This window comes from Pseudoduganella flava (assembly GCF_007830495.1).
Classification (GTDB): domain Bacteria; phylum Pseudomonadota; class Gammaproteobacteria; order Burkholderiales; family Burkholderiaceae_D; genus Rugamonas; species Rugamonas flava.
Map to the genome: position 1 here is coordinate 169,561 of NZ_VLKW01000006.1, position 56,625 is coordinate 226,185.

Here is a 56,625-nt window from a genome sequence, read left to right on the forward strand (position 1 = left end):
AGCACCATGCCGGGATTGAGCACGCCGTCGGTGCGCGTCTCGTAGGCGATATTGCCCGCGTCCGCCGACGCGTAGGCCTGGCACACGTGTGGCACGCCATGGTCGGCGAACCACTTGCGCAGCGAGTCGGGCAGCGCCTCGGCCGACAGCAGCGCGTGGCGCAGGCACGACACGTCGGCCCCCGTTTCAAATGCCTTCTCGAGGATGATCTTCAGGAACGACGGCGTGCCCACGTACGTGTCCGGCCGCAGGCTGGCCAGCGCCTGCACCTGCATCTCCGTCTGCCCGCTGCCGGCCGGGATCACCGTGCAGCCGATGCGGGCCGCGCCGCTTTCGACCATGAACGCGGCCGGCGTGAAGTGATACGAGAAGCAGTTCTGCAGCAAGCCGCCCGCCCGCACGCCGGCAGCGTACAACGGCCGGGCAAAGCGCCACCAGTCTTGCGCACGCCCTTCCGGATCGAAGATGGGGCCGGGCGACATGTAGATGCGCGCCAGCGACCGCGGCGCCGTGCTGGTCAGCCCGCCCAGCGGCATGCGCTGCGCCTGCAAGTCCTTCAGCTGCGACTTGCGTGTGACGGGCAGTTGCGCCAGCCCGGCGCGGTGATCGACCGCGCGCGCGTCGATGCCGGCGAGGATGTCCGCCCAGCCGGGCGCCGTCTGGGCCTGCGCCACCAGTGCCGGCAGGCGTGCCATCAGGTCGCGTTCACGCTCGTTAGGGTCACGCGTCTCCAGCGCGTCGAGCGTGTCCGGGGTGTCACGGCTCATTCGTTTTCCTCCGCGATCTCGCGCTGCAGTTTCTTCGTCAGCTTGCCGAACACGATCTCGTGGGAGCGCCGCAAGAGCTCCTGCGCCTCCGCGTCGGAGACGGCCTTCGGGTTCTCGATCTGCACCCATTTCGCCCGCGCCAGGTAAGGCGCCGGGATGATGCCGGGACGGTCCGTCAGCGCGAGGAACGCGTCGTCGTCGACCTTGAAACTGATCCAGCCCACCTTCGGGTCTACGTGCGTCATGGCGAACATCTTGCCGCCGACCGCGAACACGAGGAAGCACTCCCATTTCACGTCCTGTGTCGCGCCGTGCAAGCCGGCGCAGAATTTCTTGGCTTTTTCGATATTCATGACAACCACCGTTTCCGGCGTCGGTAAAATTTCTGTTCGCGGAAGCTGCGCCGCCCGCCGCCGGCCACGCCAAGGTAGAACTCCTTCACGTCCTCGTTGGCAGCCAGCTCGTGTGCCGCACCTTCCATCACTACCCGGCCATTTTCAAGGATGTAGCCGAAGTCCGCATAGCGCAGCGCCACCATCGTGTTCTGCTCGGCGAGCAGGAACGACACGCCTTCGTTCGCATTCAGGTCCTTGACGATGCCGAAGATCTCGTCGACGATCTGCGGCGCGATGCCCATCGACGGCTCGTCCAGCAGGATCATCGACGGCTTCGCCATCAGTGCCCGGCCGATCGCGCACATCTGCTGCTCGCCGCCGGACGTGTAGCCGGCCTGGCTGTTGCGCCGCTCCTTCAGCCGCGGGAAGTAGCGATAGACGCGGTCGAGTTCATCGCGCAGCTGGGCGCGCGACAGCTTGCGCGTGTAGGCACCCGTCAGCAGGTTTTCCTCGATCGTCAGGTGGCCGAAGCAGTGCCGGCCCTCCATCACCTGCGCGAGGCCGCGCTGCACCAGTTCGTTCGGCGTCAGCTGGTCCACCCGTTCGCCAAGAAAGCGCACTTCGCCCTTCGTCACGTCGCCCCGCTCGCCGCGCAGCAGGGTGGAGATGGTCTTCAACGTGGTGGACTTGCCGGCGCCGTTCGCGCCCAGCAGCGCGACGATGGAACCCTGCGGCACCTGCAGCGACACGCCTTTCAGCACGAGGATCACGTGGTCGTAGATCACCTCGATATTGTTGACGGACAGCGCGTTCATGGCAGGCAGGCGGGCTTGATGTTCTTCTCCGCGGCGTACTTGTTCGACGATTCCTCGACGAGCTTGCGCACCAGCGCGCGGTCGCCGACGATCCAGTTCGGCGTGATCGCGACCCACTTCTTGCCGTCCCACTGCTGCACCTTCACGGCGCCGGAGCCTTCATGGTCTTCGCAGCTCGTCTTCACGGTCGGGAACATGTTGACAGCGCCGATCGCCTTCTGGCGTGCGGCGTCGATGTTCAGGTGTTCCAGGCCCCAGCGCATCTGCTCACCCGTGACGGGTTTGTCCTTGCCGAATTTTTCCTGCGCCGTGCGGATCGCCTCGGCGAACAGGATGCCGGCCGTGACGCCGCGCATGTGGTACACGGAGCCGATGCGGGCCTGGCTGCCCAGGTTGCCCTTGCCGGCGCCATAGACCTTGCTGCGGATCTCGTCCAGCACCGGGTAATTGCCGGGCGTGTTGAACGACATCGCCGTATAGCCCTTTGCCGCATCGCCCGAAGGTACGGTATCTTCCTCGGAGCCGGCCCACCACACGCCGAGGATCTTCTCGCGCGGGAAGCCGTTGCGCTGCGCCGTCTTGATCGCCACCGAATTCATCACGCCCCAGCCCCACAGGATCACGTGGTCGGGCCGCGCCTGGCGGATCTGCAGCCACTGCGCCTGCTGTTCGCTGCCCGGCGGCGCCACGGGTATCTTCACCAGCTCAAAACCCTGCTGCTTGGCCAGCGCTTCCAGCACGGGCAGCGGTTCCTTGCCGAACGCGGAGTCGTGGTACAGGTGGACGATCTTCTTGCCTTTCAAGGAGCCGCCGTTCTTGTCGGCCAGGTACTTGACCATCGCGGCGGCCTGGCTCCAGTAGCTGGAGATCAGCGGGAACACATACGGGAACACCTTGCCGTTGGCGGCATCCGAACGGCCATAGCCGATCATCGTCATCGGGATCTTGTCCTGCGGGATGCGGTCCAGGATGCCGTAGGCGATGCTGGTCGACAGCGGCTCGACCAGGGTGGCGCCGCCATGGCTGGTTTTCAGCCGCTCATAGCATTCGACGCCGCGTGACGGGTTGTATTCCGTCTCGCATTCCTCCCACGCGATCTTCACGCCGTTCACGCCGCCCGCCTGGTTCACCAGCTGGAAGTAATCGATGATGCCGCCGTAGAAGCCGGAGCCGCCCGATGCATAGGGCCCCACGCGGTACGAAGGCAGCGCGACGAACTGTTCCTGTGCCTGGGCGGCGGCGCCGGCGGCCAGTACGGTACCGAGAACGAGAGAGTGCAGCAGCTTCATGGTGTCTCCTTGATGTGTTTTTTTAATGCGGGAACGGCCACAGGCGCAATTTCTCTTTCCCGATCTGCCACAGGCGCGCCAACCCATGCGGTTCGACGATCAGGAAGAAGATAATCAATGCGCCGAACACCATCAATTCCAGGTTCGACGCGACATTGGTCGGCAGCGCCAGCGCATGCGCCACCACGTTCAGCAGGATCGGCAGCAGCACGATGAACGCGGCGCCGAGGAAGGAGCCGAGGATCGAGCCCACGCCGCCGATGATGATCATGAACAGGATGCGGAACGACAGGTCCAGGCTGTACGCTTCCGGTTCCACCGTGCCCAGGTAGGCAAAAGCGTACAGCGCGCCCGCCACGCCGCAATAGAACGAGCTGACGGCAAAGGCCAGCAGCTTGGTGCGCATCAGGCGGATGCCGATCACTTCGGCCGCCACGTCCATGTCGCGCACCGCCATCCACGAGCGGCCCACGTTCGAGCGTACCAGGTTCTTCGCCATCAGCGCCATCAGCGCGACGATCAGCAGCACCAGCACGTACTTGCGCTGTGGCGTATCGAACGCGTAGCCCGCGACGACGATCGGCTGCGCGGTGATGACGCCCGAAGCGCTGCCGCCCGTCAGCCATGAAATCTTCGTCAGGCACCAGACCACGAAGAATTGCGTCGCCAGCGTGGCCGCCGCCAGATAAAAGCCGCGGATGCGCAGCGACGGCAGGCCGAACGCGATGCCGACCAGTGCCGCGCACAGCCCGCCCAGCACGAACGCCAGCGGCATCGGCAGCCCCGGCACCCGGTAGACGAAGTTCCACGACGCGAACGCGCCCACCGCCATGAACGCGGCCGTGCCCAGCGACAGCTGGCCCGCATAGCCCGTGAGGATGTTCAGGCCGATCGCGGCCAGCGCGAAGATCAGGAACGGAATCAGGATGGCCGACAGCAGGTAGGGCGACGCGACGAACGGCACCGCCAGCACGGCGATGGCCAGCGTTGCCAGCACGACGATGCGGTCCTGCAGGATCGGGAAGATCTGTGCGTCGGCTTCGTAGCGCGTCTTGAACTGGCCCGCTTCACGGTAGAACATGTCAGATCCTCCGGATGATTTTTTCGCCGAACAGCCCTTCCGGCCGCACCAGCAGGAACAGCAGCGCGAGCACGTACGGGAACCAGCCTTCGATGCCGCCGCCGACCATCGGGCCGATGTACACCTCGGCCAGCTTTTCGGAAGCGCCGATGATCAGGCCGCCGACGATGGCGCCCGGCACCGACGTGAAGCCGCCGAGGATCAGCACCGGCAGCGCCTTCAGCGCCACGAACGTCAGCGCGAACTGCACGCCATTGCGAGCGCCCCACAGCAGGCCGGCCACCAGCGCGACAACGCCGGCCACGGCCCATAGGATGGCCCAGATGCGCTGCAGCGGAATGCCGACGGCCAGCGCGGCCTGGTGATCGTCCGCGACGGCGCGCAGCGCACGGCCGACCTTCGTCTTCGCGAACAGCATGGCCAGCACGGCGACGAGCAGGCCGCAGATCGCGGCGGCCGTGACGTCGAACTGCGATACGACGATGTTGAAGCGGTCCAGCAGCACCTGCAGCGGCACGTCTTCGATCGGCAGCGGCAGCTGGCGCACCTGCGCACCCCACAGCAGCTGGGCCAGGCCTTCGAGGAAGAACGCCAGCCCGATCGTGGCCATGAACAGCGTGATCTCCGGCTGGTTCACGAGGGGGCGCAGCACGACCCGTTCGATGGCGATGCCGAGGATGATCATCGCGACGATCGTGGCGGGAATGGCGAGCCACAGCGACATGCCGAACTTGTCCATCAGCCCCACGCAGGTGAGCGCGGCGAAGAACACCATCGCCCCTTGCGCGAAGTTGAACACGCCGGACGCCTTGTAGATCAGCACGAAGCCGATGGCCACCAGCGCGTACATCACGCCGGACAGCAGGCCGCCGATCAGCACTTCGAAGAAGAAGTTAATGTCCATGCCGGCCCTCCGGTGAACCTCCGGGCGCGCGGCCAGCGGAAGGCATGCCTTCCGAAACCCTGGCCTCGCTTCCTAGGTATGCGTCGATCACGTCCTGGTTGTTGCGCACTTCCTCCGGTGTCCCATCGCCGATCTTCCTGCCGTAATCGAGCACGACGACCCGGTCCGAAATATCCATCACGACGCCCATATCGTGCTCGATCAGCACGATCGTCGTGCCGAATTGGTCGTTGACGTCGAGGATGAAGCGGCACATGTCCTGCTTTTCCTCGACGTTCATGCCGGCCATCGGCTCGTCCAGCAGCAGGATCTCCGGTTCCGCGGCCAGCGCGCGCGCCAGCTCCACGCGCTTTTGCAGCCCGTACGGCAGCCGGCCCACCGGCGTCTTGCGGATGTGGCAGATCTCGAGGAAGTCGATGATCTCCTCGGCCTTGCGGCGGTGCGCGATCTCCTCGCGCCGCGCCGGACCCCACCACAGCGCCTGCAGCAGGAAGTTCGACGTCATCTTCAGGTTACGGCCCGTCATCACGTTGTCCAGCACCGTCATGCCCTTGAACAGCGCGATGTTCTGGAACGTGCGGGCGATGCCGGCCTTCGCGGCCGCGTGGCAGTCCATGTTGCGGCGGTGCGCGCCGCGCAGCACGATCTCGCCCTGCTGCGGGCGGTACACGCCGTTGATCACGTTCAGCATCGAGCTCTTGCCGGCACCGTTCGGACCGATGATGGCGCGGATCTCGTGTTCGCGCACGTCGAACGAGATGTCGGTGAGCGCCTTCACGCCGCCGAACGACAGCGAGATGTGGCGCAGGTCCAGGATCACGGGGCCGGTCTGGCGCCGGGCATTGAACAGCGCATCGGGTTCGTTCATTCGCATCGCTGTCTCCTCGCTCATGCAGCCTGCCGCGCGACGGCGGGGAACACGCGCGCGTCGACGATCTTCAGGTCGGCCGCCACCATGCCCGTGCGGCCATCCTCGAACTTCACCTGCGTCTCGATGAACTGGCTCGCAAAGCCGCCGTACAGCGCGTCGATCAGCAGGCGGTATTTATCGGCGATGAAGCGGCGGCGCACCTTGCGGGTACGGGTCAGCTCGTCGTCGTCCGGATCGAGTTCCTTGTGCAGCACGAGGAAGCGGTGTATCTGCGTGGCGGCCATCGCCGGGTCGGCGGCCAGGTCGGCATTCACCTTCTCGACGCATTCCTGCATCAGCGCATACGTTTGCGGGTGGGCGGCGAGATCCGTGTAGCCGGAATACGCGATGCCGCGCCGCTCGGCCCAGTTGCCCACCGCGTCCATGTCGATGTTCAGGAACGCGCAGACGGTGTCGCGGCCATGTCCGAACGCGACGGCCTCCTTGATGAACGGGAAGAACTTCAGCTTGTTCTCGATGTAGTTCGGCGCGAACATCGCGCCGCCGTTCATCCGCCCCACGTCGGCGGCGCGGTCGATGATCTTCAGGTGGCCGTCTTCGTCGAACAGGCCAGCGTCGCCCGTGTGGAACCAGCCTTCGGGATCGATCGCTTCGCCCGTCGCATCGGGGCGCTTGTAGTAACCCGTCATCAACGTCGGCGAGCGCACCAGCACTTCGCCGTTGTCGGCCAGCCTCACGTTGACGCCGGGCGCCGCCACGCCGACGCTGTCGAACTTGATCTGGCCATCCGGCTGCAGGCAGATGTAGGCGCACGTTTCCGTCGAGCCGTAGAACTGCTTCAGGTTCACGCCGATCGAGCGGTAGAAGCGGAACAGGTCAGGGCCGATCGCCGCGCCGGCCGTGTAGGCGACGCGCACGCGCGACAGGCCCAGCACGTTCTTCAGCGGCCCGTACACGAGCACGTTGCCGAGCGCATAGCGCAGCCGCTCCAGCGGCGGCACTGGGCGGCCGTCGAGGACGTCCGCGCCGACTCTGCGGGCCACGGCCATGAAGTGGTGGAACATGCGGCGCTTGACGGCGCCCGCGTCCTCCATGCGGATCATCACCTGCGTCAGCATGTTCTCGAAGACGCGCGGCGGCGCGAAATAATAGGTGGGGCCGATCTCGCGCAGGTCGATCGTCACCGTGTCGGACGACTCCGGGCAATTGACCGTGAAGCCGGCCACCAGCGCCTGCGCAAACGAGAACAGGCAATCGCCGACCCACGCCATCGGCAGGTACGAAAGCACGTTCTCGTCGTCGGTCAGCCGTTCGAAGCTGGTGCCGCCAACGCCCGCCGCGATCAGTGCCGCATGCGTCTGGCACACGCCCTTCGGCTTGCCGGTGGTGCCGGACGTGTACAGGATGACGGCCGTATCGGCGGCCTGGCCGGCGGCCACCTCGGCCTCGAACCAGCCGGGATGCTCGCGGTCCCACGCGCGGCCAGCTTCCTGCAGCCGCGTGTACGAAATCAGTTCGCTCTGGCGGTAGTGGCGCATGCCGCGCTCGTCGTCGTAGGCGATGTGGGCGAGGCCGGGGTAGTCCTCGTGCAGCTCGAGCAGCTTGTCGACCTGTTCCTGGTCCTCGGCGATCGCGTAGTGGATGCCGGCGTTCTCCAGCACGTACAGCATGTCCGCGGCGGGCGCGTCCTGGTACAGCGGCACGGGCACGCCGCCGACGCACTGCGCGGCCAGCATCGCCCAGTACAGGCGCGGCCGGTTGTCGCCGACGATGGCCAGGTTCATGCCGCGCGTGAAACCGAGCGCGGCCAGGCCGCACGCCAGCGCACGCACTTCGTCGTTCACCTGCGCCCACGTCCAGGCCTGCCAGATGCCCAGGTGCTTTTCCCGGTACGCACATTTGTGCGGCCGGACCCGGCCATGTTGAAGCAACAGGCGCGGGAATGTCTCCGGTATTGCGTTCATCAGTGTCTCCGATACAACGCGTTTTTGTTTGATGATATTAACGTGCCGGGTTACGCTGCGGCTGTCGTTTCAAAGACAATCCCTCCACTTTCGATGGTGCGACGCAAAATGGATCATCAATCTCCGACCTTGCAGGAAGCGCTGCGCAGCGCGCTGTGGGCCAAGTCCCTCACCGCCGAACAGATGGAGCGGGTGGAAGCGACCACGTTCGAAGTGTTCGTGCCGAAAGGCGGCTTCGTCTGCAAGAAAGGCGAAGTGGTCGACAACTGGGTCGGCATCGTCTCGGGCATGGTCAAGATGAACAACTTCTCGCCATCGGGCAAGAGCGTGACGTTCACCGGCGTGCCGCCGGGCGGCTGGTTCGGCGAAGGCTCGCTATTGAAAGACGAGCGCCGCAAGTACGATGCGATGGCGCTGCGCGACAGCCGCATTGCGCGCATGCCGGCCGACACGTTCCACTGGCTACTCGACAACAGCCTGCCGTTCACGCGCTTCCTGCTGATGCAGCTGAACGAACGGCTGGGCCAGTTCATCGGCATGATCGAACACGAGCGGCTGCTCGATCCGGATACCCGCGTGGCGCGCTGCCTGGCCGCGCTGTTCAACTCGCACCTGTATCCCGGCATCGAGCGCCTCGTGCAGATTTCCCAGGAAGAGATCGGCCTGCTGTCGGGCGCATCGCGGCAACGCGCCAACCAGGCGCTGCAGGTGCTGGAACGGGAAGGGCTGTTGCGTGTCGATTACGGCGGCATCCGTATCCTCGACCTGGACGGGTTGCGAAGATTCGAAAGTGCCCAGGCCGCTTGATATTTTCGGATTGACGTTATCTTTTTGATATGCGTCAAGGCTGCTGAGAGAAGCAGATCAAGCCCCCGTCAAAGCGCGCATCATCGCTGTATGCAGCCGATGAGGAGACAACGATGGGCACGCGCTTCGGCCGCCGCGCAGCGGACGGCACCTATGAATACCACGACAGCCGCGAATCGCTGGTCGCCGCCGAGCGCCGCGAACGCAGCGCGAACCGGGCGTTCTGGTTCGGCATCATCGGCTTCATCGCCGGCGCCGTGCTGACGTACACGCTGCTGGCCCACGCCGGCGGGCTGGAGTGGCCCCGCTTGGCCCGCTTCGGGGCGGTGCTGGCCGGCGGCGGGGTGCTGGCGTGGGCGCTGTCCCGCCTTGCCGACCTGATCTGGTACGCGATCCTCTCCATCGCCTTGCTGGCCGTGCTGACGGGCATCGGCGCGATGATCTGGGATGCCGTGTAGCGGCTTTGCCCCTTAAGTTAGTGCCTTAACAAAGGCAACGGGACTCCTGTTTTAGCCTGTCGGGTACAGCATGAATTCAGGAGTGTTTCCATGGCAAGGCTGAGCGGAAAACAAAAAGCATGGGTGGCGGCCGGCGCGCTGGCCGCCGCGTATCTCGTCGTGCGCGCCAAGACGCGGCAGGCCGAGGCGGAAAACCCGCCGGCGGGGCAATTCATCACCGTCGACGGCGTGCGGCTGCACTATCTGCAGCGAGGCAGCGGCCCCGTTGTCGTGCTGCTGCATGGCAATGGCGCGACGTCGCTGGATTTCGAACTGTCCGGCCTGATCGACGTGCTGGCCCAGCGCTACACGGTGATCGCCTTCGACCGTCCCGGCTTCGGCTACAGCGAGCGGCCGCGCACGACGATCTGGACGCCGGCCGAGCAGGCGGCGCTGCTGGGCAAGGCATTGGACGAGCTGGACATCCACAAGGCCATCGTGCTGGGCCATTCCTGGGGCACGCTGGTCGCCCTGGCGATGGCAATGGACAACCCGAACCTCGTGCGCGGCCTTGTGCTGCTGTCCGGCTACTACTACCCGAGCCCGCGCGCCGACGTGGCGCTGCTGTCGGCCCCCGCCGTGCCCGTGCTGGGCGACGTGATGCGCTTTACCGTGTCGCCGCTGCTGGGCCGGCTGTTGTGGCCCGCGTTCGTCAAGCGCATCTTCAGCCCGCGGATGACGGCAGAGAGCTTCGCGCTCTGGCCGAAGTGGCTGTCGCTGCGGCCTTCCCAACTGCGCGCGGCGGGCGCCGAGTCGGCACTGATGATCCCGTCCGCCGCCACGCTGCGGCACCGCTATGACGAGATCGCCGTGCCCGTCACGATCTTCTCCGGCGCAGGCGACAAGCTCGCCACGCACGAGCACAATGCCGAGCGGCTGCACCGCGAACTGCCGAACAGCCAGCTGCACACGGTGCTCGATGCCGGGCACATGCTGCACTACGTGGCGCAGGACGACATCGCCCACGCGGTGCGCGACATCGTCGAGGGCCGACCGCGGATGGACTTCCAGCAGACCACCCACCATGAGGGGCCGCTGATCGACCAGGAGCCGGTGGGGCCGCGGGTGCTGCACTGAAGAGCTCTTGCGCGGTATCATTCGGCTTCCTGCCAGCCTGCGATACCGACATGTCCGCTCCTGCACCGATCACCCCGCCGACCACGCCGCTGACCACCGCGCTGACTTCGCCCGCCGACCGCCTGGCCGCCCTGCGCGCCGCCATGCGCCGCCACGGCATCGATGCCGTCGTCGTGCCGTCGTCCGATCCGCACCTGTCCGAGTACCTGCCGCCGCGCTGGAAGGCGCGCGAGTGGCTGTCCGGCTTCACCGGCTCGGTCGGCACGTTCATCGCCACGCAGGACTTCGCCGGCGTGTGGACGGACGGCCGCTACTGGACGCAGGCCGAGACGGAGCTGGCCGGCACCGGCATCGCGCTGATGAAGATCCCGTCCGGCGCCAGCACGCTGTACGTCGACTGGCTGGCGGACACGCTGCCGGCCGGGCAGACAGTGGCCGTCGACGGTGCCGTGCTGGGCTTGGCCACCGCGCGGCTGCTGGGCCAGGCGCTGCAGGCGAAGGGCGTGACGCTGCGCACCGGCGTCGACGTGCTGGACGACGTATGGAGCGACCGCCCCGGCCTGCCGACGGAACCCGTGTTCGAACACGAGCCGCCGTATGCGACGACGCCGCGGGCGGAAAAACTGGCCGCATTGCGTGCCGCGATGGTGGAGCAGGGCGTCACCACGCACCTGATCTCGACGCTCGACGACATCGCATGGCTGTTCAACCTGCGCGGCGCCGACGTGCCGTTCAATCCCGTCTTCGTCGCGCATGCGCTGGTGTCGGCGCGGCAGGCAACGCTGTTCGTCGCCGACGGCAAGGTCAAGCCGGCATTGCAGGCGAAGCTCGCGGCGGACGGCATCACCGTGGCGCCCTACGAGCGCGCCACCGCGGCGCTGGCCGAACTGCCGCAGGAGACCGTGCTGCTGCTCGACCCACGCCGCGTCACGCACGGCACCCGGCTAGCCGTGCCGGCGCACGTGAAGGTGGTGGAAGCGATCAACCCGACCACCATGGCGAAGTCGCGCAAGACGGAAATCGAAGCGGCGCACGTGCGCGCGACGATGGAGCAGGATGGCGCGGCGCTGTGCGAATTCTTCGCGTGGCTGGAAGGCGCGCTGGCGCGCCGCCATGAAGAGCCGTTGAACGAGGTCGACATCGACCGCCACCTGACGGCGGCGCGGGCGCGCCGGCCCGGCTTCGTCAGCCCCAGCTTCGCGACGATCGCCGGCTTCAACGCGAACGGCGCGATCATCCATTACCGCGCCGCGCAGGAGAGCTGCGCGCGCATCGAGGGCAACGGCCTGCTGCTGATCGATTCGGGCGGCCAGTACCTGGGCGGCACGACGGACATCACGCGCGTCGTGCCGGTGGGTGAGACCACGGCCGCGCAGCGGCGCGACTTCACGCTGGTGCTGAAAGGGATGATGGCGCTGTCGGCCACGCGCTTCCCGCGGGGGACGAAAGCGCCGCTGCTCGATGCGATCGCGCGCGCGCCGATCTGGGCCGCCGGCATCGACTTCGGCCACGGCACGGGCCACGGCGTGGGCTTCTTCCTGAACGTGCACGAGGGGCCGCAGGCGATCACGCCGTCGCTGATGCCGGAACCGCAGACGGCGATGGAACCGGGCATGATCACGTCGATCGAGCCGGGCATCTACCGGCCCGGCCAGTGGGGGATCCGCATCGAGAACCTGGTGCTGAACCGGCTCGAGGCCAGTACGGAATTCGGTGAATTCCTGCGCTTCGAAACGCTTACACTGTGCCCGATCGATACGCGCTGCATCGACCGCGCCCTGCTGCGCGACGCCGAAATCGCCTGGCTGAACGACTACCACGCCACCGTGCGTGCGCGCCTCGCACCGCACGTCGCGGGCGATGCCTTGGCATGGCTGAACACAAGGACCGAACCATTATGAGCAACCGTTCCACCAGGGCGTCCAACGCGCTCGAGCGCCTGAAGGAGCGCAGCGGCAACCCGGCGTATTCGATGTCGCGCACGGGCAGCGGCCACTTCTTCCTGACCGAGGGGCCGGGCAAGCCGCCGCTGTGCCCACCGCTGGAACTCGACGACTTCGTTGCCTTCGTCAACGCGCAGGGCCCGCAGAAGCCGAAGCGCGTGAGCAAGCTGGACATCGAGTTCGAGAAGCAGCTCGTCAAGAAACCGAAGGCCTGACGATGCCCAACATACTGAGCGCGTATTGGTCCGGCCAGGAGCTGGTGACCAATGGCGTCATCCTGCTCAACCTGCTGGGCGCGCTGCTGCTCGGCATGCTGGTCGGTTACGAGCGCTCGTACCACGGCCGCGCAGCGGGCATGCGCACCTACGGCATCGTGTGCATGGCGTCGGCCGCGCTGACGGTGATCGGCGGCTATCCCGATCACTGGTTCGGCGGGCAGATGACGGCGCTGGCCGGCACCGATCCGACCCGTGTCATCCAGGGCATCGTCACGGGCATCGGCTTCCTCGGTGCCGGCGTGATCATGCGCGAGGGTTTCAACATCAGCGGGCTGACGACGGCCGCATCGATCTGGGCGTCGTCGGTGATCGGCATCCTCGTCGGCGTCGGCTTTTATGCCGCCGCGATGGGGCTGGCGCTGTTGTCGGCGATGGTGATGATCTACCTGTCGCGCATCGAGGCATGGCTGCCGTCGCGGCACGCGATCGCGATCACGATGCGCTTCAAGCCGGGCTTCGAACCCTCCGAGGAGTCCTTGCGCAAGCTGGCCACCGAGCGGGGTTACGAGATCGCCGGCGGCTCGCTGATGATCGCGCAAGACCACGGCCGGATGGAGTGGCGCTTCGTCGCGCTGGCGCTGGGCAAGCGCACCGGCACGCCGCTCGCGCTGCTGGCGGCCGAGATGGCGCGCTTCGAGGGCATCGACGGGTTTCAGATCACCCACGCACGCAACTGAAGACCGCAACTGAGCACCGCAACTGAGGACACCTATGCTCGTGACATCGCAAGACGTACTGGATTTCTGGTTCCTGCCGATCGGCGTCAAGGGCCATAACATGCAGCGCCCGGAATGGTTCCGCAAGGACGATGCGTTCGACCGGCAGATCTTCGCCCAGTTCGGCGACGCCATCGAGGACGCGCTGGTGGGCGGCCTGCGGTATTGGGACGACGAGGGCACGCAGGGCGCGCTGGCGCGCATCCTCGTGCTGGACCAGTTCACCCGCAACGTCTACCGCGGCACGCCGAAGGCCTTTGCCGGCGATGCGCTGGCACTGGAAGCGGCACTGGCGATCGACAACTCGGGCGCGAACCAGACGCTGCCCCCGGTCCAGCGTGCGTTCTCGTACATGCCGTTCGAACATGCGGAAAACCTGGCGATGCAGCAGCGCGCCGTGATCCTGTTCGACAAGCTGGCCGCGTCCACCGCGGGTTTCGACAGCATGCTCGATTACGCCAAGCGCCACCACGACGTGGTCCGCAAGTTCGGCCGCTTCCCGCACCGTAACGAGATCCTCGGCCGCCAATCGACGCCGGACGAGATCGAGTTCCTGAAGCAGCCGGGGTCCGGCTTCTGATGCGCGGTTTATCGATCGTCGGCGCCGGCCACGTGGGCAGCGCGCTGGGGCGCCTGTTCCACACGGCCGGCGTGTTCGACGTGCGCGGCGTGCTGGCCCGCTCGGCTGCCTCCGCGGCACAGGGCAGCGCCTTCATCGGCGCCGGCACCGCCACGTTTGATGTAGCGGCGCTGCCTGCCGCAGACGTGTACATGCTGGCGGTAACGGATGACCAGATCGTGCCCGCCTGCGCCACGTTGGTGGCATCCCGCCCGCTGCAAGGCGCGATCGTGTTTCACTGCAGCGGCGCGCTCTCTTCCGGCGCACTGGAAGCAGCCCGGCTGGCTGGCGCCGCGACGGCCAGCGTCCACCCGATCCGCAGCTTTGCCGATCCGGCCGCGGTGGCCGCCGATTTTGCCGGCACATTTTGCGGCATCGAAGGTGATGCCGCCGCTCTCGCGGTGCTGGCGCCGGCGTTGGAAGCGATCGGCGGCCGGCCAGTGACGATCGATGCCGCCGCGAAAACCGTCTATCACGCCGCCTCCGTCTTTGCCAGCAATTACCTGGTGACCGTGCTGGACACGGCGCTGCGTGCCTACCAGGCCGCCGGCATTCCGGCGGACATGGCGCGCGAACTGGCGCGGCCGCTGGCCCAGGAAAGCCTGTCGAACGTGTTCAGGATGGGGCCGGAGCAGGCGCTGTCCGGGCCGATCGCCCGCGGCGATTACACGACCGTGCAGCGGCAGCAGGCCGCCGTGTCGGCATGGGATGCCGAAGCGGGCGCGCTGTATGCCGCACTGGTCCCGCCGACCGCCGCGCTCGCGGCGCGCAAACCCCGTTGAATCCAATGCAAAGCCCGGCGGTTAAGTTCTCGTAAAAGCACAAGCAATCTTGTCAGGATAGGCTGCATTTATCGTTTTTTTGCTCACATTACGTTGTGCTGGAGCAAAAAAGTTTGCGCAGAGATCGACAAATTTGGCTACAGGCAATAAGCTAGGTCCTTCTTACATTTCGCAACAACTCATCATCGGCGCGATGCTCACATTGGCGCCGGACAGGGGATCGACATGCTATTTCTGAAGTCCACCACCGTGACGAAGGCGCCCGGTATCTACGAGGTCGACATTGCCGCGAAACCGCCAGGCAAGACCTACGGCGTCTACCTGGCAACGGATCCGGACAATCCACCGGCCGACGTCATCGCCGCGCTGAACGCCGCCGGCTTCGTGCAAACGCACAGCTCCGGCTACACGCACAAGGACCGCGGCAAGGTGCTGGACCTGCACTTCCAGAAAGACGGCACCGACCTGTTCAAGGGCTGGAAAGCGGAAGAATGCGCAACCAACATGGCACAGATCGAAAAGATCTTCGGCGACGTGGGCATCACGTACACGCCGCGCGTGATGTCGCTGGCTGAAGCTTACGCCTAAGTAAATATTGCCGGGAAAATGGTGACAGACACCATTTTCCCGGCAATTTTCTTCAGGCCACCTCGATGTGGTACAGCGCCCATGGGCAGCCGCCGAACCGTTCCTTGACGGGGCGGGCCGCCATCTCGGGCACCTTGCCCGGATCGTAGAGCGCCCACAGCGGGCCGAGGCCGCCCAGCGCCATCGGTGCGCCATCCAGATGTGTTGCGACGATGAACCGCTTCGCGCGCGCCTCCGCGCCCGTGATCGCGGCCGCGTAGCCGTCCACGGCGCGCAGCGTGATGCGCGTGGTGTCCGTCATCGTCACGCCGGCGGCCTTCAGCACGTCCGCCAGCAGCGGGCCGGTCAGCGCATGGGGCTTGGCGTCGTATTCCAGCATGGGCTCGATCTTCGTGGCTGGCAGCGCCGTCAATGCCGCGAAGTCGAACGCCCACGCCTTGTCGAACGACAGCTTGTGCTTGAGCATCATCTGGTCCGCCACCGGATCGAGCTTGCCGCGGTTCGCCTTCGGCAGGGCGCCGGTGACCGTCAGCAGCGCGGGCCCGCGGCGGGGGCTGGCCGGCGCGGCCATCGCTGGCGCGGCACTGGCTGCGGCCACGGCGGCCAGGAAAGTACGTTTATCCATCGATATCCCCGTGTTTCGTCTCGGCCGCTATCATAGCGTGCATGGACCTGTTCGACGCCGAGCCCACGCTGCAACCCATTCCCGTCGAGGATGGCGAGCTGGCATTCCTGCCGCAGTTGCCGCTGGCGCTGCCGAACGATGAAGTGCTGCGCCGCCTGCTCGACGAGACGGCATGGCGGCAGGAATCCATCATCCTGTACGGCAAGCCCGTGCTGCAGCCGCGCCTGTCCGCCTGGTACGGCGAGGCGGTCTACACGTATTCGGGCCGCACGTTCCAGCCGCTGCCGTTCACGCCGCTCCAGCTGGCAATCAAACAAGCCGTCGAAGCCGCGACCGGGCGGCGCTTCAACAGCGTGCTGCTGAACTGCTATCGCGACGAGCGCGACAGCATGGGCTTTCATAGCGACGACGAACGCGAGCTGGGCCGCGAGCCCGCTATCGCTTCCGTCACGTTCGGCGCGACCCGCACCTTCATCCTGAAGCACAAGACGTTGCCGAAGACGTTGAAGCTCGACCTCACCGACGGCAGCCTGCTGCTGATGGCCGGCACTTTGCAACAGCATTGGCGGCACGGCATCAACAAGGAAACGAAGCCGCGCGGCGTACGCGTGAACCTAACGTTCCGGCTGATCGCTTAACGCCCCCTTAACCATTTGCTGAAAAGCTCAAAAAAAGCCGTCAGTTTGGGCCGGGCCGCGTCGTTTCAATAGCGATTACATCTCCTCACAATTATTACGCAAATGGACCTTTTATAAATCAAGGTCGATGTTATCTTGGTCTCGTCGCAGTTCCACGGATGAACAGCGATCCCGCAGCACCCGATAAACCATTTTGCTGAGAGATCACAACATGAAAAACACTATCCTTGCCCTCGTCGCTTCCATTGGTGCCCTTGGCGCCGTTTCCGCTCACGCCGCCGACGGCCGTCCCTATGTCGGCGTTGGTGCCGTCGTCGCCGAGCATAAGTACGAGCTGAACAACGACACCACGTCGAACGACCGCAAATCGAACGAATGGGGCGGCAAATTCTTCGCCGGCTACGAAATCAACCCGAACTGGGCCGTTGAAGCGGGCTATACCGACTTCGGCAAGAACGACTATGCCTACACCGTCAACGGCGTGAACGGCCGTGTCGAATCCGATGCGAAATCGTTCTACCTGGCTGGTAAGTACACCTATCCGGTTGCGAACAACTTCAACGTGTTCGGCAAGCTGGGCGTCGCGCACAACAAGAACGACGTCTCGGCCACCGGCCTGGCCGCCGCCTGGAACGGCGACAGCAGCAAGAACACCGTGTACGCATCGCTGGGTGCCGAATACGCGATCAACCAGAACGTGGCGCTGTCGCTCGAGTACGAGCACTACGGCAAGAACGACAACGACCTCGGCCGCCGCAAGGGCGCCGTCACGCTGGGCGCACGCTACAGCTTCTAAGCTGGGCGCACCGGTCGAGGCCGGGCGCGACAGCAGTGCCGGGAAGCCGGCATCAATGTCCTTGTGCCCGCCTCCCCCTACGCACCGATACGGACCCGCATGGGTCCGTATTTTTTTTGCGCGTCAGCCGCGCGCGCGCCGGCGCAGCAGCACCACGGTGGCGCCCAGCAGCATCAGCATCCACGTCTGCGGTTCCGGCACGGCCGAGACGCCCAGCGCGTAACCGAAGCCGAAGCCCTGCCCATTCGCGACCGAGAAGCCGGCCGTCACCAGCAGGTCGTGGCTGCCCGCACCCAGTTCGCCCAGCGTCAGCGCGTGGTCGCTGAAGAACGCCTGCGCTGCCGCCAGGCTGTCGAACGACTGACTGAAGATCTCCGTGTCGGCGTTGCTGATGCGCAGTTCCAGCTTCGTGAAGCCCGTGCCGTACGCGGCGCTGTCGATCAGGCCCAGCGTCAGGAAGCTGGAGCCCGTCGTGTCGAAGTGGAAGTTCGCGCTGGCGACGCTGCTGTAGGCATCCGTCGGCACGCTGCTGAACTGGTAGACCCCGCTGCTGAACGTGCCCATGCCGACGACCTCGCCATCGGCCAGTGCGGCGGCAACGTTCGGCTTGCTTGCCAGCACGCCGTTCAACGCGGCCGCGTCCGGTGCCGCCGTGGCGTGCGCCGTCGCATAGCTGCCGATGACCGACGGCAGGTCGTTCTCGTTCATGTTCGCCAGCGTGGGCAGCGCGCCGCCCACCGAGGCCGACGTGCGGGCCGCGATGCTGATCTGCGTCTCGTGGGCAACGGATACATTCGTCGTCACGCTGCGTCCGCCGTCCCCCGTCGATACGCTGGTGGCGTTGACCGTGCCTCGCGTGCCACGCGACTGGGCCTGGGCCTGGTTGGCGGCGCTGCCCAGCGCGCTGGAGTACGCGCTCACGTCCGCTTTGCCCTTGGCGGCGTCGGCGTAGGCCGACACCGGTCCTGTACCGCCGACGGCCTCCGCACGCACGCGCGACGTACTCGTGAAGTCGCTGATCGCCTGGGCGTTGGCCGCGCCGTTCGAGACGGCCCGCGACAACACGTCGCTGGTGCCGTAGGCGCGGCCCGACGACACGTAATCGCCGGCGCCACCGTAGCCGAACGCCTTGCTGGTGGCGCTGCTGTCGGCCTGCACCGTGCTGCGCACGACGCTGTTGCCGCCGGCGATCCGTGCGCCGTTCACGCTGCCGCCGGAAGCGGACGCCGTACCGGTCGCCGTGCTTCCCGCCTTGTCCGCGTTCACGAGCAGGAAGGCTTCCGCATTGCCGCCCCGGCCGGCGGTGCCGCGGTCATAGACCTGGCCGGACGTGCCGCCGTAGGCCTCGACGGTGACGTCGACTTTGCTGGCCGATGCGTCCGCGACGGTCAGGCGCGAGATGGCCGAGCCGCCGTTGCCGGCGACCCCGCCGACTCCGCCGCTGCCGGTACCGGATGCGACGCCGCGGCTCTCGCCGCCTTTGCCGCCGCCCGCCCGTTGCGACAGCGTCAGCGTGCCGGTGGTCGACCCGCTGACGGCATTGACGAGAGTCACGGAGCCGCCCGTGCCGCCATCGGCGCCGCCCCATGCGTTGCCGCCGTCGCCGCCCAGGGCTTCCACCCTTGCCTTGGCAGCGGTGGTGCCGCGCATGCTGCCCGCGACGGTGGCGCTACCGCCATCGCCGCCCCGCAGGCCCTTGCCGTTCGCGCCGCCGCCTTGCCCGCCGAGCGCCGTGGCGTGCAGTTCGGCGGTGCCGCCTGTGCTGGTGCCATGGCCTTCCGCATGGGCCGCGCCGCCGCTGGTGCCGCGCGTGCCGGCATCCGGACCGGGGTAGCTGTTGGTGCTGCCGCCGACCGCGCCGATATCGAGCGTGAGCGCGCCGCGCGCGGTGACGTTCGCGCTCGCCGTGCCGTTGCCGCCGGCGCCGGAAACATTGTTGGTGCCGCTTGCCAGGCCCCCTTTGCCGCCGACCGCACCCACGTGAACATTGACACTGGACGCGCGCTCCTCATTGAGCGTGATGGCGGCATCGGCGGAGCCGCCGGCGCCGCCATTGGTGTCGTAACCCCTGCCACCGCTGCCGCCGCTGGCGGACAATTGCATCTCCAGCTTGCCGGTCGTCCGCAGGGCGAACGGGTTGTGTGCTGTCACGTCGCCGCCCGCCGCCGCGGTGGCGCCGCCGCGGCCTGCGCCGCCGTCGCCGCCGGTCAGCCACACCGCGCCGCGCAAATCACCGCTGCCCGCATCGGCTTGCATGGAGCCGCTGGCGCCGCCGCCACGGCCGCCGCTGGAGCCGCTGCCGATCCCCGTGCCGCCGGCACCGCCATAGGTGTACACGCCCAGCGACAGCGGACCATTGGCGGTGGCGGTTGCGGCGCCGGTGGCATTGCCGCCCGCGGCGCCATTGCCGCTCGTGAGCGCGCTGCCACCCGTGCCGCCATAGGCGCTGCCCCCGACAGTGAGCGTGGCGCTGGGAGCGCCGGACGCGCGCAGTTGCACGTCCGCCGCGCCGCCGGCGCCGGCGATGTCGCCATTGCCGCCGTTGCCGCCGGTGGCTTGCGTGTCGACGCGCGGCGCCAGCACAGTGGTGCCATAGGCGCTCCCCGCGATGTCGGCGTTGACTTGCGCCGTACCGCCGGTGCCGCCGGCCGCGCTGGCGCCGGCGCCGGTGCCCCCCGTGCCGGGCGTGCCGGCGTTGCCGCCATTGCCGCCAGTGACGATGTACTGCCTACCGTCAAAGATCGCGGGCTGCGGGGTCGCCGTCAATTGCAGGCTCGCATTGCCGCCCGCGCCGCCCGCACCGGCGGCGCCGCCTTGCTGGCCGGCCCCGCCGGCAGCACCGTTGCCGCCGTTGCCGCCGTTCCCGCCCGTCGTGCGGTCGAACAATGGCAGCGGCGCTGAACCCAGGTCCTGGGTCAGTACGGCATTGCCGCCATTGCCGCCGGCCGTGCCTGCCGCGCCGGTTGTCGTGCCGTTGGTGCCGGCCGTGCCCGCCGTGCCGGTAGGCCCGGCATAAGCCTGGTTGACGGCAACGGCGAGCAATAACGGCGCCAGTTGCAGCAGGAAGGGGCGCGCGACCGGGGCGTGCGAAGTTTGAGTCATCGAGATTCCTTTAGGGATGTGATGGGAGCGCAAATGCGCTAAGGCAGACTTAACTTATCAATAATATATGCAAATAAGATAATCATCACGCCATGGAATCACTATCGAACGGTAACCAACTGACGGGCCGGGCACGATAAAAAAGCCGCCGCCCGCGTGGTGCGAGACGGCGGCTTGCCGTGCGTGAAGGTGGTGGCGTCAGCCGCGCGGGCGCCGGCGCAGCATCAGCAGCGTCCCGCCGAGCAGCATCAGCATCCACGTTTGCGGTTCCGGTACCGGCGACACACCTACCGCGTAGCGGAATGCGAACCCAGCGCCGCCATGGAGCGTGAAGCCTGCCGTCACCAGCAGGTCCTGGCTGCCGGCGCCGAACTCTCCCAGCTTGACGGCGTAGCCGCTGAAGAATGCCTGGGCGGCATCCAGGCTGTCGAACGAGCGGGCGAACAGTTCCGTGCCGTGGTTGCTGATCGTCAGTTCGAACTGGCCATCCCCGGCGCCACCCCAGCCCCGATAGATCTCCGCGTCCAGCAGGCCCAGCTGCAGGTAGGCTGGCGCGAACGTATCGAACTGGAAGTTGGCGCTCGTGACGACGGTATGAGGCTGACCCTCGTAACTGGTAGCGGACATCATGCCGATACCGGTGACGTGGCCGTCCGCGAAGGCTGCCAGCTGCGGCGCCGCGGCGAAGGCAGCCGCAGTCGCTGCCGCGCTTGGCGCGGGCACAAAAAGCGCTGCCGCACAGCCATGCGCGGCGGCAGCGTGAGCTTATCAATATTGCATGTATTAACGATAAGTATCGCGCCAGGCATTCACTAGCGAACGGTAGCACCGGTTGCGTGGACGATAAAAATGCCGCCCGCCGGTGGCGGGACGGCGGCCTTGCCAGCGCAGCGGTGTCAGTCGCGCGAGCGCCGGCGGAGCATCAGCAATGTCCCGCCGAGCATCAGCAGCAGCCATGCCTGCGGCTCCGGGACAGCGGATACACCAAGCGCGTAGGTGAAGTTCAGCCCCGCCGAGCCGTCGATCGTGAAGCCAGCGGTAACGAGCAGGTCGTGGTTACCAGCGAGCAGCATGCCCAGCGTGACGACATCGTCGCTGAAGAACGCCTGCGCGGCATCCAGGTTCGCGAACGAACGGGCGAATACTTCGGTACCGTGGTCGCTGATCGTCAGTGTCATGCGGCCTGTGCCTTCGGCAGCCCAGCTTGGATAGAGCTCGGCGTCAAGCAAGCCCAGTTGCAGGTAGCCTTTGGTAGTCGTGTCGAACTGGAAATTTGCGCTCGTGACGACGTTGTAGTCCAGCACATTGCCACCGACGCCGGTCATCGTTCCGATCCCGACGACGCGGCTGTCTGCAAACGCGCCTGCCACTCGCGGTGTCGCGCTGAAGGCGGCTGCGGCAGTCGCGGCATCGGGCGCCCCGGTCGCAAACGAGAGGTTATTGAACATCATGGGTTGCATGACTTCCAAAGCACCGCCCACATTGGCGGACGTGGCGACGTCGGCATGGTCGCTACCGATACTGGTCCGCGCGGTGGTGGAGACGCGCTCCCCGCCGGCACCAAGCGACACGCTGTTTGCCAGAACCGAGCCCGTCTTCGCAAATGCGCCGGCGCGCGCTGAATTGCTGGCGGCTCCCAGCGCGCTGGAATGCGCGCGAACCTCGGCTTGGCCAGCTTGCACGTGCGCTTCGGCTAGCGTGGGGCCATTGCCGCCCGCCGCTTCCGCAGTCGCGACTCCCTTGGTTGAAGCGTCGTCGGAATAGGCCGATGCCACGGCACTCGCTGAGCCGTTCGACAGCGCGCGCGCGTGCGCCTCGGCGTTGGCGCTGCGCGGATATGGAGCATTTGCATAGTTGTCGCCGGTACCTGCGGTCGCTTGCGCCACGCTGGATGCTGACCGATCCGCTTGCACGGTGCTGCGCGCGACCGCTTCGCCGCCGTGGTTGATAAGCGTGGGGACACCGGTGGTCCACCCGCCCTGGACCAGCACGTTTCCGGTTGCGCTGCCGCCCGCCTTGGCAGCCTTCAGGTCCAGCACGCCCTCGGCCGCGCCGCCATTCCCGGGCGTGCCGCGCGGTCCGGTGCTGCGGCCGCCCCATCCGCCTACAGCCTGCACCTTCACGGCGATTGAATTTGCCCGTGTATCGTTCAGCACCAGCCGCGAGACCGCCCCACCGCCGGAGCCCGCCAGACCATTCGCGCTGCCGCCGCCCGCGCCGGCCGCCGCTGTCTGCGTCAGCTCCAGCGCTCCGCTCGTTGAGCCGCTGACAGCGTTGACCAGCGTGATGTCACTGCCCGCGCCGCCTGCAGCGCCGGCGGTGCCGACGCCGCCCATGCCGCCCTGCGCGGTGACGCTGGCCACAGCGCCGCCGCCATCGCTGTGGCTTGCGGCGCTGACCAGGGCCGCAGCGCCGTGACCGGCACTGCGGTTCGCTCCGGACGCATCCGCGCCGGCACCACCCGTCGCCCGCGCCGTTGCCGTCGCAGTGCCCGTTACCGCATTGCTGAGCGCGTTAGCCGACGCCAGGCCGCCATCGGCACCCGTGCCTGCGCCCCCCGCGCCACCGCTGGCTTCCGCCGTGACGGTTGCGGCACCCTGCAGGCTGCGGCCATTGGCAACTGCCGCGGCCGCGCCGCCATTGGCGCCGGCGGCAGCGGTCCCTGCACCGCCGGCCCCGCCGTCGCCGCGCGATGTCAACGTCAGCGCCCCTTTCGAGACCACTTCCGCGCTTGCGCGGCCTGCGCCGGCGGCTGCTGCGATACCGCCATTGGTGGCTCCGCCGTTGCCGCCCCTGCCGCGCACGGTCGCGGTTACTCTGGACGCTAGTCGCTCGTCAAGCACCATGTTCATCTGCGCGTTGCCACCTCGACCCGCCGTTGCGCCCTCGCTGGCGCCGCCCTTGCCACCGATGGCTGCCCAATCGAGCGTAAGGGCACCGCTCGTGGTAACGGACGCCGGATTACGCAAGCTCACATCGCCACCCGCCGCGCCGGCGGCGCCGGCATTGCCATTGCCTCCCGCGCCACCGATCACGGCCAAATGACCCGTCGCATCGGCCGTGCCGGCATTACCCTGATAGGTGGCGCTCGCACTGCCCGCTTCACCGCCACGATAGCCGATCCCGGAGCCTGCCCCGCCGGCGCCACCTTCCGCCTGCACCGAGGCATGCCATTCGGATCCCCCGTTGCTGATGACCATGCTGCTCGCGGCGCCGCCAACGGCGCCGTTACCGGCATCGAGCGCGTCTCCTCCCGCGCCGCCGGTAGCGCTGGAATCGCCGCCAAGGTAGCCCGCTTGACCTTCCAGTGCCAGCGTACTCACTGCGGACCCCGCCACGCCGGCAATGCGGCCGGCACCGCCGGCGCCGCCTGTTGCCGTCGATTGCAGGTGGAAGTAAACCGCTGTTGACGTGGCTGCGACGGTAAATGTTGCATCGCCACCCGCCCCGCCCGCTGCACCCGCGCCACCGACAGCCGGGTTCCCGGCATGACCGCCGGTTCCCCCATAGACCGAGAGATAGCGCGCAGTGTCCGCGCTGATATTGCGGCTGGATGTGGCACGCAACGTTGCGTTGCCGCCCCTGCCGCCCGCTCCCGCACTCCCGGCGACTGCCGCGCCATTGCCGCCTTTGCCGCCACTGCCCCCGTTCAGTGTCGCGTACGAAGCGAACGTCGCCAGGTCGATCGTCTGTTCGACGCTTTGGCCGTTGCCGCCGTCGGTCCCTTTCGCTCCGGCCGTAGTCCCGTCCACTCCAGGGGTACCAGGCGTCCCCGTAATCGTGCCGGCATACGCCTGGTTGATGACCACAGCCAACAGCAGCGGTACGAGCACCTTCGTGCTGCGGGAAAAGGGGGATGACGGATATGTGCTCATGTGCTGCATACCTTTCGAAATGGGGGCTTTCAAGGGAAACGCCGTATTGCGATGCGGACACGCACGCTGCGCCATTATTCTATTATGTTTAAGGCATGTAAATATGCTAATAATTGGTAGCAAGGCGCAAGTCGCCCTGGTGGCGGGACCGGAACTGGCGCGACGGCGGCGGGACGCGCTGCCATCGCGTTTGCTGCCAGGCTCATCCGTACAAGCAAGCTGTGCCGGTACTTGCAAGCTCAGGCGACAGCGCCAAAAAAAAACGGACCGCGAAGGTCCGTTTTCTCTGTGCATGGCGCCGCGTCTCACGTCGTCAGCGGCTTGTACCGAATCCGCTTCGGCTTGGCACCTTCCTCGCCGAGGCGTTTCTTCTTGTCCGCCTCGTATTCCTGGTAGTTACCGTCGAAGAACGTGACCTGCGAGTTGCCTTCGAACGCGAGGATGTGCGTCGCGATGCGGTCCAGGAACCAGCGATCGTGCGAGATCACCATCACGGAGCCGGCGAACTCGAGCAGCGCGTCTTCCAGAGCGCGCAGCGTTTCCACGTCCAGGTCGTTCGACGGTTCGTCCAGCAGCAGCACGTTGCCGCCCTTGAGCAGCGTCTTCGCCAGGTGCAGGCGGCCCCGTTCACCGCCGGACAGGTTGCCGACGATCTTCTGCTGGTCGCCGCCCTTGAAGTTGAAGCGGCCCAGGTACGCGCGCGACGGCATCTCGAAGCGGCCGACGGACAGCATGTCCGCGCAGCCCGAGACGTCCTCGAACACGGTCTTGTTGTTGGCCAGCTCGTCGCGGCTCTGGTCGACCAGCGAGATCTTCGCCGTCTTGCCGATGACGACTTCGCCGCTGTCCGGCTTGTCTAGACCGGCGATCATCTTGAACAGCGTGGATTTACCGGCGCCGTTCGGGCCGATGATGCCGACGATCGCGCCCGGCGGCACGGTGAACGACAGGTTGTCGATCAGCAGGCGGTCGCCGAACGCTTTCGACACGTTCTTGAACTCGATGACTTCATTGCCCAGGCGCTCGGCGACGGGGATGAAGATCTCCTGCGTCTCGTTGCGCTTCTGGTATTCGTATTCGGACAGTTCGTTGAAGCGGGCCAGGCGTGCTTTCGACTTGGCCTGGCGCGCCTTCGGATTCTGGCGCGACCACTCCAGTTCCTTCTGCAGCGCCTTCTGGCGCGCCGATTCGGTGGCTTCTTCCTGCTTCAGGCGGGCCTGCTTCTGGTCCAGCCACGAGCTGTAGTTACCCTTCCATGGAATGCCGTGGCCGCGGTCCAGTTCCAGGATCCATTCGGCGGCGTTGTCGAGGAAGTAGCGATCGTGGGTGATGCCGACAACGGTGCCCGGGAAGCGCAGCAGGAACTGCTCCAGCCATTCGACGGATTCGGCGTCCAGGTGGTTGGTCGGTTCGTCGAGCAGCAGCATGTCGGGCTTGGACAGCAGCAGCTTGCACAGCGCCACGCGGCGCTTCTCGCCGCCGGACAGCACGCCGATCTTCGCATCCCACGGCGGCAGGCGCAGCGCGTCGGCGGCCATTTCCAGCTGCAGGTTCAGGTTGCCGCCGTCGGCGGCGGCGATGATCGATTCCAGGCGCTGCTGCTCGGCGGCCAGCGCGTCGAAGTCGGCATCCGGTTCCGCATACGCGGCGTACACGGCGTCCAGCTTGGCTTGCGCTTCGAATGCTTCGCCCAGGCCGGACTCCACTTCCTGGCGCACGGTCTTTTCCGGGTCCAGTTGCGGTTCCTGCGGCAGGTAGCCGATCGACAGGCCCGGCATCGGGCGCGCTTCGCCCTGGATGTCGGTGTCGATGCCGGCCATGATCTTCAGTAACGTCGACTTACCGGAGCCGTTCAGGCCCAGCACGCCGATCTTCGCACCCGGGAAGAACGAGAGCGAAATATCCTTCAGGATCTGGCGCTTGGGCGGGACGATTTTGCCCACGCGGTTCATGGTGTAGACGTAGTTTGCCATTGAGAAAGTCTCGAATTAGAGGGGGATGACTTGAAAGGTCAACAAGGATACGCCAAACGGTGCGCCAGGGCTAGCCGGGCGCCCGTCCCGGCAGGCCGGCATAGGATGAGTTGTACTTAATAACTAATTGTATCCCAAAAGCAATTAGCGATAAAATAACGCTTTTGCCCGGATCATCAAGATGGAAAAGTTTGCGTTCGTTGCCGCCTCGGCAACGCTGCTCAGTGCCTGCGGTGGTGGTGGCGGCGGCGATGCCGCCGCGCCGTCGACGCCCACGCCCCCACCGCAGACGGCAGCCACGGTCAACGTGTCGGAGGCCGTGTCGCGCCTGCTGTTCACCGACCGCACCGCCAGCGGCCTGGCATCGAACGACGGCTATCTCGGCACGGCGACACTGATCGTCAAGGCCGATGAATCGTATCCATTCGTCGTGGGCAGCAACCGCGGCGCGACGGCCGTCACGCGCGTGGTCAGCCTGATGGAACTGGGCACGGACGGCCGCCTGATTCGAAAGCTGCAGTGGAAGCTGCACTTCGACGCGGCCCGCAAGCCGATCGGGATCGCCGTCACGGACATCAGCGGCGATTACCGCGGCTGCGTGGCCGTCGACAACGTCCCCGCGTTGCCGGGTGCCGCCAGCGGGAGCGGCGTGTACGCTGCCGGCACCCGGGGCAGCTATACGGAAGGGTACAAGGACGGCAGCTTCGGCCACCAGTGCTCCGCCACCGCGGGCGGCAGCGCGCAGGTGGCCTGGACCGTTCAGCAAGGCACGGTCGAGCCGTACGCCTGCCTGACCTTGCCTGCCGCGGACGGCACGCCGCTCCTGCAGGTGTGCAGCTCGGGCAGCGCGGGCGAGACGCTGTTCGTCCGCAAGCTCGCGTCGGACGGCACGTCGCACGTCGACTACCGCGGTACCGGCGCGAATCGTCCCGTGTTCCCGCCGGCAGGCGCCGTGAACCCGCGCGATTATTGGTACGGCAATGTATGGCGTCCGCTGGACGGCTATGTCTACCAAAGCTACGAGCAGGTCAAGTTCGCGACACAGGAGGAGTGCCGCAACCAGACGACCATCGACTGGCGCGCGACGTACTCCGCAACCAATATCGGGTGGATGTGCTCGCGCGTGATCGCGCACTGACGAGGGGGGCGCGCCGGCCGCCAGCCTAGGCGGCCAGCGGCCGGCGTTGCATCCACAGCCCTTCCATCACGTACAGCGCGAGCGCCATCCAGATCACCGCGAAGCCGGCCAGCCGCGCGCTGGAAAACGTCTCGTGGAACACCATCAGCCCCAGCACCATCTGGATCGTCGGCGCGATGTACTGCAGCATGCCGACGACGGACAGCGGGATCTGGCGCGCGCCCGAGGCGAACAGCAGCAGCGGGATCGCCGTGATCGGCCCGGCGGCGACGAGCAGCGCGCGCGTGCTGTCCGACGGGGTGTTGAGGAAGGTATTCGCGCCGTGTACCGTCAGCCAGATCACGTAGCCGGCGGCGAGCGGGAACAGCAGCAGCGTTTCGAACGACAGCCCTTCCAGCGCGGCCAATGCGGCCGTCTTGCGCAGCAGGCCGTAGGCGCCGAACGAGGCGGCCAGCAGCAGCGCGATCCACGGCAGCTGGCCCGCTTGCCACGTGAGCCACGCGACACCTGCGGCGGCCACGCCGATCGCGGCCCACTGGCCGGGCCGCAGCCGTTCCTTCAGCACGACAAGGCCCAGCAGCACGTTGATCAGCGGCGTGATGAAGTAACCGAGGCTGGCGTCCAGCACGTGGCCGTTGTTGACGGCCCAGATATAGATGCCCCAGTTGGCCGACAACAGCAGCGCGCTGGCGACGAACGTGCCGATGACCTTCGGCTTGCCCAGCACGTCCGGCAGCCATTTCCACTGGCCCCGCACGGTCAGCACGATGGCAAGGAACAGCAGCGACCACACCATCCGGTGCGCCAGGATCTCGACGGGAGGCACCTCGCCGATCGCGTGGAAGTACAGCGGGAACAGGCCCCAGACGAGGAAAGCCGCCGTCGTATTGAGCACGCCGCCGTTCATGCCAGCTCCAGGTGCAGGATCGGGTAAGGATTGCCGAACGGGTCGCGTTCCGAACGTCCGGCCGGCCGGAATCCCATACGGGCGTAGAAGCCGGCCGCTTGCGGATTTTGCTCGTTGACGTCCACGCGCGTCGCGCCGAGTGTGCGCGTGGCGAAGTCGACCAGGGCGCGGCCGGCGCCGCGACCGTGCTGGTCGGGGTGCACGAACAGCATCTCGATGGTGCCGTCGGCCACGCCGAGAAACGCGTATGGCGCGCCGGCGCTGTCGCGCAGGCAGTACAGTGGCGCGAACGTGGCAAGCACGTCGCGCACGATCGGCACGAGGGCGGCGTAGGCTTCCTCGGACAGGAAATCGTGGGTGGCGAGAACGGCGGCGGACCACACGTCGAACAGGCGCGGCGCGTCGGCCGGGGTGGCTTGACTGATGTGCATTTTCTTTCTTTCGAGAAGGCCGAACATACCATACCGGCGGCAATCCCGCAGGCCGGGCCAAACTTGCTTTTAATAGCCGACTGGACTATTGTGCAATGCGCCAAAACTTACTTCAGGTGCAATTTTGAGTGACAAGAAAAGCAGTCTCGCCGCGCTGACGCTGGCCGCGGTGGGCATCGTCTATGGTGACATCGGCACGAGCCCGCTCTATACGCTGAAAACCATCTTCGATCCGGAACATGGACTGGCATTGAACGAAGCGAACCTGCTGGGCATCGTTTCGCTGATCTTCTGGGGCCTGACGATCATCGTCTCGCTCAAATACGTGACCCTGGTGCTGCGCGCGGACAACCGCGGCGAAGGCGGCATCATGGCCCTGATGGCGCTGGCGCTGTCCTCCGTCACGCGCCGCTCCAGCTGGCAATTCCCGTTGATGGCACTGGGCGTGCTGGGCGCCACGATGTTCTACGGCGACAGCGTCGTGACGCCGGCGATCTCCGTGCTGGGCGCGATCGAGGGCCTGGAAGTCGCCGCGCCGGGGCTCGGGCGCTTCGTCGTGCCGCTGACGATCGTCGTGCTGGTTTCGCTGTACTCGGTGCAGCGCCATGGCACCGCCGGCATCGGCCGCTGGTTCGGCCCCGTGATGGTGCTGTGGTTCGCCGCGCTGGCGATCATGGGCATCCTCAACATCGTGCAGGCGCCAGGCATCCTGCGCGCGCTCAATCCGCTGTACGCGATCACCTTCCTGCTCGAGAACGGCCGCATCGCGTTCGTGGCGCTGGGCGCCGTCGTGCTGGCGTTCACCGGCGCCGAGGCGCTGTACGCGGACATGGGCCACTTCGGCAAGAAGCCGATCCGCATGGCGTGGTTCCTCGTCTGCTTCCCCGCGCTGGTGCTGAACTACTTCGGCCAGGGCGCATTGCTGCTGACGCGCCCCGATGCGATCGTCAATCCGTTCTTCCACATGCTGGGCAGCTGGAGCGTGTATCCGCTCGTCGTGCTGTCGACGATGGCGGCGGTGATCGCGTCGCAAGCGACGATTTCCGGCACGTTCTCGATGACCAAGCAGGCCATCGCGCTGGGGCTGCTGCCGCGCATGCGCGTGATGCACACGTCCGAACACCAGATCGGCCAGATCTACATCCCGGCCGTCAACTGGCTGCAGCTGATCGTCGTGCTGATCGCCGTCGTCGGCTTCGGCTCGTCCGACGAACTGGCCGGCGCCTACGGCATCGCGGTCTCCGCGACGATGCTGTGCACCACGGTGCTGACGTTCTTCGTGATCCGCTATCGCTGGCACCTGCCGCTGGCGCTGTGCATCCTCGCCACCGGCTTCTTCTTCGTCATCGACGTGGCGCTGTTCTCGGCCTGCACGCTGAAGCTGTTCCACGGCGGCTGGCTGCCGCTGTTGCTCGGTACCGCGCTGTTTACGATCATGCTGACGTGGCGCACCGGCCGCCAGCTGGTGTTCACGAACCTGGAAAAGCATGCGATTCCGCTGGAGGACTTCCTGTCTTCGCTGTTCGTCGCGCCGCCCGCGCGCGTGCCGGGCACCGCGATCTTCCTGCGCGGCGAGAGCGACGGCGTGCCCCATGCGATGCTGCACAACCTGTCGCACAACAAGGTGCTGCACGAGCGCGTGGTGTTCTTCACGGTGCACATCCTGGAGGAGCCGTACGTGGCGCGGGCCGAGCAGGTGCGCATCACGGACCTGGGCCACCAGTGCTTCCAGGTCAACGTCAACTACGGCTTCAAGGACGAGCCGAACATCCCGGCGATCCTCGAGCTGTGCGCCGAGCATGGCCTGAAGTTCGAGATGATGGAGACGTCGTTCTTCATCGCCCGCCAGACGGTGATCTCGACGCCGGGGCAGGGCATGGCGCCCTGGCGCGAGCACCTGTTCGTGGCGATGTCGCGCAACGCGCGTGCAGCCGCCGACTATTACCAGATCCCGCCGAACCGCGTGATCGAACTCGGTACGCAGGTGGAAATCTGACGCCCGAATTTTGTAAAGAATTGTTTTGACGGCAGAGCGCCAGTGGCAGTCTGTTACACTTGGCGCTTTGTTCGCGCGGCAAGCGCGTGCCGATCATCCAACCGTTTTTCATCCTTACAGCAAGAGTGACCACATGAAATCGATGTTCCAAATTCTCGCGACCCTGGCTTGCGCGCTGGCCCTGACCGCCTGCGGCGGCGGTGGCGACGACGACACCACGCCAACCACCGTCACCGAACCGCAATTCACGAAGGTCGACCTGACCGTCGGCACCGGTATCGAAGCGATCGGCGGCGACGTGGTGACGGTCGCCTACACGGGCTGGCTGTACGACAGCACAAAGACGGATGCGAAGGGCACGCAGTTCGACCAGGCCACGGCCACCAGCCCGTTCACCTTCCAGCTGGGCAAAGGCGTCGTGATCCAGGGTTGGGACCAGGGCGTGCTGGGCATGAAGGTCGGCGGCAAGCGCCGCCTGATCGTGCCGTCGACCCTCGCCTACGGCAAGGCGGAGCAGACGACCGCCAGTGGCGTGAAGATCGCTGCCAACTCGACGCTCGTGTTCGAAGTCGAAGTGTTGGCGATCAAGCGCTGATCGGCGCATCGTCGAAAAATGGCGGCCTGCGGGCCGCCATTTTTTTTGCCGCCGTCAATCGCGCAACGCGGCAATGGGCGGCAGGCGCAGCGCCGCCACGCCATGCCTGGTCGTCGCGAGCAGTGCCACGGTGGCGGCCAATGCCGTGGCCAGCACCAGCGGCCATTGCCCCAGCGGGGCGCGTTCCGCGAACCCGGCCAGGTAGCGCTCGATCGCCAGCCATGCCACGGGCAGCCCGATCAGCGCGCCGGCGGCCAGCAGGCCCGCAAACTCGCGCGCCAGCAGCCGGGCGATGGCGGCGCGGCTGGCACCGTGCAGCTTGCGCAGCACGATCTGGCGGCGGTGCCGATGCACGCTGTAGGCCGCCAGCACATAGATGCCGAAGGCCGCCAGCCCGAGCGCCAGCATGCTGCCTGCGGCCAGGATCTTCACGAGGCGTTCGTCGTCGCCGTAATTGGCGGCGAACAGGCTGGCGGCAGGCTGCATGGCCATGATCCGGTCCGGGAACCAGCGCTGCCACAACGGCGCGAGCGCGTGTTCGACGTCCTCCATGCCGGCGCCGGTACGCAGCGTGAGCACCGAGTAGCCCTTGCGCAGCACGTAGACGATCGGGCCGGGCGCCTGGCGCAGGCTCTGGTGCCGCACGTCGGGAGCGATGCCGACCACCGTGCCCTCGCCGGCAAACGGCGCGCGACCGACGGCGTCCTGGGGCGCGGCGTAGCCGAGCGCCGTTGCGGCCGCCGTGTTGAGCACGAGCGCGTCACCGCCCGGCTGGTCCACGGCTGTTCCGAACAGCCTGCCGAACAGGGGGCGGATGCCATACACGGCGAAGAACTCCGGCGCCACGATCTTGATCTCCAGCCGCAGGTCGCGGCCGTCCCGCGTCGTGAAACCCTGCACGATCTTGTTGCCGTCGCGGCCGATCGCTTCGCCCGACAGCGCGACGCCGCCGGCCAGCGGCAGTGCGCGCACCGCGTCGGCAAACGCCTGGGCGGCGGGCGGCGGCACGCCGTCGGGTAGATCGACGGTCACCAGCCGGGACGGATCGAATCCGGGATCCGCATGGCTGGCGAACCACGTCTGCCAGCCGACTGCGATCGTCAGCGCACCCAGTGCGATCGCGGTGGCCGACTGCAGCACGGTCAAGCCGCGCCGCAGCCACAGGCCGCCCCGGGTTTCGCTGTTGTCGCGGCCCGCCAGGGCGGCGGCGGGACGTACGCGCACCGCGACCAGCGCGGGCCATGTGCCGGCCAGTGCGCCCACCACGAGCGCGCCGACCAGCGCACAGCCGACGGCGGCAGGGCTGAACATGCCTTCCAGCTCGCGGTCCACCAGCATGGCGAACGTGGGCAGCAGCAGCCACGCCAGCATCAGCCCGAGCACGGCGGCCAGCAGCGCGACGAGCGTCGACTCGGCCCAGAATTGCGCGGCCACGCGCGGCGCGCTAGCGCCGAGCAGCTTGCGCAGGCCGGACTCGCGCTGGCGCTGCTGGGCGCGCACCGTGGCGAGGTTCACATGGTTCGTCACCGCCAGCGCGAGAATCAGCACGGCGACGCCGGCCAGGCCCAGCACCACGGACAGCTTGCCATAACGGCCCCCGGCGCGGCTCGCGGCAAGGTCCGGATCGAAGTAGGCATCCGGCAGCGCCAGCAGCTTGACCTCGGTGCCGGCACCCTGCATCGTCCTGCCGATTGCGCGCGCCCGAAAGCGCTGCTCGAATGGCGATGCATCGACAGCTTGCTGCAGCAGCGCTTCGAGCATGCCGGCGTCGGCAGAGGGCTTGAGCTTCAGGTAGACGGCGCCGCGCTTCCAGTCCGGCGCCACCGTGCGCTCGGCGGCGGGGCGGGCCCGCGACAACGGCCCGGTCAGCGCCTCCCAGCGTGTCGTGCTGTTCGCCGGCACGTCCGGCAGCACGGCCAGCACCTGCAGCGGCTCGCTCCCGACGTGCACGGTGCGGTGCAGGATGCCGGCATCGGTGCCGAACAGGCGCCGCGCGGCGTCGCGGGTGACGGCCAGTCCTTCGGGCCGCGTCAGCGCGGCCATCAGGTCGCCCGCCACGGGAACGATGCCGAAGACCTGCGCGAACGCGGGATCCACGGCCCACAAGTCGATGTCGTTCAACGCCGTCCCCACCCGCAGCGGCTGGCGCACGGGCGCCACGCCGGCGGCGTGTTCGACCATCCCGCTCTCGCGCGCCACGCCGGCCAGCGGCAGCAAGGCGCGGACGTCCCACTCCGGCCGCGGAAACCAGTTGATGCGCTGCTTGACCAGTGCGACCCGGGCCGCATCCGGCACATGGCTGTCGTAGTCGAAGCAGTAGCGCACATAGCCCAGCAGCAGGAACGCGGCGGCGCAGGCGCCGGCGAGGCCGAGCACCGTGACGATCGAAAAACCGGGCTCGCGGAGCAGCATGCGCCAGCCCATGCGAAAGTCCGCCAGCTTCATGCCGCGCGCAGCGCGTCGACGATGATGCGCCCGTCCAGCAGGTTCAGCGTGCGCGACGCCTGCGCCGCATGGCTGGGCGAGTGGGTCACCATCACGACCGTCGTGCCTTCGCCGTTGATGGTGCGCAGCAGGCGCATCACGTCGTCGCCGTGCGCCGTGTCCAGGTTGCCGGTCGGTTCGTCGGCCAGCAGCAGTGCCGGGCCGGCAACCAGCGCGCGGGCGATCGCCACGCGCTGCTGCTGGCCGCCGGAGAGCTGCGACGGCCGGTGCTTCGCGCGGTGGCCGACGCCCAGCTTGTCCAGCATCGCGGCCACCTTGTCCTTGCGCTCGCGGGCGCGCATGCCCGTGTATTCGAGCGCCAGTTCGACGTTCTCGAACACGGACAATTCCTCGATCAGGTTGAAGCTCTGGAAGATGAAGCCGATCCGGCCGCGGCGCAGCTCGTTCAGCCGGGCCTCGCTCCAGCCGGCCACGTTGTGGCCCTCGAACCAGTAGTCCCCGCTGGTGGGCACGTCCAGCAGGCCAAGCAGTGACAGCAGCGTCGACTTGCCGCAGCCGGAAGGCCCCGTGATCGCCACGTATTCGCCAGCGTCGATCTCGAGGTCGATGCGGTCCAGTGCCGTGGTCTGCACTTCGCCGGCCACGTGGATCTTGCTGACGCCTGACAGTTTGAGCATGGTTTTCCTTTGATGGTGGTGATGAAGATTACTGCGAAATCTGCAGCCGTTGGGCATTGCCGAACGCGCCGTAGCCGGAGACGATCACACGGTCGCCCGGTGCGAGGCCGTCCAGCACCTCGATCTGCGCATGGTTGCGGCGGCCGGCGCGGATGTCGCGCCGCTCCGCTTCGCCGTTGGCCGTGAGCCGGTACACCCAGGCCGCGCCGGAGTCGGCGACGAAGGCGCCGTTCGGCAGCAGCAGTGCCGGTGCCGGTTCGCCCAGCGTGATCTGCGCGTCCATGCTCTGGCCGGGGCTCAGTGCCGGCTGCTCGCCGGTGAACAGCAGCTCGGCCGTGAAGCGGCCTTCCTTGATCTGCGGGTAGACGGTGCCGACCTTCACGGCGTAGCGCCGGCCGTCCTGCGTCACGCAGCCCTGGCGGCCCACCGTCACGCGGTTCAGGTAGTACTCGTCGACCAGCGCGGCCAGCTTGAATCGGCGCGGATCATCGATGCGGCCCACCCGCTTGCCGGTGGCGATCGACTCGCCGACCTGCAGGCGGAAGTCCGTCAGCCGGCCCGCCACGGGTGCGCGCACGGCCAGCGCATCGACAGTCCCCTGCACGAGCCGCAGGCCGGCGGCCAGGCCCGTGATCGTCTCTTCGAGGCGCGCGAGGGCGTTGTGGCGCACCTTGTCTTCCGCCGCGATGCTGCGCTGTTCCAGCAGCAGCGCGCGGCGCGCCTTGTCGCGCTTGTCGCGCGTCTCTTCCAGCGCCACGGCGGACACGAAGCCCTGCTCGGCCAGCCGGCCGGCGCGCGCCAGCGCCTTGTCGGCCTGCTCCAGCGCGAACGACAGGTCGTCGAGCCGGCGCTGGCGCTCGGTGCGGTTGCTTTGCTCGGCCACCCGCAGCGTCTCGAGGTTGGAGATCTGCTGCGCGTATTCCGACTGGCGCGCCAGCAGCTCTAGGTTGCGCTGCGGGTTCGCGATCCGGAACAGCAGCTGGCCTTGCGCGACGAGATCGCCGTCGCGCGCCACCACCTCCTCGATGCGGCCCGATTCGACAGAGTCCAGCAGCACGGCCGTCAACGGCTCGGCGCTGGCGCGTACGGCGATGTCGTCGCGGAATATGCCCCGTTCGACGGTGGCGATGCGGATGTCGCGCGCAGCGACCTGCAGGCCGCGCGGCATCCACGCATGCAGCGCGAAGCCGGCCGCCAGCACGGCGGCGATGCCGGCCACGGTCAGCGCGACGATGCGGCCGCGGCGGCGCGGCACGATGGTGTCCATCGCGGCGCCACTGGGCGGCTTGCGGTGCGGGAGGGAAGTCGGGTTCATGCCCTGACAACAGCAAACCATGTGCCAGTACCGTTTCCATGCCCGTTTGGCGGGGTGCGCGCAGGGCGTCGTCCGGAAGCGGACAACGGCCGCTGTCCGCTTCCGGACACCCGGGAAAAGCCTTGTCGCGAGGCCCGATATCGCTGCTAGAATGGCCCGGTTCACGACTCGACCCGCCGCCATGCTTGACGCCGATGCCCGCATCCTGATCCTCGACGACGACGCGGACGTGGCGTACGCCGCGCGGATGCTGCTGCGCCGCCGTTACGCCGCCGTCGACATGCTGCATGACCCGGCCCGGCTGCACAGCGTGCTGGCGCGCGGCGTGCCGGACGTGGTACTGCTCGACTTTAACTTCACGCCCGGCCGCACCGACGGCGCCGAAGGCCTGGCCGCGCTGGACGTGCTGCGCCGCCAGCCCCGCCCTCCCGCCGTCATCGCGCTGACCGCATATGCCGACGTGCCGCTGGCGGTGGAAGCGCTGAAGCGCGGCGCCGCCGATTTCATCACGAAGCCTTGGGATAACGCACGGCTCGTCGCGGCCGTCGATGCGGCGCTGGCGGGCCGCCGGCCTGCTGCCGTTGGCGCTCCCTGTGCACTGATGGGCGAGTCGCAGCCGATGCGCGCGGTGCGGGCGATGATTGCCGGTGTCGCGCCGCCGGAAGCGAACGTGATGGTGCTGGGCGAGAACGGCGTGGGCAAGGAGCTCGTCGCGCAGGCGATCCATGCGCAGTCGCGCCGTGCGCAAGCGACCTTCCTGGCGGTGGACATGGGCGCGCTGCCCGAGTCGACGTTCGAGAGCGAGTTGTTCGGCCATCGCAAGGGCGCGTTCACGGACGCGAAGGCGGATCGGCCGGGGCGCTTCCAGGCCGCCCGCGGCGGCACGTTGTTCCTCGACGAGATCGGCAACATGCCGCTGCCCGCGCAGGCCAAGCTGCTGACGGCGCTGGAGCGGCGCGAGGTGACGCCGATCGGCGCGGACCGTCCGGAAAGCGTCGACGTGCGCATCGTCAGCGCGACAAACCTGGACGAGGCGCGGCTGTTCGACCCGGCCGTATTCCGCGCCGACCTGCTGTTCCGGCTGAATACAATCGTGCTGCGCGTGCCGCCGCTGCGCGAGCGCCGCGACGACGTGCCGCTGCTGCTGCGGCATTACCTCGCGCTGTACGAGCGGCAGTACGGCCGCCCGGCGCGTACCATCGCACCGGCGGCGCTGGATGCGTTGTGCACGCACCCGTGGCCCGGCAACGTGCGCGCGCTGCGGCATGCGTGCGAACGCGCCGTGATCCTCGGCGCGCAGGCCGACTACCGCATCGACGACTTCGGGCTGGCGCCTGGCGCTCCGGCCGCACCGGTAACGGTCGCACTGCGCGAGGACGCGACGCTGTCTGCGCTGGAGCGCGACGCGATCGCCGCCGCGCTGGCACAGGCACAGGGCAATATCAGCCACGCGGCGCGGATGCTGGGCGTATCGCGCGCGGCGTTGTACCGCAAGCTCGACAAGCATGGCATCTGAGCGGGGCGCGCGGCTGGGTGCCGCCGCATGCGCCGCCGGGTTGACGGCGCTCGGCGCGTGCGCCGCATCCGTCACGGATTCGCCGCGGCTGCTCGTCGTATGCGCGCTGGCAGGTGCCGCGCTCGGGTTTGCGCTGTGGCGCTGTCTCGCGTGCCTGACAGTGCCGGGGGTGCAGCCCGAGGTGGCGCCCATGGCGTCGCAGTGGCCGGACCGGGAAGCCGTGCTGGCGCTGGAAGCGCGGCTCGAGCATGCGCCGATCGCGCTGTTTCGCATCGAGCACCTGGCGGGGCCGGGCGATGTGACGCCATTGAACGCGAATGCGCGCCGGCTCGTCGCACCGGGCCGCGCCAGCGATGCACCGGCGCTGTACGCGCTGCTGGCCGCACAGCCGTCGGACGAACGCACGCTGATCGGCTTCGACACGGAGCGGGGGATGGAGCGGGCGATGGTGGCGGTGTCCGCATTGACGGTGGCGGGGCAGGCGCAGCGGCTTGTCGCGCTGCTGCCCGTCGAAAGCCAGCTGGAAGCGGAGGCGCTGCACGCGTGGCGCCAGCTGGTGCACGTGCTGACGCACGAGATCATGAATTCGCTGACGCCGGTGGCATCGCTGTCGCGCACGTCGCACGAGCTGCTGGCCGACCTGGCGCCGGCGCTGCCGGCCGATGCGGCGACGGACCTGGCCACGGCGCTCGATGCGATCGCGCGCCGCGCCGCGAGCCTGGCGGACTTCGTCGCCAGCTACCGCAGCCTGTCGACGCTGCCGCAGCCGCGCCCCGAGCGCGTGCACGTCGGCCAGCTGTTCGCCCGGCTGGCGGCACTCGTCGGCCCGGACTGGGAAGCGCGCGGCGGCAAGGTCGCGTTCTCCGTCGAACCGGCCTCGCTGGAGGTGATGGCCGACCCGGGCCAGCTGGAGCAGGCACTGATCAACCTGCTGAAGAACGCCGCCGAAGCGACTGCCCACGTCGCCCACCCGCGCGCCGACGTGCAGGCACGGCTCGGCCGCGGCGGCCGGTTGCGCATCGAAGTGGCCGACAACGGCCCCGGCGTCCCCGCCGACCTGGCTGCCCACATCTTCACGCCATTTTTCACGACAAAAAAACAGGGCCGCGGCATCGGCCTGGCCATGGTCCGCCAACTCGTGCACGGCAACGGCGGCACAGTCCGCTACGCCCGCTCGATCAGCCCAGGCGCCCGCTTCATCGTCAGCTTCTGACAACAGGGGACTGTCCCTCGATTCCGGAAATATTGCTCAAATTCGGGGACTGTCCCTCGAATTTGGAAACATGCGCCGTTCACAGAGGGGGAGCTCCAGCGCCCCACCTTCGCGCATGCGCATGCGACCAAGGCGTCAGCTTATCGCAACAAAAAGTGTTGCTGAAAGCAGCGGGACAGTCCCTCGTTTTTGGAAATATTTCCTGAAACGAGGGACAGTCCCCGAATTTGGGAAATGTTTTAGCGGAGCATGTCGATGTGCAGGATGCCGTCTTCGTCGTACGGGGCGCTGACGGTTTCGAAGCCGAAGCCCTGGTAGAACGTTTCCAGGCGAGCCTGGGCGCCGATGCGGATGCGGTGGCCGGGGTGGAGTTGTTCGGCGCGGCGGATGCCTTCCGCGACGAGCTGGCGGCCGATGCCTGTGCCGCGCGCGATCGCCGGCGTCAGGATGCGACCCAGCGACATCTCGGCGTATTTCGCGCCGGGCGCCAGGCAGCGCAGGTAGGCGACCAGCTGGCGCTTGCCGTCGATCGTCTGCCACGCCATCAGGTGGTGGGCGGCTTCGTCGTAGCCGTCCAGGTCGGGATACAGGCAGGTTTGCTCCAGCACGAACACTTCCTGCCGCTGGCGCAGCACTTCGTACAGGTCCCTGCGGGGAATGCTTTCAAAATCCAGCCACTGCCAGTCGATCATTTCAATGCCTAACCGAAACCAAATCAAGCAGGCATTGTAAGGCAGTGGCCGGACGGTGCAACAGGCTTAAACGATCGTCAGCGTGACGTCGATGTTGCCGCGGGTCGCGTTCGAGTACGGGCAGACGATGTGCGCAGCCTGCACCAGTTTCTCGGCCGTTTCGCGGTCCAGGCCCGGCAGCGAGATCTTCAGTTCCACTTCGATGCCGAAGCCGGTCGGGATCGGGCCGATGCCGACGGTGGCGTCGATCGACGTGTCAGCCGGCACGGCGATCTTGTCGCGGCCGCCGACGAACTTCAGCGCGCCGATGAAGCAGGCCGAGTAGCCGGCGGCGAACAGTTGTTCAGGGTTGGTGCCGACGGCGCCGTTACCGCCCAGTTCTTTCGGGGTGGTCAGTTTCACGTCCAGCACGCCGTCGTTGGAGACGGATTTGCCTTCGCGGCCACCGGTGGATTTGGATTGAGCACGGTACAGAACTTTTTCGAGCGACATGATGTGATCCTTTCTATTGGTTAACTTTCGATTCAATCGTGCACTACATATTGGCATCGATTGTTATTGCTTGTTTGCTGCCTGGGGCGCTGTTCGCGTCGTCCATGTAGAGCACTATACATAGCGCGCTATTCAATTGCAAGCGATTTTTGTATTTTTTCTCGGAAGCCTTACAGGGCCGTCTCGAAGCCTTCCAGCACATTGACGATATTCGTGCCCAGCTCGCGCATGGCGGCGCCGCCCTCGAACACGAAGCATGTTGGCAAGTTCAGCCACGCAAGCCGTTCGCCCAGCCGCAAGTAGTCGCCCCCTTGCATGCCGAAGCCGCCGTGCGCTTCCGCGGCGGATGTGTTTCCGCCGATGGCGACGACCAGTGCATCGGGCCGGTACATCGACAGCCGCACGCATGCCGTCTCCAGCGCGGCGAACCAAGCCTGCGCGCCCGTTCCCGCCGCCAGCGGCAGGTTGACGTTGTAGCCGTGGCCGGCGCCCGTGCCTGTCTCGTCGGCATGGCCGCTGTAGAACGGGTAGGCGCGGCGCGGGTCGGCATGGATCGAGATGCACAGCACGTCGGCCCGTTCGTAGAAGATGCCTTGCGTGCCGCTGCCGTGGTGGTAGTCGACATCCAGCACGGCAACGCGCTGCAGGCCGTCGTCGAGCAGGTGCTGGGCGGCCAGCGCCGCGTTGTTCAGGTAGCAGCCGCCGCCGAAGTACTCGGCGCCGGCATGGTGCCCGGGCGGGCGCGTCAGCGCGAACGTGCCGCGTTCGCCCACGCGCAGCGCATGGGCGGCGTTGACGGCGCAGTCGGCGCCCGACTTCGCGGCGATCCACGTGCCGGCCGTCAGCGGTGTCGTCGTATCGATCGAGTACAGCCCGAGGCGGGCGCCGAAATCGTCCGGCTCGATGTCGGTGCGCAGTGCCCGCACGGGCCATTGCGACGCGAACGCATCGCGGGCCGCATGGGTGGGCGACTGGGCGATCCATTCGCTCCAGGCGGTGCGCAGGAAGTGCAGGTAGCGCGGCGTGTGCACCCGCTCGAGGGACATCAGCGGCACGCCGTGCGGTGTGACGATGCGTCCCAATCCGCGCCGGCCCAGCTCGGCGACGATGCCGTCGACGCGCTCGGCAGTGTCGCGCACGGGTGCCGCCTGACCGTGCACGAGCTCGTGACGGGGCCGCAGCTGGCCGTGCTGTTCGTTAAAGAAGGTAAGCACGGACCACCCGGTGCGTCAGGCGTGGTTGGGGCAGAGGTTGCTGGCGCGGTAGGCTTTCACGTAGTCGTCGAAGCTGCCCGTCTGCGTGCGTTCCAGGTCCGCCTGCTCGGCCAGCGATTGCTCCGCCAGCCGCGTGAAGTACGCTTCCTCGTCGGCCGTGGGCGGATGCGCGCGGAAGTAGGCCGCATGCCGCTCGCTTTGCGCGAGGCCGAACGCGGCGAACGAATTGCCATGCTCGGCCAGCGCGCGCAGCACGGCGGCCGACGGCGTGCGGTCCGGGTCGGCCAGCTTCGGTGCCTGCTGCGCCAGCGCGTCGACGTGCTCCGTGCCGCCGCGCAGCTTGTCCAGCAGCTCGGCCGCCGGGCGGATGCGCTCCAGCAGTTCCTCGCCCCACGTGCGCAGCGGGATTTCGGCACCGTCACGCGTCAGCGTCAGGCCGGGCTTGCGGCCTTCCTTGACGGCGCGGGCGAAATTGCGGGCCAGCAGTTCGCCTTCCTGTTCCGAAATCGCCGGGCTTTCCTCGAGCGCGCAGTACAGCAGGAACGCATCGAGGAAGCGCCCCGTGACGAGACCCACGCCGACCGGTTCGAACGGATCGACGTCCAGGCAGCGCACCTCGATGTACTGCACGCCGCGGTTGCACAGCGCCTGGATGGGCCGCTCGCCGGTGCGGATCACGCGCTTCGGGCGGATCGTCGAGTAGTACTCGTTCTCGATCTGGATGACGTTCGTCGACAGCTGGATCCACTCGCCGCTCGCGTTCTTCGTGCCGATCTTCTGGTACGGCTCGTAGGGCTGGTTGACGGCATGGGTCAGCGTCGCGACGTAGCTGTCCAAGCTGTTCTCATGGGGCCGCAGGCCCGATTGCGCATCGTTCTGGTAACCCAGGTCGCTCATGCGCAGGCTCGTCGCATACGGCAGGTACAGCGTATCGGCCGACAGCGGTTCGAGCTTGTGCGGACGGCCGCGCAGGAAGCTGCTGTTCAGTGCCGGCGACGTGCCGAACAGGTACATCAGCAGCCAGCTGTTGCGGCGGAAATTGCGGATCAGCGACAGGTAGGCTTCCGACTGGTAGGCCACCGGCGACAGCGCCTTGCCTGCCGCGCCTTCGTTGGCGGCAAGAACGCGCCACAGGCGCTCGTCCAGCGAATAGTTGTAGTGGATGCCGGCGATGCACTGCATTGCCTTGCCATAGCGCAGCGCCAGGCCGCGGCGGTACACGTGCTTCAGCATGCCAAGGTTCGACTTGCCATACCAGGCGATTTCGATGTCTTCCTCGGCCGGCAACTGGCAGGGCATCGACTGGCTCCACAGCAGCTCGTCGCCGAGGCGGCTGTAGGCGTAGCGGTGGATGCCGTCCAGCTTTTGCAAGGTCGTGGCGATGTCGTTTTCGGCCGGCGTGATGAACTCGGCCAGCGTCTCGGCATAGTCGGTGGTGATCTCCGGATGCGTCAGCGCCGAACCCCAGCCGGCCGGGTGCGGCGTGTGGGCCAGGTGGCCGTCCGGCTGCACCCGCAGCGTTTCCCGTTCGATGCCACGCAGGCCGCCCCGCAGCACGTCGCGGTACTGCTCATCGGCCAGCAAGGCCAGGCGGCGCGTCAGTTGATTGGACAATTGGCTCTTCCTTTCGTGTGCATCAGACCAAATTGGTGCGAGAGTAACCGAAATTGCAAAGTCGCGTGCGCCGCCGCTTCAGGAAGCTGAAAGCCGCAGGTGGATTCTAACAAAGCAGCGACGGGGACTTCCGGGCGTTGGCTAACGCTCGCAACCGTCGCCCGCGCGGCCGCCGGTAACGCGGGCGATGCCGGCCAGGTCGTGCCAGCTTTGCACGTCGGCATAGCCGCGCGCGGCCAGCAGATGCTGCACCGCGTTGGACTGATCGTAGCCGTGTTCCATCAGCAGCCAGCCCTGCGGCGCCAGGTGGGCGGGAGCGCCTGCGACGATCGTGCGCAGCGCGGACAGGCCGTCCGCATGGTCCGTCAACGCCCCTTGCGGCTCGAAGCGCAGGTCGCCTTCGGACAGGTGCCGGTCGCCGGCGGCGATGTACGGGGGATTGGAGACGATCAGGTCGAACGTCTGGCCGGCCACGGCACTGTACCAGTCGCTGTGCAGGAAGCGCACGTTGGCGCCGTTCAGCTGGGCATTGCGGCGGGCGACGTCGAGCGCATCGGCGCTGACGTCGAGCGCGGTCACCTGCGCATCGGGCCGCGTATGGGCCAGTGCGACGGCAATGGCGCCGCTGCCGGTGCCCATGTCCAGCACGCGGCCGCGCGGCGGCAGGCGTTCCAGCGCCAGTTCAACGAGCAGCTCCGTCTCGGGGCGCGGAATCAGCACGGCCGGGCCGACGGAAAAGTCGAGGCCGTAGAACTCGCGCCGGCCGACGAGGTAGGCGACGGGCTCGCCGTCCAGGCGGCGCTGGATCAGCGTGGACAGGCGCGCGGCTTCATCGGCAGTCAGCGCCCGATCCGACTGCGTGATCAGCGCGGTGCGCGTGATGCCAAGCGCATGGCACAGCAGGATGCGGTTGTCGACGGGATCGAGCAGCGGCTGGCGCTGCAACGCGGCCAGCGTCGTACCCGGGGCGACCAGTGCGCTCATGTGCGGCGGCGTGCCAGCAGCCAGATCATCGTGACCGTCAGGATCGCGAACCAGACGGCCGACCACTGCGGCACGGACAGGCCGAGGATCGCGTCGGTCGCGTTCTCGCACAGGCCGTCCGCCTGGAACAGCCACGGCAGATAGGTGGCGGTGGGGATCTTGTTCAGCACCGTCTCCATCGGATCGATGCCGCACGAGAAGCCGGGGTGTGCGAGCACGTACAGGTGCTTGCCGACGACGCCGAGGCCACCGAGCGCGGCCAGCAAGCCGATGCCCGCACCGAGCTTCGGCTTGCTGCTGAACGCGCCGATCAGGCAGCCGAGCGCCACGCCGAGGAACAGGTAGCGCTGGATCACGCACAGCGGGCAGGGCAGCATGTCCTTCACGTGCTGCAGGTACAGGCCGACGGCGATCAGCAGAAGGCAGACGGCGGCGGTCGCCAGGAGAAAGGGGCGCGTTTTCATCTTGTGTAACGTTGCTCGAGAGTGAAGGGCGCGCCAATTCTCGCACAAACCGGCAAGCCGCGACGGCGGTGGCCAGCCCTTACGACAGCGCAACGCTACTTTCCATCCGCGTCCTCTTGCAACATCGCGTCCAGTGCATCGAAACGCTGTCCCCACATCTGGCGGTTCAACGCCACCCAGTGCGCCAGGACGTCGAGGCCGCGCCCGTCGAGCTCGCACATTCGAACCCGGCCGACCTTGCGTGTCTGCAGCATCCCGCAGGTTTGCAATACCCGCAGATGCTGAGTGATGGCGGTCAGCGTCACACCCAGCGCCGCGGCCAGGGCGCTGACCGATTGCGGTCCCTGGGCGACGAGCTTGACGATCGCGCGGCGGGTGGCGTCGCCCAACGCGGCGAACACCTGATCCGCCGCGTCCTCCGACATTGTCATGACTTGCCCCATGCCGCCCCTTTACCCGGCCGCCAGGGCGGCGTCCAGTTGGTCCAGCAGCTGCCGCCAGCCGGCCTGACGCACTGCCGGGCCGTCCGCGCCTTCGCCAAACATCGCCTGATGGGTGAAGACCAGGCGGGTGGCGTTCGGTCCGTCGCTGAAAAACTCGAAGGTGTGCAGCGAAGCGGAAAAACGCCGCTCGGCCATCGCCATCGTGGCGGCGGTGACGATGCGCTGCTGCGGCACGATATCGAGAAAGTAGCCATCCGATTCCAGCGCTACGCCGGCGAAGGGCGTGCCGGGCTTGAAGCGGTAGCGCGCCAGTTCGCGCCCGCCGACTTCGAACTGCATGTCGAACCGTTCGATCTCATGCTGGGCGCCTTCGGCAAACCAGCGCTGCTTCTGTCGCGGATCGCTGAACGCCCGAAACACGCGCTCCAGCGGCACGGCAAAGGTACGCTCCAGGGTGAAGGTATCGAATTGCGCGGCTTGAACCATGATCAATCTCCCAAAAAGGTGAAGTGGAGACTTCAGTTTGGGCGTAACGAATGGTGAAGTCAATACTTCACTAATGCCGTTTGGGAATTTACCGCGATGCCGCGACGTTCAGCGGGCGGCGGCGGGTCGCCACTACGGTCGATCTCGTGTCCACCTTGGGGTCAACCCCGTTTGGACACGAGATCGACAGCGCGAACCTTGCGCGACGGGACGGTCGAGGCCGTGTCCGATTTTGGGGTTGACCCCACGGTGGACACGGTCTCAGCCGTTGTCAGTCGCCAAGTGCCGCCAGCTGCTCCGCCTGGTGCTCGGCGGACAGTGCCGTCGTCAGCTCCGTCAGGTCGCCGTCCATGATCATGTCCAGCTTGTACAAGGTCAGGTTGATGCGGTGGTCCGTCATCCGGCCTTGCGGGAAGTTGTAGGTGCGGATGCGCTCGCTGCGGTCGCCGCTGCCGATCAGGCTCTTGCGCGTGGCCGCTTCCTTCGATTGCTGTTCGCGCAGCTGCACGTCCTTGATGCGCGCCGCCAGCACCTTCATCGCCGATGCCTTGTTCTTGTGCTGCGAGCGGTCGTCCTGGCATTCGACGACGATGCCGCTCGGGATGTGCGTGATGCGCACCGCCGAGTCGGTCTTGTTGATGTGCTGGCCGCCGGCGCCCGATGCGCGGTACGTGTCGATGCGCAGGTCGGCCGGGTTGATGTGCACGTCCTCGACTTCGTCCGCTTCCGGCATCACCGCCACCGTGCAGGCCGACGTGTGGATGCGGCCCTGCGTTTCCGTCGCCGGCACGCGCTGCACGCGGTGGCCGCCCGATTCGAATTTCAACTTCGAGTACGCGCCATTGCCGACGATGCGGGCGATCACCTCTCGGTAGCCGCCCAGGTCGCTCTCCGACGCCGACACGATCTCCACCTGCCAGCGATTGCGCTCGGCAAAGCGGGTGTACATGCGCAGCAGGTCGCCGGCGAACAGCGCCGATTCGTCGCCGCCCGTGCCGGCGCGGATTTCGAGGAAGATGTTGCGCTCGTCATTCGCGTCCTTCGGCAGCAGCATCTTCTGCAGTTCGAGCTCCAGCTCCGCCAGGCGCGCCTTGCCGCCCTCGATCTCTTCCTGCGCGAACTCCCTCATGTCCGGGTCGGCCAGCATCTGCTGCGCCTCGTCGATATCGCTTTGCGCCTGCTGGTAGTTCTTGTACAGCGCCACCAGCGGCCCCAGCTCGGCATGCTCGCGCGTCATCTTGCGGTATGCATCCATGTTCGCGGTCGCGCCTTCGGACATCAACAGCTCGTCCAGCTCGACGAGTCGGTTCGCCAGTTGGTCAAGCTTGGCCAGTATCGATGGTTTCATGGTCTCGTTCTTGTTTCAAATGGGGGGACACGCCGCTCCCCGCGCGGGCAGCGGCAGCGGTGGAAAGAGGGGAGGGCCGCTAACGGCGGCCGCGGAACATCTGGGGCAGCAGCTCGGCGAGCTGGGCCCGCTCGTCGCCCTGGGCGCGGTGCAGCGCCTGTTGCGGGCCGTGCATGAACTTGGCCGTCAGGCCTTTCGACAGCGCTTCGAGCACGGCGTCCACATCCTCGCCCTTGGCCAGCAGCTTGCGGGCGCGCTCGAGTTCGGCCAGGCGGATCGCCTCGCCGTTTTCCTGCAGGCCCTGGATGACAGGCACCATCGCGCGGTCGTCGACCCAGTGCATGAACGATTGCACGCGCGTTTCGATGATCGCCTCGGCCTGCGCGACGGCGGCCTGGCGGTTCTCGAGGCCGGTCTGCACGACCTTGCCCAGGTCGTCGACGGTGTACAGGAACACGTCGCTCATCCGGCCCACTTCCGGCTCGATGTCGCGCGGCACGGCCAGGTCGACCATCATCATCGGCTTGTGCCGGCGCGCCTTGATCGCGCGCTCGACCATGCCGAGGCCGATCAGCGGCAGCGACGACGCCGTCGACGAGATCAGGATGTCGTACTGGTGCAGCTGGTGCTGCAGGTCGGCCAGGCGGATCGCCTTGCCGTTGAAACGGTGCGCCAGTTGTTCGCCGCGTTCCAGCGTGCGGTTGGCAACCGTGATCGATTTCGGGTTCTGCGCCGCGAAGTGCGTGGCGCACAGCTCGATCATCTCGCCGGCGCCGATGAACAGCACGTTCTGCTCGGACAGCTTGTCAAAGATCCGCTGCGACAGCCGCACGCCCGCCGCCGCCATCGACACGCTGTGCGCGCCGATCTCGGTGGTGCTGCGCACTTCCTTGGCAACGGAGAAGCTGCGCTGGAACAGCTGATGCAGGTAGGTGCCCAGGCCGCCCGCCTCGTCGGCCGTGCGGATCGCATCCTTGATCTGGCCGAGGATCTGCGTTTCGCCCAGCACCATCGAATCGAGGCCCGATGCGACGCGGAACGTATGCCGCACCGCCTCGTGCTGCGGCAGCATGTACAGGTGCGGCCGCAGTTCGGCGTAGTTCAGCTGATGGAAGTCGGCCAGGAAATGCGCGCCCGCGTCGAGGGGGTTGGCGGCGGCGCTGGCCGCATACAGTTCCGTACGGTTGCAGGTGGACAGGATTGCCGCCTCATCGCTGCTGCGGCCGTCCAGGCGCTGGAACCAGTTGCGCGCCGCGCGCACGGCCGTACCCAGCTGATCAGGCGCGAACGCCAGCCGTTCGCGCAGGGCGACCGGAGCTGTAGTGTGGTTGAGGCCGACGGCAAGCAGTTGCATTTCTTGAAAAATCAAGGACGTAGGCCTTCATTATAGCCTGATGTGCGCGCAGGGTCTTTGTAAGGCCGGGCTTGCCGGCCCGGACAAATCGTCCCAGGTGCAGCTAATTGCCGAGTTTTTCCAGGCGGTAGCCGTAGCTGTACACGGGCACCAGCCGGAAACCGTTTTCAGGCTTGAGCTGAAGTTTATTGCGGACGCGCGACACGTGGGTATCCATCGTTCGGGAGGGAACGTCCGTTTCCCGTATCCAGACCGCTTCGTGAATATACGCGCGCGACAGTGGCCGGCCGATGTTGCGGAAAAACAGCAAGGCCAGATAAAACTCCTTGTGCGTCACGTCGAGCACGTGACCATCCATCAACAGCCGGCCCGGCCGGGTTTCAAATACGTATTGGCCGAATGTCAGCTGTTCAGCGCCATTCTGGGTCGGATAGGCCCGGCGCAGCAGTGCTTGCACGCGCGCCACCATCTCGCTGCGGCGCAGCGGCTTGATCATGTAGTCGTCGGCACCGGCGTCGAGGCCGGAGACGATGTCGTCCTCGCCGGAGCTCGTCGTCAGGAACATCACGGGCGCATTGTCGTTCAGCCGCTCGCGTGCCTTGCGCATCAGCTCGGCACCCCCCATATCGCTCACCTGCCAGTCGAAGATCAGCATGTCGTAGCTGTCCTTGCGCAACTGGCTGAGCAAGTCCTTGGCAGTCTGGAAACCGTGACAGACGTGGCCGGCAGAAGTCAGTACCTGGGAAATCAGGTCGGTCTGGCTTCGGTCATTATCAAGGACGATGATTCTCATCTTATCTACGGGTTAAAACTCGGCAGTAAAGCATGGTCACACGGAATATAACAGGATTTGCAAAAATAGTTACTATCGAGACCAACTATTTCTTCTCATCTACATTCTGGAGAGGGGTGCGGGCTGCCCGGCGATTACACGGTACACTGGTTAAACGGCATTTTCAATAAACTTTTACATTTGGCAATATTTTAGGAGGAACCGTGGACAGCGGCTGGGAATTGTTGCCTTCTTCGGAAAGAGACATCGCCGACGTGCGCGAACGCTGCCGCCGCCTGGTGCGCAAGCGCGCGACGTGGGCAGCCGGCGTGGCCGCGGTGCCGCTGCCGGGCATCGACATTGTGTCGGACCTTAAAATGTTCACCGACCTGATCGACGAGGTCAACACCGCCTTCGGCTTGACGGCCGAGCAGATCGAGCGCCTGCAGCCGAAGTTCCGGATGATCGCCTACGAGGCGGCCGTCAGCGTCGGCGGCATGTTGGTGGGCAAGCTGGTCACGCGCGACCTCGTCATCAAGCTGATGGCGAAGAGCGGCAAGAAGATGGTGGCGAAGCAGGCATCGAAGATCGTGCCGCTGGCCGGCCAGGTGGCGTCGGCCGCGATAGGCTTCTTCGCGTTCCGGCAGATCGGCTACCAGCACGTGGAAGCCTGCGCCAAGGTGGCGCGGGAGTTGCTGGCAGCAAAAGAATAGCTGTTCAGTTCGTGTCACTGGTGCCTGGCACCAGTGACACGAACTCATCCATACATCACGCGTCCGGCAGCACCACGTTCACGTCCAGCACCTCCAGGTTGCCCTGGCGGTCCAGCGAGATCTTGATGTCGTCCGCGTTCACCTTCGTGTACTTCGAGATCACCTCGATCAGTTCCTTGTGCAGCGCCGGCAGGAAGTCCGGGCCGGCGCGGCCGTTGCGTTCGCGGGCGATGATGATCTGCAAGCGCTCCTTGGCGGCATTGGCCGTCTTCGGCTTGTTCGGGAACAGGAAAGATAGCAGCGCCATTTACTTTGCTCCAAAGATGCGCTTCAGCAGACCGGGCTTTTCGTAGTCCGTGAAGCGCAGCGGCCGGGTTTCGCCGAGGAAGCGAGCGACGACGTCCTCGTACGCTTCCGCAACGTCCGTGCCCTTGAAGTGGATCGCCGGATTGCCCTGGTTCGACGCGTGCAGCACCTGTTCCGATTCCGGAATGATGCCGATCAGCGGGATGCGCAGGATTTCCTGCACGTCCGTGTAGGAGAGCATTTCGCCCGCTTCCACGCGCTTCGGCGAGTAGCGGGTGATCAGCAGGTGTTCCTTGACCGGTTCGCCGCCCGACTGCGCGCGGCGCGATTTCGCCTGCAGGATGCCCAGGATCCTGTCCGAATCGCGTACCGACGACACTTCCGGGTTCGTCACGACCACCGCGTCGTCGGCAAACGTCAGCGCCATCAGGGCGCCATGTTCGATGCCCGCCGGCGAATCGCAGACGATGTACTCGAAGCCCATCTCGATCAGGTTGGCCAGCACTTCCTCGACGCCGTCTTCCGTCAGCGCGTCCTTGTCGCGCGTCTGCGAGGCCGGCAGGATGAACAGGTTCTCGCAGTGCTTGTCCTTGATCAGCGCCTGCGACAACGAAGCTTCCTTGTGGATCACGTTGATCAGGTCGTAGACGACGCGGCGCTCGCAACCCATGATCAGGTCCAGGTTACGCAGGCCCACGTCGAAGTCGATCACCGCCGTCTTGTGGCCGCGCATCGCAAGGCCGGTGGAGAAGCTGGCGCTGGAGGTGGTTTTGCCGACACCGCCCTTGCCGGACGTTACAACAATAATTCTTGCCACGGATAATCCTTTTGACTGTATGTGCTGAGTAGTGGGGCGCAGCTGTTTAGCTTAATTGACAGATTGTATATCCAGTCGGTCGCCGATGAGCCTGATTTGTGCCGGCTGCCGGGCTCGCTCGGCGGGGAAGCCGTCCTCGAACGTGCGGTAGACACCGGCGATCGACACGAGCTCGGGCGCCATCGCCAGCGCGAAGATGCGCGCGCTCGCGTCGCCCGAAGCGCCGGCCAGCGCGCGGCCGTTCAGCGTGTTGTAGACGTGGATGCTGCCGTCCGCGATGAGCTCGGCGCCGTTGTTTACCACGGCCATCACGATCAGGTCGCCGCCGCGCGCATAGATGCGCTGGCCGGCCCGCACGGGCGTGTCGATGATGATGGTGCCGGTATTGCCGGCCGCGGCGGGGACTGGAGCGGGCGCGGGCGCGGAGGCCGGGGCGGCCGCGGGTGCCGACAAGGCGGCCGGTTCTTCGCGCTTGCCCGTATCGAGCGACAGGCCGTGCGCGGCGATCTCGTCGATCATGTCGGGCCGCGCGTTGCGCACCGCGACGGGGTTCAGGCGGTATTTCTTCAGCAGGGCGATCGTGCTGGCCCAGTCGATCCGTTCGCAGCCCGGTGCCAGGTCGCCGACATCGATGACGGCGAGGTCCCCTTCGAAGAAGTCCGGCACGCCACCGGTCATGCCCTTCAGGGCGGCATCGAGGGCGATGCCGTCGGACGTGTGCAGGATCGCGGAGACGGCGACGACGGTGGAAATCTTGATTTCGATGGGCTTCTGGAACGGGCTTTTGGACATGGACGACAGTAAAAGATTCGGGCTAGCCCGGGCCCGAGCATTTTACTGTCAAAAATCAATTATTGGGAGGCATTTTCAATTGCCGAACCCTGCATTCATGCGCCCTCCAGCCCATGTTCTACACGCAGTGTGCGGGCCGCATCGACCATGTTTTTCAACGCCTGCCTGGTCTCCTCCCAACCCCGCGTCTTCAGCCCGCAATCGGGGTTGACCCACAGCTGCCGGGCCGGGATGACCGCCCGGGCGCGGCGCAGCAGCGCCAGCATCTCGTCGCGCCCCGGCACACGCGGCGCATGGATGTCGTAGACGCCCGGGCCGATGTCGTTCGGGTAGCGATAGTTGCCGAAGCCGTCCAGCAGCGCCATCGCCGAACGCGACGTCTCGATCGTGATCACGTCCGCATCCAGCGCGGCGATCTGCGGCAGGATGTCGTTGAATTCGGCGTAGCACATGTGCGTGTGGATCTGCGTGTCGGCGCGCGCCGCACCGGCCGTGATGCGGAACGCGCGCACGGCCCAGTCCAGGTAGGCGGCCCGCTGGCCCTGGCGCAGCGGCAGGCCTTCGCGCAGCGCGGGCTCGTCGATCTGCACGATCGCGATGCCGGCCTCCTGCAGGTCCGCCACCTCGTCGCGAATCGCCAGTGCGATCTGCGTGGCCGTGTCCGCACGGGGCTGGTCGTCGCGCACGAACGACCACTGCAGGATCGTCACCGGCCCCGTCAGCATGCCTTTCACGGGCAACTCTGTCAGGCTTTGCGCATGCCGGGCCCATGCCACCGTCATCGGCGCGGGCCGCGCCACGTCGCCCCAGATGATCGGCGGCTTCACGCAGCGCGAGCCATACGACTGCACCCAGCCGTTGACGGTGAACGCGAAGCCGGCCAGCTGCTCGCCGAAGTATTCGACCATGTCGTTGCGCTCCGCCTCGCCGTGCACGAGCACATCCAGGCCCAGCGCTTCCTGCTGGCGGATCGCGTGCTCGATCTCGGCGTGCATCGCGGCCTCGTACGCTGCCGCGGCAAGCTCGCCGCGCTTGAACGCGGCGCGGGCGGTACGGATCGCCGGCGTTTGCGGGAACGAGCCGATGGTCGTCGTCGGGAACGGCGGCAGGCGCAGCCGCGCTTGCTGCAGCGTGCGGCGTTCCGCGAACGGTGCCTCGCGCCGCTCCGCCTCGGCCGTCAAACCAGCGAGCCGTGTCCGCACCGCCGCGTCGCGCACGCGCGGGCTGGTGCGCCGCGCGGCCACGGCGGCACGGGCCTGCGCCAGCGCTTGCTGCGCATCGTCCGGGGCCGTCAACGCCGTGCGCAGCAGCGCGAGCTCGTCCAGCTTCTCGTGCGCGAAGGCCAACCACGACTTCAGTTCGGCATCGAGCGCCGTCTCCGGTGCCAGGCTGTACGGCACGTGCAGCAGCGAGCACGACGTCGCCAGCCACAAATTCCCGCCGCGCTTGTCGACGACCGGCGCGAGCCGGGCCAGCGCCGCGTCGAGGTCCGTGCGCCAGATGTTGCGGCCATCGACGATCCCCACCGACAGCACCTTGTGCACGGGCAGCCAGTCCGCCACGTTGACGAGCTCGTGCGCGGCACGCACGCCGTCCACGTGCAGGCCCGCCACCGGCAGTCGGCACGCCAGCGACAGGTTTTCCTCCAGCGGCGAGAAGTAGGTGGCCAGCAGCAGCGGCGCGCCGGCCTGGTTCAGCTGCCAGTAGGCGTTCTCGAACGCGCTGCGCCATGCTTGCGGCAAGTCGAGGCCCAGGATCGGCTCGTCGATCTGTACCCAGGCGACGCCCTGCGCCTTCAAGCGGGCCAGCACCTGGCCATAGACGGGCAGCAGGCGGTCCAGCAACGCCAGCCGATCGGTGCCGTCCGTGCACTTGCCCAGCCACAGGAACGTCAGCGGGCCGATCAGCGTGGCCTTGACGGCATGGCCCAGCGCTTTAGCCTCGGCCACTTCGTCGAACAGCCGTTCGGAAGCGAGCGTGAACGCCGTGTCGGCCGTGAATTCGGGCACCAGGTAGTGGTAGTTCGTGTCGAACCACTTGGTCATCTCCAGCGCCGCGGCGTCATGGCCGGCACAGCCGCAGCGCTCGCCTTCGCTGCGGCCGCGGGCCAGCGTGAAGTAGCGCGCCAGTTCCGGTTCGCCGTCGAAATGAAAGCGCGCCGGTTCGCACCCGAACATCAGGACGTGGTTGGCCACGTGGTCGTAATAGGCAAAGTCGCCGGCTGTCACGAACGACAGGCCTGCCGCGCGTTGCGCGGCCCAGTGACGTGCCCGCAGCGCGCGGCCCGTCGCCTCCAGTTCGGTAGCGGGCAGCTCGCCGCGCCAGTGGCGCTCCAGCGCCGTCTTCAGTTCGCGCCGGGCGCCGATGCGGGGAAAACCGGGGACGTGCAGTTCAATGTTTTTCATGTGTCATGCAATTTAAATATTGGTGCAGTAGAGTGTGCGACAATCCCTTCTATAAGCCAAACGAAAGATTTTGCGGCTCAACATGAAAATCATTCATTAACCATGCTGGAAATCCGCCATCTCCGCACCCTTGCCGCACTGCGCTCGGCGGGCAGCCTTGTGCGGGCCGCCCAGCTGCTCAATCTCACGCAGTCCGCGCTGTCGCACCAGATCAAATTGCTGGAGGACCGCTACGGCGGTCCCCTGTTCGAACGCAAGTCCGTACCGATCGGCTTTACCGCCACGGGCGCCCGGCTGCTGCGCCTGGCGGACTTGCTGCTGCCCGAGATCGAGCAGGCCGAGCGCGACGTGGCCCGGCTGATGCAGGGCGACCAGGGCATGCTGCGCGTCGCGCTGGAATGCCATACCTGCTTCGACTGGCTGATGCCCGTGATGGACGAGTTCCGCAAGCGCTGGCCGGAAGTCGAGATCGATCTCGTGTCCGGCTTTCACAGCGAACCCGTCGACCTGCTGAAGAGTGGTGCCGCCGACCTCGTGATCGGTTCCAGCTACGGTCCGCAATACGCGACGTTCCCGCTGTTCCGCTTCGAGATCCTGACCGTGATGGCGCAAAAGCACCGGCTGGCCACGCAGCGCCGCCTGGCGGCCGCCGACTTCGAAGGCGAGACGTTGATCACCTACCCCGTGCCGGAAGAGCGCATCGACCTGATCCGCGAAGTGCTGCGGCCGGCCGGCGTGCAGTTCCAGCGCCGCACGGCCGAGCTGACGGTGGCGATCCTGCAGCTCGTGGCCAGCCGCCGCGGCATCGCCGCGCTGCCGAACTGGGCAATCAAGAACTACGTCGACTACGACTATGTGATCGCGCGGCCCATCGGCGAACAGGGGCTGTGGAGCGACCTGTATGTGTCCGTGCCGGAGGCGCTGCGGCAGAAGGCGTACGTGGCGGACTTCGTGAAGGTGATCCGGGAACAGTGCGCCGCGTCGCTCGATGGGATCCGTTTGCTGTCCTGACACAGCAGTGGCTTGATATAGATCAAACAACATCTTTCCCCTGGCACTTAGGATGAGCTCTTTTGATCCGCCTCAATTCGGATGGAAGGAAGAGCCATGTTTACGCTGCCCTCGGAACTGATGTACGTCACCCGCACTTTCTTCGACACTCAGCTAGCCGGATGCAATGCGCTGCTGCGTACGGCGTTTGAAAGCGGCGCCAGCATGCTGGACGTGAACGTGCATGCGGCCCGTGCCGAACTGGCCGCCGCCAATGCGGTCTCGAGCGAACTGCTGTTCACGCGCGGGCCGCACGACCTGGCCGCGTTGACGGCGCGCGAGTCGCAGCAGGCTGTCGAGCGAGCCCAGCGTTACGGCCGTCACCTGGCCGGCATCGCGCATGACGTGCATGGCCGCCTCGGCGAACTCTCGAAGGACTTCGCTGGTAGCTTGCCCCGCACTTCGTTAGAATGAAATGTAGTAGCGCTTCGACAACCCCTGCTGACTTCGCACGTCAGTGAACTGGAGAAAGTAAATGGATGATGTAGTCATCGTTGCCGCGGCTCGCACCGCGGTCGGCAAATTCGGCGGCAGCCTGGCCAAGATTCCTGCAGCAGACCTGGGTGCCCACGTGATCAAGGGCTTGCTGGCGCAGACCGGCATCGATCCGAACCTGATCAGCGAAGTGATCATGGGCCAGGTGCTGACGGCCGGCGTGGGGCAGAATCCGGGTCGCCAGGCGCTGATCAAGGCGGGCTTGCCGAACGCGATCCCCGGCTACACGATCAACAAGGTGTGCGGCAGCGGACTGAAGGCCACGCATCTCGCGGCCCAGGCGATCAAGTGCGGCGATGCGGAGATCGTCATCGCCGGCGGCCAGGAAAACATGAGCGCCGCCCCGCATGTGCTGCCGGGTTCGCGCGACGGCTTCCGCATGGGCGACATCAAGATGATCGACTCGATGATCGTCGACGGCCTGTGGGATGTCTACAACCAGTACCACATGGGCATCACGGCCGAGAACGTGGCGAAGAAGTACGAGATATCGCGCACCCAGCAGGATGAGTTCGCGCTGCAGTCGCAGCTGAAGGCGGAAGCGGCGCAGAAGGCCGGCAAGTTCAAGGACGAGATCCTGCCGCTGGAAATCCCGCAGAAGAAGGGCACGATCGTGTTCGACAGCGACGAGTACATCAAGGCCGGCTCGACGATCGAAGGCCTGCAGGGCCTGCGCCCCGCGTTCAACAAGGAAGGCAGCGTCACGGCCGGTAACGCATCGGGCATCAACGACGGAGCCGCCGCCGTCGTGATGATGTCCGCATCGAAGGCCAAGGAACTGGGCCTGAAACCGCTGGCGCGCGTGAAGGCCTACGCGTCGTCCGGCCTCGACCCGGCCGAGATGGGCATGGGCCCCGTCAATGCAAGCAAGCTGGCGCTGAAGAAGGCTGGCTGGACGCCGCAGGACCTGGACCTGATGGAGATTAACGAAGCGTTCGCCGCGCAGGCCTGTGCCGTCAACCAGCAGATGGGCTGGGACACCAGCAAGATCAACGTCAACGGCGGCGCGATCGCGATCGGCCACCCGATCGGCGCCTCCGGCTGCCGCATCCTCGTCACCTTGCTGCACGAGATGGTGCGCCGCGATGCGAAGAAAGGCCTGGCGTCGCTGTGCATCGGCGGCGGCATGGGCGTCGCGCTTGCCGTCGAACGCGAATAAAGAGTTTGCATGACCTGGGCCGCCGCAGAAGCGGCCCTTTTGTTTGAGTACGCTAACTAGATAGAGGGGATATTTATGGCACGAGTTGCATTGGTAACGGGCGGCATGGGTGGCCTCGGCGAAGCGATCTGCATCAAACTCGTCGCGCTGGGCTACAAGGTGGTAACCACGTATTCCCCTAACAACACGAAGTATCAAGGCTGGCTGGATCAGATGAAGGAGGCGGGTTACAACTTCGCCGCTTATCCCTGCGACGTGTCCGACTACGAGTCGGCCCAGGCGTGCGTGGCGGCCATCCAGAACGAGATCGGCCCAGTGGACGTGCTGGTCAATAACGCGGGCATCACGCGCGACATGACCTTCAAGAAGATGGACAAGGTCAATTGGGATGCGGTGATCCGCACCAACCTCGACTCCGTGTTCAACATGACGAAGCCCGTGGCCGACGGC

General features: G+C 66.7%; 54 protein-coding genes (2 of these 54 cut by a window edge). 21 read left to right on the plus strand and 33 right to left on the minus strand.

Features of this window, described 5'->3' with window-relative positions:
* The 8 genes in view from IP92_RS16740 to IP92_RS16775 are tightly spaced (at most 22 nt apart) and all read right to left on the minus strand, a layout consistent with a single transcriptional unit that may run on beyond the window.
* On the minus strand, nt 1–767 hold the 5' portion of the coding sequence (locus IP92_RS16740) for a phenylacetate--CoA ligase family protein (RefSeq protein WP_145877004.1). The gene continues 493 nt to the left of window position 1, outside the view; the window shows 767 of its 1,260 coding nt (coding positions 1–767); it begins with the start codon at nt 765–767; the stop codon falls past the left edge of the window.
* On the minus strand, nt 764–1,120 hold the full coding sequence (locus IP92_RS16745) for an MmcQ/YjbR family DNA-binding protein (RefSeq protein WP_145877007.1): 357 nt from the start codon (nt 1,118–1,120) through the stop codon (nt 764–766). Before IP92_RS16745 ends, IP92_RS16740 begins: the two co-directional genes overlap by 4 nt.
* Nucleotides 1,117–1,917: an ABC transporter ATP-binding protein gene (locus IP92_RS16750; protein ID WP_145877009.1), complete on the minus strand. Its 801-nt coding sequence runs from the start codon at nt 1,915–1,917 to the stop codon at nt 1,117–1,119. Before IP92_RS16750 ends, IP92_RS16745 begins: the two co-directional genes overlap by 4 nt.
* Complete coding sequence (locus IP92_RS16755; RefSeq protein WP_145877011.1) at nt 1,914–3,206, minus strand: ABC transporter substrate-binding protein; 1,293 nt, start codon at nt 3,204–3,206, stop codon at nt 1,914–1,916. Before IP92_RS16755 ends, IP92_RS16750 begins: the two co-directional genes overlap by 4 nt.
* Before the next feature lie 22 nt (nt 3,207–3,228).
* On the minus strand, nt 3,229–4,287 hold the full coding sequence (locus IP92_RS16760; RefSeq protein ID WP_145877013.1) for a branched-chain amino acid ABC transporter permease: 1,059 nt from the start codon (nt 4,285–4,287) through the stop codon (nt 3,229–3,231).
* Between the two features lies 1 nt (nt 4,288).
* The gene (locus tag IP92_RS16765) at nt 4,289–5,185 is read right to left on the minus strand and encodes a branched-chain amino acid ABC transporter permease (protein ID WP_199271986.1); all 897 of its coding nucleotides are present in this window, start codon (nt 5,183–5,185) and stop codon (nt 4,289–4,291) included.
* Nucleotides 5,181–6,065, minus strand: coding sequence for an ABC transporter ATP-binding protein (locus IP92_RS16770; RefSeq protein WP_229418824.1), 885 nt, complete (start codon nt 6,063–6,065; stop codon nt 5,181–5,183). Before IP92_RS16770 ends, IP92_RS16765 begins: the two co-directional genes overlap by 5 nt.
* Nucleotides 6,066–6,079: 14 nt before the next feature.
* Nucleotides 6,080–8,026, minus strand: coding sequence for an AMP-binding protein (locus tag IP92_RS16775; RefSeq protein WP_145877019.1), 1,947 nt, complete (start codon nt 8,024–8,026; stop codon nt 6,080–6,082).
* 108 nt (nt 8,027–8,134) lie between these two features.
* Here IP92_RS16775 and IP92_RS16780 point away from each other — a divergent pair, with 108 nt between their 5' ends.
* From IP92_RS16780 to IP92_RS16820, 9 genes are all read left to right on the plus strand, one after another.
* On the plus strand, nt 8,135–8,833 hold the full coding sequence (locus tag IP92_RS16780) for a Crp/Fnr family transcriptional regulator (RefSeq protein WP_145877021.1): 699 nt from the start codon (nt 8,135–8,137) through the stop codon (nt 8,831–8,833).
* Between the two features lie 113 nt (nt 8,834–8,946).
* Entirely contained in the window at nt 8,947–9,291 is a 345-nt protein-coding gene (locus IP92_RS16785; protein ID WP_145877023.1) for a hypothetical protein, read from the plus strand.
* A gap of 90 nt (nt 9,292–9,381) precedes the next feature.
* Nucleotides 9,382–10,407, plus strand: coding sequence for an alpha/beta fold hydrolase (locus IP92_RS16790; RefSeq protein ID WP_145877025.1), 1,026 nt, complete (start codon nt 9,382–9,384; stop codon nt 10,405–10,407).
* 50 nt (nt 10,408–10,457) lie between these two features.
* Entirely contained in the window at nt 10,458–12,308 is a 1,851-nt protein-coding gene (locus IP92_RS16795) for an aminopeptidase P family protein (RefSeq protein WP_145877027.1), read from the plus strand.
* Entirely contained in the window at nt 12,305–12,565 is a 261-nt protein-coding gene (locus IP92_RS16800; protein WP_145877028.1) for a hypothetical protein, read from the plus strand. Before IP92_RS16795 ends, IP92_RS16800 begins: the two co-directional genes overlap by 4 nt.
* Nucleotides 12,566–12,567: 2 nt before the next feature.
* On the plus strand, nt 12,568–13,305 hold the full coding sequence (locus tag IP92_RS16805; protein WP_145877030.1) for an MgtC/SapB family protein: 738 nt from the start codon (nt 12,568–12,570) through the stop codon (nt 13,303–13,305).
* Between the two features lie 34 nt (nt 13,306–13,339).
* Nucleotides 13,340–13,924, plus strand: coding sequence for a DUF924 family protein (locus tag IP92_RS16810; RefSeq protein WP_145877032.1), 585 nt, complete (start codon nt 13,340–13,342; stop codon nt 13,922–13,924).
* Nucleotides 13,924–14,745, plus strand: coding sequence for a Rossmann-like and DUF2520 domain-containing protein (locus IP92_RS16815; RefSeq protein ID WP_145877035.1), 822 nt, complete (start codon nt 13,924–13,926; stop codon nt 14,743–14,745). The genes IP92_RS16810 and IP92_RS16815 overlap by 1 nt, the downstream gene beginning before the upstream one ends.
* 225 nt (nt 14,746–14,970) lie before the next feature.
* Nucleotides 14,971–15,333: a hypothetical protein gene (locus IP92_RS16820; RefSeq protein WP_145877037.1), complete on the plus strand. Its 363-nt coding sequence runs from the start codon at nt 14,971–14,973 to the stop codon at nt 15,331–15,333.
* A gap of 52 nt (nt 15,334–15,385) precedes the next feature.
* On the opposite strand, the gene IP92_RS16825 is transcribed toward IP92_RS16820, so the two are convergent.
* Entirely contained in the window at nt 15,386–15,958 is a 573-nt protein-coding gene (locus IP92_RS16825) for a putative pterin-binding protein (protein ID WP_145877040.1), read from the minus strand.
* A gap of 41 nt (nt 15,959–15,999) precedes the next feature.
* On the opposite strand from IP92_RS16825, the gene IP92_RS16830 reads away from it, so the two are divergent.
* On the plus strand, nt 16,000–16,596 hold the full coding sequence (locus tag IP92_RS16830) for an alpha-ketoglutarate-dependent dioxygenase AlkB family protein (RefSeq protein WP_145877042.1): 597 nt from the start codon (nt 16,000–16,002) through the stop codon (nt 16,594–16,596).
* 211 nt (nt 16,597–16,807) lie between these two features.
* A complete protein-coding gene (locus IP92_RS16835) occupies nt 16,808–17,392 on the plus strand; it encodes an outer membrane beta-barrel protein (protein WP_145877044.1) in 585 nt (194 codons plus the stop codon).
* Nucleotides 17,393–17,515: 123 nt separating this feature from the next.
* Here IP92_RS16835 and IP92_RS16840 read toward each other — a convergent pair whose 3' ends face one another.
* The 4 genes from IP92_RS16840 to ettA form a co-directional block, all read right to left on the minus strand.
* Complete coding sequence (locus IP92_RS16840; RefSeq protein ID WP_158206760.1) at nt 17,516–20,494, minus strand: PEP-CTERM sorting domain-containing protein; 2,979 nt, start codon at nt 20,492–20,494, stop codon at nt 17,516–17,518.
* A 198-nt stretch (nt 20,495–20,692) separates the two neighbouring features.
* Nucleotides 20,693–21,217, minus strand: coding sequence for a PEP-CTERM sorting domain-containing protein (locus tag IP92_RS16850; RefSeq protein WP_145877048.1), 525 nt, complete (start codon nt 21,215–21,217; stop codon nt 20,693–20,695).
* Nucleotides 21,218–21,390: 173 nt separating this feature from the next.
* Nucleotides 21,391–24,369: a PEP-CTERM sorting domain-containing protein gene (locus tag IP92_RS16855; RefSeq protein WP_145877050.1), complete on the minus strand. Its 2,979-nt coding sequence runs from the start codon at nt 24,367–24,369 to the stop codon at nt 21,391–21,393.
* A 305-nt stretch (nt 24,370–24,674) separates the two neighbouring features.
* Nucleotides 24,675–26,342 carry an energy-dependent translational throttle protein EttA gene (gene ettA / locus IP92_RS16860; RefSeq protein WP_145877052.1) on the minus strand — a complete coding sequence of 556 codons (1,668 nt, stop codon included), beginning with the start codon at nt 26,340–26,342 and terminating at the stop codon, nt 24,675–24,677.
* 181 nt (nt 26,343–26,523) lie between these two features.
* Between ettA and IP92_RS16865 the strand changes: the two genes are divergently transcribed.
* On the plus strand, nt 26,524–27,480 hold the full coding sequence (locus IP92_RS16865; protein ID WP_145877054.1) for a hypothetical protein: 957 nt from the start codon (nt 26,524–26,526) through the stop codon (nt 27,478–27,480).
* Between the two features lie 25 nt (nt 27,481–27,505).
* Here IP92_RS16865 and rarD read toward each other — a convergent pair whose 3' ends face one another.
* Together rarD and IP92_RS16875 are read right to left on the minus strand one after the other, a co-directional pair.
* Entirely contained in the window at nt 27,506–28,387 is an 882-nt protein-coding gene (rarD, locus tag IP92_RS16870; RefSeq protein ID WP_145877057.1) for an EamA family transporter RarD, read from the minus strand.
* Entirely contained in the window at nt 28,384–28,818 is a 435-nt protein-coding gene (locus tag IP92_RS16875; RefSeq protein ID WP_145877059.1) for a GNAT family N-acetyltransferase, read from the minus strand. Before IP92_RS16875 ends, rarD begins: the two co-directional genes overlap by 4 nt.
* 121 nt (nt 28,819–28,939) lie before the next feature.
* Here IP92_RS16875 and IP92_RS16880 point away from each other — a divergent pair, with 121 nt between their 5' ends.
* Nucleotides 28,940–30,814: a potassium transporter Kup gene (locus tag IP92_RS16880; protein WP_145877491.1), complete on the plus strand. Its 1,875-nt coding sequence runs from the start codon at nt 28,940–28,942 to the stop codon at nt 30,812–30,814.
* 133 nt (nt 30,815–30,947) lie between these two features.
* Complete coding sequence (locus IP92_RS16885; RefSeq protein WP_145877061.1) at nt 30,948–31,409, plus strand: FKBP-type peptidyl-prolyl cis-trans isomerase; 462 nt, start codon at nt 30,948–30,950, stop codon at nt 31,407–31,409.
* A gap of 54 nt (nt 31,410–31,463) precedes the next feature.
* On the opposite strand, the gene IP92_RS16890 is transcribed toward IP92_RS16885, so the two are convergent.
* From IP92_RS16890 to IP92_RS16900, 3 genes are read right to left on the minus strand one after another with little or no spacing between them, the layout of a single operon-like run.
* The gene (locus IP92_RS16890; RefSeq protein WP_145877063.1) at nt 31,464–33,854 is read right to left on the minus strand and encodes an ABC transporter permease; all 2,391 of its coding nucleotides are present in this window, start codon (nt 33,852–33,854) and stop codon (nt 31,464–31,466) included.
* A complete protein-coding gene (locus tag IP92_RS16895; protein ID WP_145877065.1) occupies nt 33,851–34,531 on the minus strand; it encodes an ABC transporter ATP-binding protein in 681 nt (226 codons plus the stop codon). The genes IP92_RS16890 and IP92_RS16895 overlap by 4 nt, the downstream gene beginning before the upstream one ends.
* A gap of 28 nt (nt 34,532–34,559) precedes the next feature.
* The gene (locus IP92_RS16900; protein WP_229418826.1) at nt 34,560–35,846 is read right to left on the minus strand and encodes an efflux RND transporter periplasmic adaptor subunit; all 1,287 of its coding nucleotides are present in this window, start codon (nt 35,844–35,846) and stop codon (nt 34,560–34,562) included.
* A gap of 181 nt (nt 35,847–36,027) precedes the next feature.
* On the opposite strand from IP92_RS16900, the gene IP92_RS16905 reads away from it, so the two are divergent.
* Together IP92_RS16905 and IP92_RS16910 are read left to right on the plus strand one after the other, a co-directional pair.
* Nucleotides 36,028–37,362 (plus strand): sigma-54-dependent transcriptional regulator, encoded by a 1,335-nt coding sequence (locus tag IP92_RS16905; protein WP_145877067.1) that lies wholly within the window; start codon nt 36,028–36,030, stop codon nt 37,360–37,362.
* Entirely contained in the window at nt 37,352–38,575 is a 1,224-nt protein-coding gene (locus IP92_RS16910; protein WP_145877068.1) for a sensor histidine kinase, read from the plus strand. The genes IP92_RS16905 and IP92_RS16910 overlap by 11 nt, the downstream gene beginning before the upstream one ends.
* 239 nt (nt 38,576–38,814) lie before the next feature.
* Here IP92_RS16910 and IP92_RS16915 read toward each other — a convergent pair whose 3' ends face one another.
* From IP92_RS16915 to IP92_RS16965, 11 genes are all read right to left on the minus strand, one after another.
* Entirely contained in the window at nt 38,815–39,267 is a 453-nt protein-coding gene (locus tag IP92_RS16915; protein WP_145877070.1) for a GNAT family N-acetyltransferase, read from the minus strand.
* A gap of 66 nt (nt 39,268–39,333) precedes the next feature.
* Entirely contained in the window at nt 39,334–39,759 is a 426-nt protein-coding gene (locus IP92_RS16920) for an organic hydroperoxide resistance protein (protein ID WP_145877072.1), read from the minus strand.
* A 170-nt stretch (nt 39,760–39,929) separates the two neighbouring features.
* Nucleotides 39,930–40,973 carry a histone deacetylase family protein gene (locus IP92_RS16925; RefSeq protein WP_145877074.1) on the minus strand — a complete coding sequence of 348 codons (1,044 nt, stop codon included), beginning with the start codon at nt 40,971–40,973 and terminating at the stop codon, nt 39,930–39,932.
* Between the two features lie 15 nt (nt 40,974–40,988).
* The gene (gene gshA / locus IP92_RS16930; RefSeq protein WP_145877076.1) at nt 40,989–42,587 is read right to left on the minus strand and encodes a glutamate--cysteine ligase; all 1,599 of its coding nucleotides are present in this window, start codon (nt 42,585–42,587) and stop codon (nt 40,989–40,991) included.
* A 141-nt stretch (nt 42,588–42,728) separates the two neighbouring features.
* Complete coding sequence (gene prmC, locus IP92_RS16935) at nt 42,729–43,571, minus strand: peptide chain release factor N(5)-glutamine methyltransferase (RefSeq protein WP_145877078.1); 843 nt, start codon at nt 43,569–43,571, stop codon at nt 42,729–42,731.
* Nucleotides 43,568–44,035 carry a disulfide bond formation protein B gene (locus tag IP92_RS16940; protein ID WP_145877080.1) on the minus strand — a complete coding sequence of 156 codons (468 nt, stop codon included), beginning with the start codon at nt 44,033–44,035 and terminating at the stop codon, nt 43,568–43,570. Before IP92_RS16940 ends, prmC begins: the two co-directional genes overlap by 4 nt.
* Nucleotides 44,036–44,130: 95 nt before the next feature.
* Nucleotides 44,131–44,478, minus strand: a complete 348-nt coding sequence (locus tag IP92_RS16945; RefSeq protein WP_199271787.1) for an ArsR/SmtB family transcription factor — start codon at nt 44,476–44,478, stop codon at nt 44,131–44,133.
* Nucleotides 44,479–44,487: 9 nt separating this feature from the next.
* Entirely contained in the window at nt 44,488–44,964 is a 477-nt protein-coding gene (locus IP92_RS16950; RefSeq protein WP_145877082.1) for an SRPBCC domain-containing protein, read from the minus strand.
* Between the two features lie 271 nt (nt 44,965–45,235).
* Nucleotides 45,236–46,312: a peptide chain release factor 1 gene (prfA, locus tag IP92_RS16955; RefSeq protein ID WP_145877084.1), complete on the minus strand. Its 1,077-nt coding sequence runs from the start codon at nt 46,310–46,312 to the stop codon at nt 45,236–45,238.
* A gap of 79 nt (nt 46,313–46,391) precedes the next feature.
* Entirely contained in the window at nt 46,392–47,666 is a 1,275-nt protein-coding gene (hemA, locus tag IP92_RS16960) for a glutamyl-tRNA reductase (RefSeq protein ID WP_145877086.1), read from the minus strand.
* Nucleotides 47,667–47,769: 103 nt separating this feature from the next.
* On the minus strand, nt 47,770–48,459 hold the full coding sequence (locus tag IP92_RS16965) for a response regulator transcription factor (RefSeq protein WP_145877088.1): 690 nt from the start codon (nt 48,457–48,459) through the stop codon (nt 47,770–47,772).
* Between the two features lie 203 nt (nt 48,460–48,662).
* Here IP92_RS16965 and IP92_RS16970 point away from each other — a divergent pair, with 203 nt between their 5' ends.
* Nucleotides 48,663–49,151 (plus strand): hypothetical protein, encoded by a 489-nt coding sequence (locus IP92_RS16970; protein WP_229418827.1) that lies wholly within the window; start codon nt 48,663–48,665, stop codon nt 49,149–49,151.
* Between the two features lie 55 nt (nt 49,152–49,206).
* Here IP92_RS16970 and minE read toward each other — a convergent pair whose 3' ends face one another.
* From minE to metE, 4 genes are all read right to left on the minus strand, one after another.
* On the minus strand, nt 49,207–49,458 hold the full coding sequence (gene minE, locus IP92_RS16975; RefSeq protein WP_145877089.1) for a cell division topological specificity factor MinE: 252 nt from the start codon (nt 49,456–49,458) through the stop codon (nt 49,207–49,209).
* A complete protein-coding gene (gene minD, locus IP92_RS16980) occupies nt 49,459–50,274 on the minus strand; it encodes a septum site-determining protein MinD (protein ID WP_145877091.1) in 816 nt (271 codons plus the stop codon). It lies immediately after the preceding gene.
* 51 nt (nt 50,275–50,325) lie between these two features.
* Nucleotides 50,326–51,066: a septum site-determining protein MinC gene (gene minC / locus IP92_RS16985; protein ID WP_145877093.1), complete on the minus strand. Its 741-nt coding sequence runs from the start codon at nt 51,064–51,066 to the stop codon at nt 50,326–50,328.
* A 95-nt stretch (nt 51,067–51,161) separates the two neighbouring features.
* A complete protein-coding gene (metE, locus tag IP92_RS16990; protein WP_145877095.1) occupies nt 51,162–53,471 on the minus strand; it encodes a 5-methyltetrahydropteroyltriglutamate--homocysteine S-methyltransferase in 2,310 nt (769 codons plus the stop codon).
* Nucleotides 53,472–53,573: 102 nt separating this feature from the next.
* Here metE and IP92_RS16995 point away from each other — a divergent pair, with 102 nt between their 5' ends.
* From IP92_RS16995 to phbB, 4 genes are all read left to right on the plus strand, one after another.
* Complete coding sequence (locus tag IP92_RS16995) at nt 53,574–54,482, plus strand: LysR family transcriptional regulator (protein WP_145877097.1); 909 nt, start codon at nt 53,574–53,576, stop codon at nt 54,480–54,482.
* Nucleotides 54,483–54,578: 96 nt separating this feature from the next.
* Nucleotides 54,579–54,935, plus strand: coding sequence for a phasin family protein (locus IP92_RS17000; protein WP_158206761.1), 357 nt, complete (start codon nt 54,579–54,581; stop codon nt 54,933–54,935).
* Between the two features lie 61 nt (nt 54,936–54,996).
* Nucleotides 54,997–56,175 carry an acetyl-CoA C-acetyltransferase gene (locus tag IP92_RS17005; RefSeq protein ID WP_145877101.1) on the plus strand — a complete coding sequence of 393 codons (1,179 nt, stop codon included), beginning with the start codon at nt 54,997–54,999 and terminating at the stop codon, nt 56,173–56,175.
* Between the two features lie 75 nt (nt 56,176–56,250).
* On the plus strand, nt 56,251–56,625 hold the 5' portion of the coding sequence (gene phbB, locus IP92_RS17010; RefSeq protein WP_145877103.1) for an acetoacetyl-CoA reductase. The gene runs 366 nt beyond the window's last position; the window shows 375 of its 741 coding nt (coding positions 1–375); it begins with the start codon at nt 56,251–56,253; its stop codon lies off the right edge, out of view.

Coding starts and splice junctions, on each gene's coding strand:
- IP92_RS16760 (WP_145877013.1), bottom strand. CDS start 4,287: ATGTTCTACCGTGAAGCGGGCCAGTTCAAGACGCGCTACGAAGCCGAC.
- IP92_RS16830 (WP_145877042.1), top strand. CDS start 16,000: ATGGACCTGTTCGACGCCGAGCCCACGCTGCAACCCATTCCCGTCGAG.
- IP92_RS16895 (WP_145877065.1), bottom strand. CDS start 34,531: ATGCTCAAACTGTCAGGCGTCAGCAAGATCCACGTGGCCGGCGAAGTG.
- IP92_RS16785 (WP_145877023.1), top strand. CDS start 8,947: ATGGGCACGCGCTTCGGCCGCCGCGCAGCGGACGGCACCTATGAATAC.
- IP92_RS17000 (WP_158206761.1), top strand. CDS start 54,579: ATGTTTACGCTGCCCTCGGAACTGATGTACGTCACCCGCACTTTCTTC.
- IP92_RS16750 (WP_145877009.1), bottom strand. CDS start 1,917: ATGAACGCGCTGTCCGTCAACAATATCGAGGTGATCTACGACCACGTG.
- prfA (WP_145877084.1), bottom strand. CDS start 46,312: ATGAAACCATCGATACTGGCCAAGCTTGACCAACTGGCGAACCGACTC.
- IP92_RS16965 (WP_145877088.1), bottom strand. CDS start 48,459: ATGAGAATCATCGTCCTTGATAATGACCGAAGCCAGACCGACCTGATT.
- IP92_RS16805 (WP_145877030.1), top strand. CDS start 12,568: ATGCCCAACATACTGAGCGCGTATTGGTCCGGCCAGGAGCTGGTGACC.
- ettA (WP_145877052.1), bottom strand. CDS start 26,342: ATGGCAAACTACGTCTACACCATGAACCGCGTGGGCAAAATCGTCCCG.
- IP92_RS16815 (WP_145877035.1), top strand. CDS start 13,924: ATGCGCGGTTTATCGATCGTCGGCGCCGGCCACGTGGGCAGCGCGCTG.
- IP92_RS16950 (WP_145877082.1), bottom strand. CDS start 44,964: ATGGTTCAAGCCGCGCAATTCGATACCTTCACCCTGGAGCGTACCTTT.
- IP92_RS16745 (WP_145877007.1), bottom strand. CDS start 1,120: ATGAATATCGAAAAAGCCAAGAAATTCTGCGCCGGCTTGCACGGCGCG.
- IP92_RS16800 (WP_145877028.1), top strand. CDS start 12,305: ATGAGCAACCGTTCCACCAGGGCGTCCAACGCGCTCGAGCGCCTGAAG.
- IP92_RS16780 (WP_145877021.1), top strand. CDS start 8,135: ATGGATCATCAATCTCCGACCTTGCAGGAAGCGCTGCGCAGCGCGCTG.
- IP92_RS16795 (WP_145877027.1), top strand. CDS start 10,458: ATGTCCGCTCCTGCACCGATCACCCCGCCGACCACGCCGCTGACCACC.
- IP92_RS16995 (WP_145877097.1), top strand. CDS start 53,574: ATGCTGGAAATCCGCCATCTCCGCACCCTTGCCGCACTGCGCTCGGCG.
- IP92_RS16915 (WP_145877070.1), bottom strand. CDS start 39,267: ATGATCGACTGGCAGTGGCTGGATTTTGAAAGCATTCCCCGCAGGGAC.
- IP92_RS16775 (WP_145877019.1), bottom strand. CDS start 8,026: ATGAACGCAATACCGGAGACATTCCCGCGCCTGTTGCTTCAACATGGC.
- IP92_RS16820 (WP_145877037.1), top strand. CDS start 14,971: ATGCTATTTCTGAAGTCCACCACCGTGACGAAGGCGCCCGGTATCTAC.
- IP92_RS16885 (WP_145877061.1), top strand. CDS start 30,948: ATGAAATCGATGTTCCAAATTCTCGCGACCCTGGCTTGCGCGCTGGCC.
- IP92_RS16790 (WP_145877025.1), top strand. CDS start 9,382: ATGGCAAGGCTGAGCGGAAAACAAAAAGCATGGGTGGCGGCCGGCGCG.
- IP92_RS17005 (WP_145877101.1), top strand. CDS start 54,997: ATGGATGATGTAGTCATCGTTGCCGCGGCTCGCACCGCGGTCGGCAAA.
- minC (WP_145877093.1), bottom strand. CDS start 51,066: ATGTCCAAAAGCCCGTTCCAGAAGCCCATCGAAATCAAGATTTCCACC.
- IP92_RS16855 (WP_145877050.1), bottom strand. CDS start 24,369: ATGAGCACATATCCGTCATCCCCCTTTTCCCGCAGCACGAAGGTGCTC.
- IP92_RS16945 (WP_199271787.1), bottom strand. CDS start 44,478: ATGGGGCAAGTCATGACAATGTCGGAGGACGCGGCGGATCAGGTGTTC.
- IP92_RS16825 (WP_145877040.1), bottom strand. CDS start 15,958: ATGGATAAACGTACTTTCCTGGCCGCCGTGGCCGCAGCCAGTGCCGCG.
- IP92_RS16940 (WP_145877080.1), bottom strand. CDS start 44,035: ATGAAAACGCGCCCCTTTCTCCTGGCGACCGCCGCCGTCTGCCTTCTG.
- IP92_RS16900 (WP_229418826.1), bottom strand. CDS start 35,846: ATGAACCCGACTTCCCTCCCGCACCGCAAGCCGCCCAGTGGCGCCGCG.
- IP92_RS16875 (WP_145877059.1), bottom strand. CDS start 28,818: ATGCACATCAGTCAAGCCACCCCGGCCGACGCGCCGCGCCTGTTCGAC.
- IP92_RS16890 (WP_145877063.1), bottom strand. CDS start 33,854: ATGAAGCTGGCGGACTTTCGCATGGGCTGGCGCATGCTGCTCCGCGAG.
- IP92_RS16865 (WP_145877054.1), top strand. CDS start 26,524: ATGGAAAAGTTTGCGTTCGTTGCCGCCTCGGCAACGCTGCTCAGTGCC.
- IP92_RS16910 (WP_145877068.1), top strand. CDS start 37,352: ATGGCATCTGAGCGGGGCGCGCGGCTGGGTGCCGCCGCATGCGCCGCC.
- minE (WP_145877089.1), bottom strand. CDS start 49,458: ATGGCGCTGCTATCTTTCCTGTTCCCGAACAAGCCGAAGACGGCCAAT.
- IP92_RS16920 (WP_145877072.1), bottom strand. CDS start 39,759: ATGTCGCTCGAAAAAGTTCTGTACCGTGCTCAATCCAAATCCACCGGT.
- rarD (WP_145877057.1), bottom strand. CDS start 28,387: ATGAACGGCGGCGTGCTCAATACGACGGCGGCTTTCCTCGTCTGGGGC.
- prmC (WP_145877078.1), bottom strand. CDS start 43,571: ATGAGCGCACTGGTCGCCCCGGGTACGACGCTGGCCGCGTTGCAGCGC.
- IP92_RS16755 (WP_145877011.1), bottom strand. CDS start 3,206: ATGAAGCTGCTGCACTCTCTCGTTCTCGGTACCGTACTGGCCGCCGGC.
- hemA (WP_145877086.1), bottom strand. CDS start 47,666: ATGCAACTGCTTGCCGTCGGCCTCAACCACACTACAGCTCCGGTCGCC.
- IP92_RS16840 (WP_158206760.1), bottom strand. CDS start 20,494: ATGACTCAAACTTCGCACGCCCCGGTCGCGCGCCCCTTCCTGCTGCAA.
- IP92_RS16905 (WP_145877067.1), top strand. CDS start 36,028: ATGCTTGACGCCGATGCCCGCATCCTGATCCTCGACGACGACGCGGAC.
- IP92_RS16835 (WP_145877044.1), top strand. CDS start 16,808: ATGAAAAACACTATCCTTGCCCTCGTCGCTTCCATTGGTGCCCTTGGC.
- IP92_RS16770 (WP_229418824.1), bottom strand. CDS start 6,065: ATGCGAATGAACGAACCCGATGCGCTGTTCAATGCCCGGCGCCAGACC.
- IP92_RS16810 (WP_145877032.1), top strand. CDS start 13,340: ATGCTCGTGACATCGCAAGACGTACTGGATTTCTGGTTCCTGCCGATC.
- metE (WP_145877095.1), bottom strand. CDS start 53,471: ATGAAAAACATTGAACTGCACGTCCCCGGTTTTCCCCGCATCGGCGCC.